The 56863-nt window shown below is 70.8% G+C and carries 48 protein-coding genes and 1 pseudogene (2 of these 49 only partly in view); 28 read left to right on the top strand and 21 right to left on the bottom strand.

Features of this window, described 5'->3' with window-relative positions; all coding sequences use genetic code 11:
- Nucleotides 1–873 carry the 3' portion of an amino acid permease gene (locus tag FDO69_RS13310; RefSeq protein WP_104779991.1) on the top strand. It extends 618 nt beyond the left edge of the window, so the window shows 873 of its 1491 coding nt (coding positions 619–1491); the start codon falls outside the window, past its left edge; the stop codon is at nt 871–873.
- Between the two features lie 94 nt (nt 874–967).
- Here the strand turns inward: FDO69_RS13310 and FDO69_RS13305 are convergent, their stop codons facing one another.
- Complete coding sequence (locus FDO69_RS13305; protein WP_104779990.1) at nt 968–3157, bottom strand: serine/threonine-protein kinase; 2190 nt, start codon at nt 3155–3157, stop codon at nt 968–970.
- Between the two features lie 194 nt (nt 3158–3351).
- Here FDO69_RS13305 and FDO69_RS13300 point away from each other — a divergent pair, with 194 nt between their 5' ends.
- Entirely contained in the window at nt 3352–4077 is a 726-nt protein-coding gene (locus FDO69_RS13300) for an LPXTG cell wall anchor domain-containing protein (RefSeq protein ID WP_104779989.1), read from the top strand.
- A gap of 113 nt (nt 4078–4190) precedes the next feature.
- On the opposite strand, the gene FDO69_RS13295 is transcribed toward FDO69_RS13300, so the two are convergent.
- Nucleotides 4191–4772 carry a biotin transporter BioY gene (locus tag FDO69_RS13295; protein ID WP_104779988.1) on the bottom strand — a complete coding sequence of 194 codons (582 nt, stop codon included), beginning with the start codon at nt 4770–4772 and terminating at the stop codon, nt 4191–4193.
- A gap of 449 nt (nt 4773–5221) precedes the next feature.
- On the opposite strand from FDO69_RS13295, the gene FDO69_RS13290 reads away from it, so the two are divergent.
- The 8 genes from FDO69_RS13290 to FDO69_RS13255 all read left to right on the top strand — a co-directional run bounded on the left by FDO69_RS13290 (nt 5222) and on the right by FDO69_RS13255 (nt 13821).
- Entirely contained in the window at nt 5222–6421 is a 1200-nt protein-coding gene (locus FDO69_RS13290) for an ROK family transcriptional regulator (protein ID WP_104779987.1), read from the top strand.
- A 231-nt stretch (nt 6422–6652) separates the two neighbouring features.
- Nucleotides 6653–7708 (top strand): ABC transporter substrate-binding protein, encoded by a 1056-nt coding sequence (locus FDO69_RS13285; RefSeq protein WP_104779986.1) that lies wholly within the window; start codon nt 6653–6655, stop codon nt 7706–7708.
- Entirely contained in the window at nt 7705–8568 is an 864-nt protein-coding gene (locus tag FDO69_RS13280; protein ID WP_170320872.1) for an ABC transporter permease, read from the top strand. Before FDO69_RS13285 ends, FDO69_RS13280 begins: the two co-directional genes overlap by 4 nt.
- Complete coding sequence (locus FDO69_RS13275) at nt 8544–9278, top strand: ABC transporter ATP-binding protein (RefSeq protein WP_104779985.1); 735 nt, start codon at nt 8544–8546, stop codon at nt 9276–9278. Before FDO69_RS13280 ends, FDO69_RS13275 begins: the two co-directional genes overlap by 25 nt.
- Complete coding sequence (locus tag FDO69_RS13270; RefSeq protein ID WP_104779984.1) at nt 9275–10618, top strand: LLM class flavin-dependent oxidoreductase; 1344 nt, start codon at nt 9275–9277, stop codon at nt 10616–10618. The genes FDO69_RS13275 and FDO69_RS13270 overlap by 4 nt, the downstream gene beginning before the upstream one ends.
- Before the next feature lie 26 nt (nt 10619–10644).
- Nucleotides 10645–11538 carry a TauD/TfdA dioxygenase family protein gene (locus FDO69_RS13265; protein WP_104779983.1) on the top strand — a complete coding sequence of 298 codons (894 nt, stop codon included), beginning with the start codon at nt 10645–10647 and terminating at the stop codon, nt 11536–11538.
- A 119-nt stretch (nt 11539–11657) separates the two neighbouring features.
- Nucleotides 11658–13040, top strand: coding sequence for an amino acid permease (locus FDO69_RS13260; protein ID WP_104779982.1), 1383 nt, complete (start codon nt 11658–11660; stop codon nt 13038–13040).
- 133 nt (nt 13041–13173) lie between these two features.
- Nucleotides 13174–13821, top strand: coding sequence for a superoxide dismutase (locus FDO69_RS13255; protein ID WP_104779981.1), 648 nt, complete (start codon nt 13174–13176; stop codon nt 13819–13821).
- Between the two features lie 110 nt (nt 13822–13931).
- Here the strand turns inward: FDO69_RS13255 and FDO69_RS13250 are convergent, their stop codons facing one another.
- From FDO69_RS13250 to FDO69_RS13240, 3 genes are read right to left on the bottom strand one after another with little or no spacing between them, the layout of a single operon-like run.
- The gene (locus FDO69_RS13250; protein ID WP_104779980.1) at nt 13932–14708 is read right to left on the bottom strand and encodes an SAM-dependent methyltransferase; all 777 of its coding nucleotides are present in this window, start codon (nt 14706–14708) and stop codon (nt 13932–13934) included.
- A 12-nt stretch (nt 14709–14720) separates the two neighbouring features.
- Nucleotides 14721–15344 (bottom strand): histidine phosphatase family protein, encoded by a 624-nt coding sequence (locus FDO69_RS13245; protein WP_104779979.1) that lies wholly within the window; start codon nt 15342–15344, stop codon nt 14721–14723.
- Nucleotides 15341–16825, bottom strand: a complete 1485-nt coding sequence (locus FDO69_RS13240; RefSeq protein ID WP_104779978.1) for an FGGY-family carbohydrate kinase — start codon at nt 16823–16825, stop codon at nt 15341–15343. Before FDO69_RS13240 ends, FDO69_RS13245 begins: the two co-directional genes overlap by 4 nt.
- 156 nt (nt 16826–16981) lie before the next feature.
- Between FDO69_RS13240 and FDO69_RS13235 the strand changes: the two genes are divergently transcribed.
- The 10 genes from FDO69_RS13235 to FDO69_RS13190 are packed head-to-tail and all read left to right on the top strand — an operon-like array spanning nt 16982 to nt 26866.
- Complete coding sequence (locus FDO69_RS13235; protein WP_104779977.1) at nt 16982–18403, top strand: ABC transporter substrate-binding protein; 1422 nt, start codon at nt 16982–16984, stop codon at nt 18401–18403.
- A gap of 4 nt (nt 18404–18407) precedes the next feature.
- Nucleotides 18408–19292, top strand: a complete 885-nt coding sequence (locus FDO69_RS13230; RefSeq protein WP_104779976.1) for a carbohydrate ABC transporter permease — start codon at nt 18408–18410, stop codon at nt 19290–19292.
- Nucleotides 19289–20113: a carbohydrate ABC transporter permease gene (locus tag FDO69_RS13225; protein WP_167526577.1), complete on the top strand. Its 825-nt coding sequence runs from the start codon at nt 19289–19291 to the stop codon at nt 20111–20113. The genes FDO69_RS13230 and FDO69_RS13225 overlap by 4 nt, the downstream gene beginning before the upstream one ends.
- Entirely contained in the window at nt 20110–21201 is a 1092-nt protein-coding gene (locus FDO69_RS13220; protein ID WP_104779974.1) for an ABC transporter ATP-binding protein, read from the top strand. The genes FDO69_RS13225 and FDO69_RS13220 overlap by 4 nt, the downstream gene beginning before the upstream one ends.
- Nucleotides 21198–22025, top strand: a complete 828-nt coding sequence (locus FDO69_RS13215) for a DeoR/GlpR family DNA-binding transcription regulator (protein WP_104779973.1) — start codon at nt 21198–21200, stop codon at nt 22023–22025. Before FDO69_RS13220 ends, FDO69_RS13215 begins: the two co-directional genes overlap by 4 nt.
- Nucleotides 22003–23091 (top strand): ABC transporter ATP-binding protein, encoded by a 1089-nt coding sequence (locus FDO69_RS13210; RefSeq protein WP_104779972.1) that lies wholly within the window; start codon nt 22003–22005, stop codon nt 23089–23091. The genes FDO69_RS13215 and FDO69_RS13210 overlap by 23 nt, the downstream gene beginning before the upstream one ends.
- The gene (locus tag FDO69_RS13205) at nt 23088–24119 is read left to right on the top strand and encodes a 2-hydroxyacid dehydrogenase (protein WP_104779971.1); all 1032 of its coding nucleotides are present in this window, start codon (nt 23088–23090) and stop codon (nt 24117–24119) included. Before FDO69_RS13210 ends, FDO69_RS13205 begins: the two co-directional genes overlap by 4 nt.
- Nucleotides 24120–24138: 19 nt before the next feature.
- Nucleotides 24139–25563 carry an FGGY-family carbohydrate kinase gene (locus FDO69_RS13200; protein ID WP_104779970.1) on the top strand — a complete coding sequence of 475 codons (1425 nt, stop codon included), beginning with the start codon at nt 24139–24141 and terminating at the stop codon, nt 25561–25563.
- 26 nt (nt 25564–25589) lie between these two features.
- Nucleotides 25590–26645, top strand: coding sequence for a glycerophosphodiester phosphodiesterase family protein (locus tag FDO69_RS13195; protein WP_104779969.1), 1056 nt, complete (start codon nt 25590–25592; stop codon nt 26643–26645).
- Nucleotides 26645–26866, top strand: a complete 222-nt coding sequence (locus tag FDO69_RS13190) for a hypothetical protein (RefSeq protein WP_104779968.1) — start codon at nt 26645–26647, stop codon at nt 26864–26866. Before FDO69_RS13195 ends, FDO69_RS13190 begins: the two co-directional genes overlap by 1 nt.
- A gap of 3 nt (nt 26867–26869) precedes the next feature.
- On the opposite strand, the gene FDO69_RS13185 is transcribed toward FDO69_RS13190, so the two are convergent.
- Entirely contained in the window at nt 26870–27508 is a 639-nt protein-coding gene (locus FDO69_RS13185) for a mycothiol-dependent nitroreductase Rv2466c family protein (protein ID WP_104779967.1), read from the bottom strand.
- Between the two features lie 137 nt (nt 27509–27645).
- On the opposite strand from FDO69_RS13185, the gene pepN (FDO69_RS13180) reads away from it, so the two are divergent.
- Both pepN (FDO69_RS13180) and FDO69_RS13175 read left to right on the top strand, forming a co-directional pair.
- On the top strand, nt 27646–30225 hold the full coding sequence (pepN, locus tag FDO69_RS13180) for an aminopeptidase N (RefSeq protein ID WP_104779966.1): 2580 nt from the start codon (nt 27646–27648) through the stop codon (nt 30223–30225).
- Between the two features lie 196 nt (nt 30226–30421).
- Nucleotides 30422–31462: a hypothetical protein gene (locus FDO69_RS13175; protein ID WP_104779965.1), complete on the top strand. Its 1041-nt coding sequence runs from the start codon at nt 30422–30424 to the stop codon at nt 31460–31462.
- A 169-nt stretch (nt 31463–31631) separates the two neighbouring features.
- Here the strand turns inward: FDO69_RS13175 and FDO69_RS13170 are convergent, their stop codons facing one another.
- The 8 genes from FDO69_RS13170 to FDO69_RS13135 form a co-directional block, all read right to left on the bottom strand.
- Nucleotides 31632–32318, bottom strand: coding sequence for a hypothetical protein (locus FDO69_RS13170; protein ID WP_104779964.1), 687 nt, complete (start codon nt 32316–32318; stop codon nt 31632–31634).
- Nucleotides 32315–32740: a hypothetical protein gene (locus FDO69_RS13165; protein WP_104779963.1), complete on the bottom strand. Its 426-nt coding sequence runs from the start codon at nt 32738–32740 to the stop codon at nt 32315–32317. Before FDO69_RS13165 ends, FDO69_RS13170 begins: the two co-directional genes overlap by 4 nt.
- Nucleotides 32741–32746: 6 nt before the next feature.
- Nucleotides 32747–35125 (bottom strand): glycoside hydrolase domain-containing protein, encoded by a 2379-nt coding sequence (locus FDO69_RS13160; protein WP_234387920.1) that lies wholly within the window; start codon nt 35123–35125, stop codon nt 32747–32749.
- A gap of 138 nt (nt 35126–35263) precedes the next feature.
- Nucleotides 35264–36271 carry a hypothetical protein gene (locus FDO69_RS13155; protein ID WP_104779961.1) on the bottom strand — a complete coding sequence of 336 codons (1008 nt, stop codon included), beginning with the start codon at nt 36269–36271 and terminating at the stop codon, nt 35264–35266.
- Between the two features lie 12 nt (nt 36272–36283).
- On the bottom strand, nt 36284–36799 hold the full coding sequence (locus FDO69_RS13150; protein WP_104779960.1) for a hypothetical protein: 516 nt from the start codon (nt 36797–36799) through the stop codon (nt 36284–36286).
- Between the two features lie 281 nt (nt 36800–37080).
- Nucleotides 37081–38232, bottom strand: a complete 1152-nt coding sequence (locus FDO69_RS13145) for a serine hydrolase domain-containing protein (protein WP_104779959.1) — start codon at nt 38230–38232, stop codon at nt 37081–37083.
- A 100-nt stretch (nt 38233–38332) separates the two neighbouring features.
- On the bottom strand, nt 38333–40090 hold the full coding sequence (locus FDO69_RS13140; protein ID WP_104779958.1) for a TIGR03767 family metallophosphoesterase: 1758 nt from the start codon (nt 40088–40090) through the stop codon (nt 38333–38335).
- Nucleotides 40091–40321: 231 nt separating this feature from the next.
- A complete protein-coding gene (locus FDO69_RS13135) occupies nt 40322–40780 on the bottom strand; it encodes an NUDIX hydrolase (RefSeq protein ID WP_234387919.1) in 459 nt (152 codons plus the stop codon).
- 224 nt (nt 40781–41004) lie between these two features.
- Between FDO69_RS13135 and FDO69_RS13130 the strand changes: the two genes are divergently transcribed.
- The gene (locus FDO69_RS13130) at nt 41005–44316 is read left to right on the top strand and encodes a S8 family serine peptidase (RefSeq protein ID WP_104779956.1); all 3312 of its coding nucleotides are present in this window, start codon (nt 41005–41007) and stop codon (nt 44314–44316) included.
- A 60-nt stretch (nt 44317–44376) separates the two neighbouring features.
- On the opposite strand, the gene FDO69_RS13125 is transcribed toward FDO69_RS13130, so the two are convergent.
- A complete protein-coding gene (locus tag FDO69_RS13125; RefSeq protein WP_234387918.1) occupies nt 44377–45138 on the bottom strand; it encodes a hypothetical protein in 762 nt (253 codons plus the stop codon).
- A 1-nt stretch (nt 45139) separates the two neighbouring features.
- Nucleotides 45140–45712 carry an RNA polymerase sigma factor gene (locus tag FDO69_RS13120; RefSeq protein WP_389827949.1) on the bottom strand — a complete coding sequence of 191 codons (573 nt, stop codon included), beginning with the start codon at nt 45710–45712 and terminating at the stop codon, nt 45140–45142.
- A 479-nt stretch (nt 45713–46191) separates the two neighbouring features.
- Between FDO69_RS13120 and FDO69_RS13115 the strand changes: the two genes are divergently transcribed.
- The gene (locus FDO69_RS13115; RefSeq protein ID WP_104779955.1) at nt 46192–47208 is read left to right on the top strand and encodes an aspartate-semialdehyde dehydrogenase; all 1017 of its coding nucleotides are present in this window, start codon (nt 46192–46194) and stop codon (nt 47206–47208) included.
- Here FDO69_RS13115 and FDO69_RS13110 read toward each other — a convergent pair.
- A complete protein-coding gene (locus FDO69_RS13110) occupies nt 47205–47708 on the bottom strand; it encodes a DUF1203 domain-containing protein (RefSeq protein ID WP_104780021.1) in 504 nt (167 codons plus the stop codon). The genes FDO69_RS13115 and FDO69_RS13110 overlap by 4 nt on opposite strands.
- A 5-nt stretch (nt 47709–47713) precedes the next feature.
- Nucleotides 47714–48937 carry an MFS transporter gene (locus tag FDO69_RS13105; RefSeq protein ID WP_104779954.1) on the bottom strand — a complete coding sequence of 408 codons (1224 nt, stop codon included), beginning with the start codon at nt 48935–48937 and terminating at the stop codon, nt 47714–47716.
- 95 nt (nt 48938–49032) lie between these two features.
- Between FDO69_RS13105 and FDO69_RS13100 the strand changes: the two genes are divergently transcribed.
- The 3 genes and pseudogenes from FDO69_RS13100 to FDO69_RS13090 all read left to right on the top strand — a co-directional run.
- Nucleotides 49033–49908 carry a LysR family transcriptional regulator gene (locus FDO69_RS13100; RefSeq protein ID WP_104779953.1) on the top strand — a complete coding sequence of 292 codons (876 nt, stop codon included), beginning with the start codon at nt 49033–49035 and terminating at the stop codon, nt 49906–49908.
- 76 nt (nt 49909–49984) lie between these two features.
- Nucleotides 49985–52564, top strand: a complete 2580-nt coding sequence (gene pepN, locus FDO69_RS13095; protein ID WP_104779952.1) for an aminopeptidase N — start codon at nt 49985–49987, stop codon at nt 52562–52564.
- A 320-nt stretch (nt 52565–52884) separates the two neighbouring features.
- Nucleotides 52885–53859: pseudogene (locus FDO69_RS13090) on the top strand (MFS transporter); the annotation flags it as partial.
- Nucleotides 53860–53990: 131 nt separating this feature from the next.
- Here FDO69_RS13090 and FDO69_RS13085 read toward each other — a convergent pair.
- Nucleotides 53991–55061, bottom strand: a complete 1071-nt coding sequence (locus FDO69_RS13085) for a helix-turn-helix transcriptional regulator (protein WP_104779951.1) — start codon at nt 55059–55061, stop codon at nt 53991–53993.
- 26 nt (nt 55062–55087) lie between these two features.
- Entirely contained in the window at nt 55088–56023 is a 936-nt protein-coding gene (locus tag FDO69_RS13080) for an EamA family transporter (RefSeq protein ID WP_234387916.1), read from the bottom strand.
- A gap of 107 nt (nt 56024–56130) precedes the next feature.
- Here FDO69_RS13080 and FDO69_RS13075 point away from each other — a divergent pair, with 107 nt between their 5' ends.
- Nucleotides 56131–56643, top strand: a complete 513-nt coding sequence (locus tag FDO69_RS13075; RefSeq protein ID WP_104779950.1) for a MarR family winged helix-turn-helix transcriptional regulator — start codon at nt 56131–56133, stop codon at nt 56641–56643.
- Between the two features lie 57 nt (nt 56644–56700).
- Here the strand turns inward: FDO69_RS13075 and FDO69_RS13070 are convergent, their stop codons facing one another.
- Nucleotides 56701–56863, bottom strand: partial view of a hypothetical protein gene (locus FDO69_RS13070; protein WP_104779949.1) — the 3' portion only. It continues 125 nt past the right edge of the window; 163 of the gene's 288 nt are visible here — the last part of the coding sequence; its start codon lies beyond the right edge, outside the window — the gene reads right to left on this strand; the stop codon is at nt 56701–56703.

Here is a 56863-nt window from a genome sequence, read left to right as displayed (position 1 = left end):
AACCTGACCGCGCACGGCGGCTTCCTGCCCAACGGGCCCGGCGCCATCCTCACCGGTGTGCTGCTCGTCGTCTTCTCCTTCATGGGCAGCGAGATCGCCACCCTGGCCGCCGGTGAGTCCGAGAACCCGCGGCAGGCCGTCACCAAGGCCACCAACAGCATCATCTGGCGTGTCGCCGTCTTCTACCTCGGCTCGATCGCCGTCGTCGTGTGCCTGCTGCCGTGGGACAGCAAGTCCATCACCAAGGACGGCTCCTACGTCGCCGCGCTGGACTCGCTCGGCATCGCGCACGCCGGTCAGATCATGAACTTCATCGTGCTGACCTCGGTGCTGTCCTGTCTGAACTCCGGCCTCTACACCGCCTCCCGCATGGCCTTCTCCCTCGGCCAGCGCGGTGACGCGCCGAAGGCCTTCGGCCGCACGACCTCCAACGGCGTGCCGCGCACGGCGATCCTCGCGTCGGTCGCCTTCGGCTTCGTGGCCGTCTTCTTCAACTACAAGTTCCCGGACTCCGTCTTCCTCTTCCTCGTGAACTCCAGTGGCGCGGTCGCCCTGTTCGTGTGGCTGGTGATCTGCTTCTCCCAGCTGCGCATGCGGAAGATCATCAAGGCCGAGGCGCCCGAGAAGCTCGTCGTGAAGATGTGGCTGTACCCGTACCTGACCTGGGCGACTGCCGCGCTGATCGTGTTCATCCTCGGTTACATGCTCACCGACACCGAGCACGACGGGCGTCAGACCATCCTGCTGTCGCTGCTCGTCGCAGCCGTGGTGCTCGTCATCGCCTTCGTGAAGAAGGGGCTGCGCGGGGGCCGTCCGGCCGCCGAGGTTCCGCAGGACAAGGGTGAGGAGCGCAGCGAGGTGTCGGCCGGCTGATCCTCCGGCCGCTCGCCGTTCGTCGTGAACGGGGCCTGTGGCGCGTGTGCATCGGCACGCGCCACAGGCCCCTTTCGTTTGCCCGCCGTGGTGCCTAGAGCACCGTGAAACTGTCCCTGACCTTCTCGTAGGTGGCGAGCGCCTCCTGCTCGATCTCCTCCTGGTACCACGTGTTGACCTGGTACGACTTGCCGGTCACGTTGAAGCCGAGCAGGCGGGCGTGCCAGTGGACGCCCTTGAGCGTGAACGTGTACTCCCAGACCACCGCCGGGTGGCCGCGGAACGTCGTCTCCTCCAGGCGGATCTTGCGGTAGTCCTGGCCCTGGTGTGCGTTGCGCTCCGAGGTCTGCCAGGTCTCCAGCAGGTCGCCGCGGGCCAGGGAGGACTTGCCGACCAGTTCCTGGGAGCCGTCCGGGGAGGTGTAGTGCACCTCAGCGCCCGTCTTCACGTCCCGCCGCCAGCCGTCGGGTGTCGCCCAGGCGAACCCACCGGCCTCCCGGTGCGTGCCGGGCGGGAGGGCCTGCGGCCTGGTCGTGCCCTCGACGGTGGGTGAGGGGGTGGTGGCCCCGGTGGTTTCCCCGGTGGTGGCACCCGTGGCGCCGCCGGTGTCGCCGGTGGTTGCCGGTGCGGAGGCCGAGGAACCCGCGCGGGGAGTCTCGTCGCCGTCGCCGGGCGAGCCGGATGACGTCGCCAGCAGGATCGCCGCGACGGTGCCGGCGGTGGCGAGGGTGGCCGCCGCGGCGGTGAGCGCCGTACGGCGTCGGCGACCGGGGTGCGCGTGGGGACGGGGAGTGGCCGGGACGGCCGGCCCGGAGAGTTCCCCCGGCGGCATCGGCAGGGGGGCGGGGTGGGGACGGCACTCGGTCTCCGCCTGTGCGCGGGTGAGGGAGACGGGGGCCGGGGAGCTCGCGGACGTCTTCGTGGGTGCGGTGTGTGGGTGCTGGTGCGGTTCCAGGACGGGGGCGGGGCTGCGGGGGTCCCGGGGCGCGAGGAGGTAGGCGGGGGTGGGCGGTTCGGGCGCCGGTGCGGGGAGGCGTGTCCGCGACTGCGGCTCCGGGGCTGCTTCTCGTCCGCCGAGGGTGGCCGGCAGGTCAGGGTCTGGCTCCGGACGGGGCACGGACTCCGGACCGGGCACGGACACCGGACCGGGCACGGACACCGGACCGGGCACAGACTCCGGACCGGGCACAGACTCCGGACCGGGCACAGACACCGGACCGGGCACAGACACCGGACCGGGCACGGACTCCGGGCGGGGCGCCGGTTCCTCCCCCGCCACACGCTCCGGCTCCCGGCATGGTGCGGGCTTCTCTCCCGCCGCAGAGGCCGGCCCCCGCCCCGACGCGGACAACTCCCCTGCCGCAGAGCTCGGCTCCGGCTCCCGCCCCCGTTCCCGCTCCGGCGCCGCGTCCCCCACCGCCACCGTAGGTGTCGGAGCCGGGAACGCCACCGGCTCCAGTGCCGTCTGCAGAGCCTCCAGGTCCGGGCGGACCGATGGCTCCTTGGCCAGCAGGGACGTCAGGATGTCCCGCAACGGGCCCGACGCGGCGGGGAGTTCCGGCTCCTCGTACAGGACCGCGTGCAGGGTCGCCAGTGTGGTGTCGCGGGAGAACGGGGAGCGGCCGCCCAGGGCCGCGCAGAGCGTCGCTCCGAGGGACCAGATGTCGGACGGTGGGCCCTGGGGGCGGCCGGAGATGCGCTCGGGTGCCATGTAGTCGGGCGAGCCGACCAGCATGCCGACCATGGTGAGCGCCTTCGCGTCCTGGATCGCCGCGATGCCGAAGTCCGTGAGGACGACGCGCCGTCCGGGGCCGGAACCGTTGCCGTTGCCGCGTCCGGATCCGGCCACGTCGTCCGCGTGCTCCACGAGGACGTTTCCGGGCTTGATGTCGCGGTGCAGTACCCCGCGTTCATGCACCTGCCGCAGCGCCGCGACCAGGCCGAGTCCGATGCGGGCCGTCTCGCCGGGGCTCAGCGGGCCCGTCTCCGCGAGGATCCGTTCGAGGGAGCGCCCCGCCACCAACTCCATGACGATCCACAGGCGTTCGCCCTCGTCGACCACGTCGTAGACCCGTACGACGTTGGGGTGGTCGATCCGGGCCGTCGCCCTGGCCTCGCGCAGGGTGCGTTCACGACGGGTCCCGCTGTCCTCCGCGTCGAGTCCGTCGATCCGCATTTCCTTGACGGCGACCGGCCGGTCGAGTATTTCGTCGGCGGCTCGCCACACCCGCCCCATTCCCCCCTGGCCGATACTCTCGACCAACCGATAGCGTCCCGTCACCAATACCCCTGGAACACCGCCGCTGTTCGCATTCCCCGGCAATTCGCTGCACCCCCTCCACGACGCCGTGACCGGCTCCAGTGAAACACAACGGTCACACTTCGTGCCGTACCAGGATAGTGCGGGGAAATCTTGTGGTACCTCTTTCAGTGCTGCGAATTCAGGCGCAGCCCAGGGGGACGCAAGGGGGGACGAACATGAGTTCTCGTCGCACGACAATGGTCACGGGATCGCTGGTCATGGCATCTTTCTCGGCGGTGATGATCCTTTCCGGAACGGCCGGCGCGGAGGACGATGGACCCGCGAGCAGCAAGGGGGGAAAGGTGGTTGACGCCGCCCCGGCAGGGGTGAAGCTGACCACGGCACTGCCCGGGAAGATCTCGGTCGACAACAGTTCCGAAAAGACGGCGATTACCGCCACGGTGAAGAACGAGGGGAGCAAGGACAGCGGGAAGATCAGGCTGTTGGTCGTCGGTTTCGACGGGCTTGTCGTCAAGGGTGTCGAGGGGTGTTCGGCGATTCCCGAGAAGGGACTTCCGGAGGGTTCGAACAGCGGATTCGCATGCCCGATCGGCAATCTCGCGGCCGGTAAGTCGAAGTCGTACGCCGTCGACGCGACGTTCGACCTCGGCAAGACCGGGAAGATCTGCCTGCCCGTGCAGACGAGCGACGGGAAGAAGACGTTCTGGCAACAGGGCCCGGTGCCGTTCGGCACGAGCAACCCGTCGCCGGACGCCCCGGCCACGCCCCTGCTGCTCGGCACGGACAACGAACCGGCGGGCCCGGGCGGCAAGGAACTGCCGAAGACCGGCCCGACCCGTACTCTGCTGCCGCTGGGCGCGGCGGGGGCGTCCCTCGTCGCCGCGGGCGTGGCCGGACTGTGGTGGTCGCAACGGCGACGGCCGGGGGTCCAGGGGGCCTGAATCGGCCGCCGTTTGCGGAAAGCGCGTACGCCGAGAGGCCCGCCGGGGGCATCGTCCCCCGGCGGGCCTCTCGGCAACGCCTACGGTGGCAGCGCTCGGCAACGCCTACGGTGTCAGCGCTTGTTCGCGAACTTCCAGGCCGTCGGAAGGGCGCCCATGGCCAGTGCCGCCTTCAGGGCGTCGCCGATGAGGAACGGCGTGAGGCCGGCCGCGATCGCGGCGGTGGCGGACATGCCGGTGGCGAGGGCCAGGTAGGGCACGCCGACGGCGTAGATGATCGCCTCGCCCACCAGCATCGTGCCGGCGGTGCGCAGCACCGAGCGGTCGGCGCCGCGGCGGGCCAGGGCTCCGACGACGGTGGAGGCGAGGATCATGCCGAGGATGTAGCCGAAGGAGGGGGCGACACCGGAGAAGGCGCCGGCGAACCACGGCACACCGGCGATGCCGGCCAGGGCGTACAGCGCGAGCGCGAGGAAGCCGCGGCCGGCGCCGAGGGACGTGCCGACGAGCAGCGCGGCGAAGGTCTGGCCGGTCACCGGCACCGGGGAGCCCGGCACGGGCACGGAGATCTGGGCGGCGAGGCCGGTGAGCGCGGCGCCGCCGAGCACGAGGGCCGCGTCCCGGACTCGGGAGGCAGGGAGCAGGTCGGCGAGGACCTGTCCGGTGCTGGACGGTGTGGCGGCAGCGGTGCTCATGGGGACTCCGCGAGGGTGAGGGCGGGCGGGACACCGTGACGCTATCCCAGCGCCCTCGTCCCGATCACCGTCAGCGCTCGACAAAGGCGTGGACCGGCCGTTGGTCGGCTTCGAACAAAGGATGCGGGTTACAGGGAGTCAGGCGTGATGCCCGTCACGGTGATGGAGTGCCGTGCGACACGGGAGCCGGAGATCGGGCGTCTGTAGGTTTCCCCCAACGGCATCGACTGCGCCGTCTCGCCCGTCGGTCGCCGTCTGGGCAGCCCGGGGCCGTTTTGCTAGCGTCGCGGACATGGTTGCCCAGGCCCGGTACTTCTCGTCGCGTCGCTACGTCGACCTGCGACGCCAGGGCACGGCCACCTGTCGCCGCCCTCGGTGAGGCGAGGCGGAGGGATCCGGCTCGCCGATCGAAACGGCGCAGTGTCGGACCGGCCTCCAGGAAGATTCCCATGCCCCGTACCGCGGCTCCCCTTCTGACGTCCCCCATCCCCCGTGTCGCCGACAGCGACCGGCGCCGCACCAGCGCGAGCGTCGTCCTGCGGTCCGTGCTGGAGCACGGGCCGGTCGCGCGCAGCACCATCGCCCGGCTGACCGGCCTGTCGCCGGCGTCGGTGACCGACTACTGTGCCCGCTTCGCCGAGTTGGGGCTCATCCGTGAGTCCGCCGAGCTGCGGCGCCCCAAGGGGGTGGGCCGGCCGCATCTGCCGGTCGATCTGGACGACTCCCGGTTCGTGGTGGGCGGCGTGCACGTGGCGGTGCCGTACACCACGGTCGCGCTGCTGGACCTGCGCGGGCGGGTGGTGGCCCGCAGCGAGGTTAAGCACGTGGGCAGCGAGCCCGCGCGGGTGCTGGGCCGGGCCGCCGACGCGCTGGCGGCGCTGCTCGCCGGGGCTCCCCGCAGCAGGGCGCTGGGGATCGGGTTCGCGGCGGGCGGCTGGGTGGACCGGGACTCGGGCACCGTCGTGGAGCATCAACTGCTCGGCTGGCGCGAGGTGCAGGTGCGCAAGGCACTCGGGGCGCGTACCGGGCTGCCGGTGCATGTCGACGGGCACGCGCGGGCGTTGGTGAACGCGGAGCGGTTGTTCGGGCGGGCGCGGGGCAGCCGCAGTGTGCTGCATCTGTTCGCGGGCAATGTGGTCGACTCGGCGTTCGCCACCCATGACGAGGTCCACCACGGGCCGCGCTCGCAGGCGGGGGCGATCGCCCATCTGCCGGTGCCGGGCGGCACGGAGCCCTGCGCGTGCGGCCGGGTGGGCTGCCTCCAGGTCGAGCTGAGCGAGCGGACGCTGTGCCGGCTGGCCCGGGAGGCGGGCGTCGTCGACGGGGTGAACCCGATGCACGTGGTCTCCGCCGCGGCGGCCGGTGACCCCGTGGCGGGGCGGCTGTTGCGGGAGCGGTCGCGGCGGGTGGGCCGTGCGGTCGGACTGCTGCAGGACGTCCTCAACCCCGAGCGGGTGGTCGTGACGGAGATCGGGGTCATGCACCGGGCGGACTGTCTGGCAGCGCTGCGGGAAGAGATCGGAGAGGATCGCGCCGCGAGCGTCTCACCGATCAGTTTCACGGATTCCGTACTGGCCGTGGCCGGCGGTTCGGTGGCGCTCGACGTTCTCTATCGGGATCCGCTGGCCGCGTCACCTGAGGCTATTTAATTCAGAAACTCGGAATGTTGACAGGACGGGCTGTTGACCAGGAACATCCTGTTCATGACCCCGCTCACGAGCTGTCGCACTCTCTGTTGCTGACCCGTTGACGCGCCCAGGCGCCCGTTCACGGAGCGCCTTCTTCTTCCCCGTGTGAATTTCACGTGAATTCCCCTGCCCGGCTTTTCCTGTCCGGAATTCCGCGTGCGGTGCCGCCTTCCATACCCAGGGAGTCCTCCCATGCCCTCTCCTGCCCTGCCCGGTCTCGACCGGCGTCTGTTCCTGACCTCACTGCTCGGCGTGACGGCCGCGGCGGCCGGACTGAGCGGCTGCGCGGACAGCAGTGCCGCCGCCGAGGAGGCCTCCGACGCTCCCCTGGCCTCCAGGGTTCCCGCCGGTACGAGCCTGAAGATCGCCTCCTACCAGAACGCGCAGCAACTCCAGTTCAAGCTGGCCGGTTTCCGGGATCTGCCGTTCAAGGTGGCCAACTGGCTGAACATCGGCGCGGGACCCGATGTCATCAACGCCTTCCGCGCGAAGTCCCTGGAGGTCGCCAACAACGCGGGCATTCCGCCGATCCAGGCGCACTACCAGGGCTTCGAAGCGAAGATCGTCGCGATCGACATCACCCGGAAGCCCAACTACCTGTTCGCCACCAAGCCGGGCAGCGACATCCGCACGGTCGCCGGCTTCAAGGGCAAGCGGCTCGCCTTCTCCCAGGGCCAGGCACAGGGCGTGGTCCTGCTGCGGGCGCTGAAGAAGGCCGGGCTGGCGTACGACGACGTGGAGCTGGTGCCGCTGACCAGCAACCAGTTCCTCACGGCCCTGCAGTCCGGGCAGGTGGACATTGCCCCGCTCGCCAACACCCAGGCGCCGGCGTATCTCGCGCAGTACAAGTCGGCCCGCACCATCACCACGGACGTGGTGGACCTGCTCAACCTGTTGTGGGCGCCGGTTTCGGTGCTGAACGACAAGGCGAAGGCCGCCGCGATCGCCGCGTACATCCCGTACTGGGCGAAGGGCCAGGTGTGGACCTACGAGCACCCGGACCAGTGGAACGAGCAGTTCTACGTCGGGACGCAGAACCTGACGCTCCCCCAGGCGAAGGCCATTACCGCGTTGGCCAACAAGCCGCTGTTCCCGCCCCGCTGGGACGAGGCCATCAGGTGGGAGCAGGAGACGGCCGATCTGCTCGCGGAGGGCGGCTTCGTGAAGAAGTTCGACGTCTCCGAGCTCTTCGACCACCGCTTCGAGTCCCTCGCGGCCAAGGCCGTGCCCGCGGAGTACCGGAGGTGACCGCCGTGACCACGACGACGCACACGAGCGCGCAGGCTGCCGTAGTGCTCGCCCCGGTGGAGGGGACGCACCAGGTGCGCAGGCGCCGGCGGCTGGCTCCCGGCAAGCGGCTACCCGCCGCCCGGCTCGTCGGACCGGCCGCCCTCCTCGCGCTGTGGGGCGCCGCCTCCGCCGCCGGTCTGCTCGACCCGGGCGCGATCCCGGCCCCGTGGACGGTGCTGGAGACGGGCAGCCGGCTGTGGACCGCGGGCACGCTGCCGGACGACATCCTGACCTCGCTGCAGCGCGCGGCCACCGGCTTCTCGATCGGTCTGGCCGTGGGGATCCTGCTCGCGCTGGCGTCGGGGCTGACCCGGACCGGTGAGGCTTTGATCGACGGGACGGTCAACCTCAACAGGGCGATCCCCACCCTCGGTCTGATCCCGCTGTTCATCCTGTGGCTGGGCATCGGGGAGACCTTCAAGATCGCCATCATCGCGATCGTCGTCTACATCCCGATCTACCTCAACACGCACGCCGCGCTGTCCGGCATCGACAGCCGCTTCGTCGAACTCGCCGAGGTGCAGGGCCTGTCGAAGGTCCAGTTCATCCGCCAGGTCGTCGTCCCCGGCGCTCTGCCCGGCTTCTTCGTCGGCCTGCGGCTCGGGGTCACCGGATCCTGGCTGGGTCTGGTGGTGCTGGAGCAGATCAACGCCACCAGCGGCCTCGGCTACATGATGTTCCAGGCGCAGAACTACGGCCAGACCGACGTCATCCTCGTCGGCCTGGTCGTCTACGGCATCTTCGGCCTCATCTCCGACAGCGCGGTCCGTATCGTCGAACGGAGGGTGCTGTCATGGCGCCGCACACTGAGCAGCTGACCCGTCCCGCCGTCCGACTGCGCGGCCTGACACGGTCGTTCGAGGGGCGCACGGTCCTCGACGGCATCGACCTCGATCTGCCCGCCGGGCAGCTGACGGCCCTCCTCGGGCACAGCGGCTCCGGCAAGAGCACGCTGCTGCGGGCGATCGCCGGACTCGATCACGGAGTCACGGGCAGCGGGCAGCTCACCGCGCCCGAGCGGGTGTCGGTGGTCTTCCAGGACTCCCGGCTGCTGCCCTGGCGGCGGGTCCTCGACAACGTGCTGCTCGGCGCGGAGGGCAAGGACGCCGGGCGCAAGGGCCGTGAGGCGCTGGAAGAGGTGGGCCTGAAGGGCCGCGAGCGTGCCTGGCCGGGCCAGCTGTCCGGCGGCGAGGCCCAGCGCGCCGCCCTGGCCCGGTCCCTGGTGCGCGAACCGGAACTGCTGCTGGCCGACGAGCCGTTCGGCGCGCTGGACGCACTCACCCGGATCCGGATGCACGGCCTGCTCCGGGAGCTCTGGGAGCGTCACCGGCCCTCGGTGCTGCTGGTCACCCATGACGTGGACGAGGCGATCGTGCTCGCCGACCGGGTGCTCGTCCTGGACAACGGCCGGATCGGCCTCGACCTCACCATCGACCGCGCGCACCCCCGGTCGTACCGCGACCCCCTGCTCGGCGAATACCGGGAGCGGCTGCTGGCCGCGCTCGGTGTCACGGAGGACCACCGATGACCCGCAGACAGCTCCACCTCAACGCGTTCCTGATGAACACCGGTCACCACGAGGCGTCGTGGCGGCTGCCGGAGAGCGACCCGTACGCGCATGTGGACCTGGCCCACTACGTACGGCTCGCCCGGATCGCCGAGCGCGGCACCTTCGACTCGCTGTTCCTCGCCGACGGCCCGCAGCTGTGGAACAGCGTGCAACAGCGGCCCGCCGGGGCGCTGGAGCCGATCACCCTGCTGACCGCCCTGGCGACGGCGACCGAGCACATCGGCCTGATCGCCACGGCCTCCACGTCGTACAACTCGCCGTACAACCTGGCCCGGAAGTTCGCCACGCTGGACCACCTCAGCGGCGGCCGGGCGGGCTGGAACATCGTCACCACCGCCGGTGCCGAGGCCGCCCGCAACTTCGGTCTGGACGCCGAACCGGCGCACGCCGAGCGGTACGCGCGGGCCGCCGAGTTCCTCGACGTGGCGCTGAAGCTGTGGGACAGCTGGGAGGACGACGCGATCGTCGCCGACAAGGAGGCGGGCGTGTGGGGCGACGACGCGAAGATCCACCCGCCCCGGCACCAGGGCCGCTACTTCAGCGTCGAGGGGGCGCTGAACGTGCCCCGCACGCCCCAGGGTTACCCGCTGCTCGTGCAGGCGGGCTCCTCCGAGGACGGCAAGCGGTTCGCCGCGCGCTACGCGGAGGCCGTGTTCACCGCCCAGCAGACCATCGAGGACGCGCGGGCCTTCTACGCCGATCTCAAGGCCCGGACGGTCGCGGCCGGCCGGGACGCCGACCACATCAAGGTGCTGCCGGGCATCGTCCCGGTGATCGGCTCCACGGAGGCCGAGGCGCTGGCCAACGAGCGGCTCCTGGAGGACCACATCGTGCACGCGCACGGCGTGGACCGCCTGGAGCGGCTGCTGCAACTCGCCCCGGGCTCCCTGGAGCTGGACGGTCCGCTCCCCGCCGACCTGCCGCCGGAGAGCGCCATCGAGGGCGCCAAGAGCCGCTACACGCTCGTCGTGGAGCTGGCCCGGCGTGACCGGCTCACCGTGCGGCAGCTGATCGGGCGGCTGGGCGGCGGACGCGGGCACCTCACCTTCGCCGGGACGCCCGAGCAGGTCGCCGACACCATCGAGCTGTGGTTCGAGTCGGGCGCCGCGGACGGCTTCAACATCATGCCCGCGGTGCTGCCGTCCGGCCTGGAGGCCTTCGTCGACCACGTCGTCCCGATACTGCGCGCCCGCGGACTGCTCCGCACCGAGTACGGCAGTGCCCGCCGCACCCTGCGGGAGCGCTACGGCCTCCCGCGCCCCGCCAACCAGCACGTCATCATCCCCGCCCTCGTCTGACCCCCCCTCATCCGGAAGAAACCGTCATGGCCATCGAGATCCACAAGGTCACCGCGCACATCGGCGCCCGCGTCGAGGGCGTCGACATCACCAAGCCCCTCGGCCAGGAGACCTCCACCGCCCTGCGGGACGCGCTCAACGCCCACAAGGCCCTGGTCTTCGACGCGGAGGGCCTGGACGACGCGGGCCAGCAGGCCTTCGCCGGCCACTTCGGCGACATCACCACCGCCCACTCGACGGTGTCGGCCGTGGACGGCGCCCCGAACGTGCTGCCCGTCGACAGCGAGCGGGGCCGGGCCGCCAACAACTGGCACACCGACGTCACCTTCGTCCTCAACCCGCCGCAGGCCAGCACCCTGCGCAGCATCACGATCCCGCCGTACGGCGGCGAGACGCTGATCGCCAGCTCGGCCGCCGCCTACCGCAACCTGCCCGCGTCGCTGCGGAGCCTCGCCGACAGCCTGTGGGCCGAGCACACCAACGACTACGACTACGCCGTCGCCGAGGAGGACGTCGACGAGGAGCAGGCCGCCCGGCGCGCCCAGTTCACCTCGATCAAGTACCGCACGGTCCACCCGGTGGTCCGCGTCCATCCGCTGACGGGCGAGCGCGGGCTGTTCATCGGCGGTTTCGCCCAGCGGATCGTGGGCCTGTCGGCGGGCGAGTCGCGCAAGATCCTGGACCTGCTCCAGGCGTACGTCACCCGGCCGGAGAACCTCTTGCGCCACCGCTGGTCGCCGAACCAGCTCGTCCTGTTCGACAACCGCATCACCCAGCACTACGCCGTCGACAACTACGACGGCCTGCCCCGGCGCCTGCACCGGGTGACCGTCGCCGGGGACATCCCCGTGGGCATCGAGGGCAAGGAGAGCTACTCCATCGAGGGCGACGCCTCGCACTACACACCGGTCGCCGCCTAGCCACACAGAGCGACACGACAGTCCACATGGTGGGATGCCTCTCCGTCGGGCGGAGAGGCATCCGAGACTGGCGGCGTTTTTGCCTCGTACGCCTCTCACGCATAGGACGAGTCGCGCCCATGCCCAGCAGCACCACCCCGGGGACGCCGCCCAGCGCGGACGACGTCTCCCTCTCCCACGGCCTGAAGCAGCGCCACCTGTCGATGATCGCCCTCGGTGGGGTGATCGGGGCCGGTCTGTTCGTCGGCTCCGGTGCCGGTATCGCCGCGGCCGGTCCCTCGATCGTGGTCGCCTACGCCCTCTCCGGCGCCCTCGTGATGCTGGTGATGCGGATGCTCGGCGAGATGTCGGCCGCGTATCCCTCGTCGGGGTCGTTCTCGGCACACGCCGAGCGGGCGATCGGCCCCTGGGCGGGATTCACCGCCGGCTGGTCCTTCTGGGTGCTGCTCTGCACGGCCGTCGGCCTGGAGGGCATCGGCGCCGCGAAGATCGTCACCGGCTGGCTTCCGGGCACGCCGGAGTGGGCATGGGTGGCGCTGTTCATGGTGGTCTTCTGCGCCACGAACCTGGCCGCCGTGAAGAACTTCGGCGAGTTCGAGTTCTGGTTCGCGGCGCTGAAGGTCGGCGCCATCACCCTGTTCCTGGTGCTCGGCGTCCTGGCGATCCTCGGGGTCCTGCCCGGCACGGACTCCCCCGGCGCGAGCCACCTCACGGACTTCCTGCCGAACGGCGGTGAGGGCCTGGTCATCGGCCTGCTCGCCTCGGTCTTCGCCTACGGCGGCCTGGAGACGGTCACCATCGCGGCGGCCGAGTCGGAGAACCCCGTCAAGGGCGTCGCGAGCGCCGTCCGCACGGCGATGTGGCGCATCGCGCTGTTCTACATCGGCTCGATGGCCGTCATCGTCACGCTCGTCCCCTGGGACTCCGAGGCGGTCGTCGAGAAGGGCCCGTACGTCGCCGCCCTCGACGAGCTCGGCATCCCCGGGGCCGGCCAGCTGATGAACGTGGTCGTCCTGGTGGCCCTGCTGTCCGCCATGAACGCCAACGTCTACGGCGCCTCCCGCATCGCCTACTCGCTGGTGGAGCGTGGGCAGGGCCCGAAGGGGCTCGGCCGGGTCTCGGGCGGGGTGCCGCGGATCGCCGTGCTGGCGTCCTCGGTGTTCGGGTTCGCGTGCGTGCTGCTGAGTTACTGGCGGCCGAACGACGTGTTCGCCTGGCTGCTGAACATGATCGGCGCGGTGATCCTGGTCGTCTGGATCTTCATCGCCGTCTCACAGCTGCGCCTGCGCCGCCGCCTGGAGCGCGAGGCACCCGAGAAGCTGGCCGTGCGCATGTGGGCGTTCCCGTGGCTGACCTGGGTCGCCCTGGCCGGTATGGCCGCGGTCTTCGTCCTGATGGCCCGGGAGCCGGACACGCGGGTGCAGCTGTATTCGACGGGCGGGATGATCCTGGTCCTGGCCGCGGTCGGGTACGCGTGGCAGAAGGCCCGCGCCAAGCAGTAGGAAGCCCACCGCCGAAGGCCCCCGCGACACACGCGGGGGCCTTTCGCGTGCCCGGACCCCCACCGGAGCTCTTCTGCTGCTAGCGTGCAGTTGCAAGCTATTTGCAATAAGAGGTCCGGAGGGGATCCCGCGCATGCCCGTCTACACGCTGCCTGAACTGCCCTACGACTACTCCGCGCTCGCGCCCGTGATCAGCCCCGAGATCATCGAGCTGCATCACGACAAGCACCACGCCGCCTATGTGAAGGGTGCCAACGACACGCTGGAGCAGCTTGCCGAGGCGCGGGACAAGGAGACGTGGGGTTCGATCAACGGGCTGGAGAAGAACCTGGCCTTCCACCTGTCCGGGCACATCCTGCACAGCATCTACTGGCAGAACATGACCGGCCCCAAGGACGGCGGCGGTGAGCCGCTGGCCGCCGACGGTGTGGGGGAGCTCGCCGACGCCATCGTCGAGTCGTTCGGGTCGTTCGCCGGCTTCAAGGCCCAGCTGACCAAGGCCTCCGCGACCACGCAGGGTTCGGGCTGGGGCGTGCTGGCCTACGAGCCGCTGAGCGGGCGGCTGATCGTGGAGCAGGTCTACGACCACCAGGGCAACGTCGGCCAGGGCGCCACCCCGATCCTGGTCTTCGACGCCTGGGAGCACGCCTTCTACCTGCAGTACAAGAACCAGAAGGTCGACTTCATCGAGGCGATGTGGCAGGTCGTCAACTGGCAGGACGTGGCGCGGCGTTACGAGGCCGCCAGGTCCCGGGCGGATGTGCTGCTGCTGGCCCCCTGAGGCCCTGAAGCGTCCTGCCTCGTGATCGTCTTCTCACCTTTCACGCACGGCAGGCGGAGGAAGGGAAACCCCCGCGAGGACGTGACTCGCGGGGGTTTCCCATGGGCGCGCTACGGCTTGCGGCCCAGCCCGCCGTGCTGGCCGATCGGCTCGGTCGGCGCGCCCGGCTCGGGGTGCCACAGCGGCACCGAGACCACGCCCGGCTCCACCAGCTCCAGGCCCTCGAAGAACGCCTCGATCTGCTCCACCGGCCGCAGGAAGTACGGGACCGCGCCCGTCTCGTTGTAGGCGTCCTGGGCCTGCTCGTAGGCCGGATCCGTGCCGCGGGAACCCTCGTTGAGGGAGAGGTGACTGCCGGAGGGCAGACCGGCCAGGAGGCGGCGGACCAGGTCACGGGCCTGGTCGTAGTCGGCCACGTGGCCCAGGATGCCGCTGAGGATCAGGGCGGTGGGTCGGGTGAGGTCGAGGGTCCTGCCGGCGGCCGCGAGGACCTCCTCGGGCTCGAAGAGGCTGATGGGCTCGTAGGCCGTCGCGCCCTCGGGGGTGGAGGTGAGCAGGGCGCGGGCGTGCGCGAGGACCAGCGGGTCGTTGTCCACGTAGACGATCCGCGCCTCGGGGGCCAGGCCCTGGGCCACCTCATGGGTGTTGTCGACGGTCGGCAGGCCGGTGCCGACGTCGAGGAACTGCCGCACACCGGCCTCCTGGACGAGGTACCGGATGCTGCGGCCCAGGAAGGCGCGGCTGCTGCGGGCGATGGTGACGATGCCGGGGAAGACGGCGGTGTACGCGTCACCGGCCGCCTCGTCCACCGGGTAGTTGTCCTTGCCGCCCAGCCAGTAGTTCCAGATCCGGGCCGAGTGCGGCACCGACGTGTCGATCTGCGTCATGTGCCCATGGTGCTACGGCACATGAGCCTCGCACGGCACATTGAGTGAGAGGAGTGCGGCGGAACCGTCGGGGTTCATGCGCAGTTCGCTGATCGCCGCGTTCCGCAACCGCGGGAGCACTCTGCGGTACTCGCTCACCGGGATCGACAGCAGGCTGCACAGCACCAGCCGCAGCAGGGTGTTGTGGGCGACGACCAGGACACGTTCGCCGGGATGGGCGGCGGCGATGCCCCGCAGGGCTTTCACGCCACGGGCCGCCGCGGCCAGCGGGTCCTCGGCGCCGGGGAAGGAGTGCTCCACCGGGTCGGCCCGGTAGGCCGCGGCCCACTCGGGGTCCTCGGCCTCGAACTCGGCGAGCGTACGGCCTTCGAGGATCCCGAAGTCGCATTCCCGCAGGTGGGGTTCGCTCTGGGGGGTGAGGCCGAGGGCGCGGCAGGCGGGCTCGGCGGTGGCGACGGCCCGGGACAGCGGGGACGTCCAGATCGCGTCGACGGGGTGGGCGGCGGCCCACCGGCCGAGGGCGTCGGCCTGGGTGCGGCCGGTGTCGGTGAGGTCGATGTCGCTGATGCCGGCGTAGCGGTTCTCGGCGTGCCAGACGGTCTGTCCGTGGCGGACCAGCAGGAGGGTCGTACTCATGAGGTGGAAGTATCCCGGTTCAGCCGGCCGTGCGCGTGCGCGGCGACCGGGGCGGGCAGCCAGCCGCGGTGCCGCAGGGCGTCGACGAGACGCGCGTACGGCTCGGCGAAGGCGGCCGTGCGGCCGGGGCGGGGTTCGACGACGGTCCGGACGCGGACCATGCGCTCGGCGACGTCCGCGAGCGCACCCGCCCCCGACGCCCCGTACGCGGCGAGCGCCGCCATGCCCAGGGCCGGTTCCGTCTGCTCGGGGACGCGGGCCGGGCGGCCCAGGATGTCGGCGCGCAGCTGGTTCCAGTAGGGGCTGCGGGCGCCGCCGCCGGTGAAGGTGAGCGGGCCGTCCAGGGGGGCGCCGAGGTGGTGCAGGTAGTCCAGGCACAGGCGCTCGGCGAAGCCGACACCCTGGAGCAGCGCGGCCCACAGGTCGGCGTCCTCCGCGGGGTCGCCCAGGATCAGCGGGGTCGCCTCCGGCGCCCGGAAGGGGAACCGCTCCCCCGGTGACACCAGCGGGTAGACGACCGCACGGGACGGCTCGTACGCGGCCGCCCGCGCGTCCATGCCGGCCGGGTCGGCGTCCGGGAAGCGCGCCGCGAGTGCCCCAGCCCCGACGCTCGACGCCCCGCCTGGCAGCCAGGTGCCGTCCGGGGCGCGGTGGTTGTAGACCACGCCGGTGGGGTCGCGGACCGGGTCGCGGGCGGCGCCCTTCAGCACGAGCGTGGTGCCGAGCACGGAGTTCCAGGAGCCGGGCCGCAGTGCGCCCGACGCGATCTGAGCCGCGCAGCCGTCGGTCATGCCGGCGAGCACCGGTGTGCCGGCGGGGATGCCAGTGGCGCCGGCGGCGGCCGAGGAGACCTCGCCGAGGCGCGTCCCGGGGCGGACGACGTTCGGCAACAGGCCGTCGGGAACGCCCAGTTCGGTCAGGGCGGCCTCCGGCCAGCGGTCGCCGTCGAGGTCGTAGCCCGTCTTCAGGGCATGGCTGGAATCGGCCGGGGGCGGCTCGCCGGTGAGCCGGGAGACGATCAGGTCGGGCTGGTGCGTCAGGCGCAGCGAGGTGCCGCCGTACTCCCCGAGCAGCCACAGCGCCTTCGGCAGCGCCCAGGTGTCCTGGACGGCGAGCCCCGCCCCGCGGGCCCGCGAGGCTTCGGCCTTGGCCCGCCCGTCGTCGTACATCAGCGCGGGGCTCACCGGGCGGCCCGAGCCGTCGGTCAGCAGGACCGTGCCGGAGGTGCCGCACACCGCGAGGCCGCCGACCGGCAGGTCCGGGGGCGCGGAGCCGAGGGCCGCCCGGGACGCCGTGCACAGCGCCGCCCACCACCGCAGCGGGTCCTGCTCGTGCCGCACCCCCTCCCGCCGGCCCGTCAGCGGGGCCGAGCCGCTGCCGAGGACCGTGCCGTCGGCGGTGACGAGCAGCACGCGGACGCTCTGCGTGCCCAGGTCGATGCCCAGCCAGCCCGCACCCTCGTCCGCACCGTCGTTCACCATCCGGAACCTCCCGTGCCGTCGCAGCCGGATCTGTGAACTTCTCACTGTGCCCCGATATTTTCCCGTGCGCGAGGGATTGACGCCCAACTTCAGCCGTTCCACCCTCTGTTAACGAGTCGACTCGACGTGTTAACCAGGCTCCACGCGGAGGTACGGATGGACACGCACGTGCACGACCGCCGGCGCTTCCTCGCCCTCGCCGCAGGGGTGGCGGCGGCCCCGTTACTGACGGCCTGCGGCGCCGGTTTCGGCGGGAACGACGACAAGGGCGACGGGTCCGCGGCGGACGACGTCACCGGTTCCTTCGACTGGAAGCGGGAGAAGGGCACCACCGTCAAGGCCCTGCTCAACAAGCACCCGTACACGGACGCCCTCATCGCCGACCTCAAGTCGTTCACCGAGAAGACCGGCATCAAGGTCGAGTACGACGTCTTCCCCGAGGACAACTACTTCGACAAGCTCACCGTGGACCTGTCCAGCGGGCGTGCCTCCTACGACGTCTTCATGCTCGGTGCGTACATGGTGTGGCAGTACGGGCCGCCGAACTGGCTGGAGGACCTCGGCCCCTGGATGCGCAACTCCTCAGCGACGGGCGCCGAATGGGACCAGGCCGACTTCTTCCCGAACCTGCTCCAGGCCGACCAGTGGTCCCTGAAGGCGGGCGCGCCGCTCGGCCGGGGCGGCCAGTACGCGCTGCCGTGGGGCTGGGAGACCAACGTCGTCGCCTACAACACCGAGCTCTTCAAGAAGCTCGGCGTGAAACCCGCCGAGTCCTTCGACGAGCTGACCGAACTCGCCGGGACCATCAAGCGCAAGGCGCCGGGCGCCGGTTTCGACGGGATGTACGGGATCGCCGTACGCGGGTCCAGGAGCTGGGCCACCATCCACCCGGGCTTCATGACGATGTACGCCCGCAACGGGCTGAAGGACTTCACGGTCGACGGCGGCAAGCTCACCCCCGCCATGAACAGCCCGGAGGCCGTCGCCTTCACCGAGGACTGGGCCCGCATGGTCAAGCAGGGCGGGCCGCCGTCCTGGACGTCGTACACCTGGTACCAGTGCTCCAGCGACCTGGGCGCGAAAAAGGCCGGGATGCTGTTCGACGCCGACACGGCCGCCTACTTCCAGGCGGTGAAGGGCGCCAGCCCCGCCTCCGGGAAGATCGCCTTCCACCCGGGACCCAAGGGCCCAGGCGGGTCGCTCGCCACCAACATGTGGATCTGGTCGCTCGGCATGAACGCCAAGAGCAAGAAGAAGAGCGCCAGTTGGCTGTTCCTGCAGTGGGCGACCGGCAAGGAGCACCTGCGCAGGAGCGCGATCACCCACAACCACATCGACCCGGTGCGCAAGTCGGTGGCGGACGACGCCGCGTACAAGGACAAGATGCGGCATCTGCCGGGCTTCCTGGAGACCTTCGAGACGGTCGTCGACCAGACGAAGATCCAGTTCACCCCGCAGGCGCAGTTCTTCGACGCGACGACCAGCTGGGCGGCGGCCCTCCAGGAGATCTACGGGGGCAAGGGCGCGAAGTCGGTCCTGGACGGGCTGGCGGACGACCTCGCCCGCAAGGTGGGCTAGAGCGATGGGGTGGCGGCTCGCGCTGCGTCCGTACGTCCTGATCGTCCCCGCCCTGCTGCTGACCTGCGGGATCCTCTACCCCTTCGGGCTCGGCCTGTACTACACGCTGTTCGACTTCTCGGCGAGCAAACCGCAGCCGGACATGGTGCGCTTCGAGAACTACACAGCCGTCTTCACCCAGGAGGCGTTCTGGAACTCGGCGTGGGTGACGGTGTTGTACGCGGTGGGGGCGGCCCTTGCCGAGACCGTGCTCGGCGTGGCCGTCGCCCTGCTCCTGTACCGGTCGAGCCTGATCGGCCGGGTGCTGGAGAAGATCCTGATCCTGCCGCTGATGATCGCCCCGGTGATCGCGGCGATCATCTGGAAGCTGATGCTCCAGCCGTCGGTCGGGGTGGTCAACCACCTGCTCAAGCCCTTCGGGCTGGGCGGGGTGCAGTGGACCGACACCCCGACGGGCGCGCTGCTGTCGTCGATCGCCGTGGACGTGTGGGTCTACACCCCGTTCGTGGCGATCCTCGCCCTCGCCGGTCTGCGGTCGCTGCCCACCTCCCCGTTCGAGGCGGCGGCCGTGGACGGCGCGGGGTGGTGGTACACCTTCCGCCGCCTGACCCTGCCGATGCTGTGGCCGTACGTCCTGGTCGCGGTGATCTTCCGGTTCATGGACTCGCTGAAGGTGTTCGACATCATCTACGCCCTGACGGAGGGCGGGCCGGGTGACTCGACCGTCGTGCTCCAGATCCGGGCGTACCTGGAAGCCATCCGCTTCCAGCGCTACTCCTTCGGAATCTCCTACACGATCGTGCTGTGGGCCGTGGTGTATCTGGCCGCGATGGTGCTGGTGAAACACCTGGGGAAGATCCAGCGGAAGGCCGCGGAGGTCTCCACATGAAAAAACGCCTGGCGGGGTGGCTGTGCGACGCGGCCCTCGTCCTCTACTTCGTCTTCGCGCTGTTCCCGATCGCCTGGATGGTGATCCTGTCGCTGAAGCCGACCGACCAGCTCTTCTCCACCTACTTCTCCTTCTCCCCCACCCTCGACGGCTACCGGACGGTCCTCGGCGACAGCGAGGGCATCCCGTTCGTGCGGTTCTTCGTCAACAGCCTGGTGGTGTCGGTCGGGGCGGTCGTGCTGTCGCTGGTGGTGGGGCTGCCGGCGGCGTACGCCTCGGCGCGGTGGCGGTTCAAGGGCTCCGAGAACCTGATGTTCACGCTGCTGTCGTTCCGCTTCGCACCCGAACTCACCGTGATCATCCCGCTGTTCGTGCTCTACCAGAAGCTCGGTCTCTTCGACACGTACGTCGGCATGGTGTGGGTGCTGCAACTCGTCACGCTGCCGCTGATCGTGTGGATCATGCGGTCCTACTTCGCCGATCTGACCCCGGAGCTGGAGCAGGCGGCTCTGCTGGACGGCTACACCCGCAAGCAGGCCTTCTTCAGGGTGGCGCTCCCGCTGGTCAAGCCGGGCGTCGCGGCCGTGTCGCTGCTGGCGTTCATCTTCGCCTGGAACAACTTCGTCTTCCCGCTGATCCTCACGTCCAACGAGGCCCAGACGGTGACCGTGGGCGCCCTGTCGTTCCTCGGCGGGGACCGGCCCAAGTACAACCTCACGGCAGCCGCCGCGCTGGTGTCGGTCGTACCGCCGCTGCTGCTGGCGCTGACGATCCAGCGGTATCTGGTGCGGGGCCTGTCGTTCGGGGCGGTGAAGTCATGATCCGGCTGAGCGGGATACGCAAGGCGTACGGGAAGACCCTCGCCCTGAACGAGCTCGAACTGGAGGTGCGGGAAGGCGAGTTCTTCTGTCTGCTCGGACCGTCCGGGGCGGGCAAGACGACCACCCTCAAGACCATCGCCGGGCTCGAACAGCCCGACTCGGGCACGGTCGTGCTCGACGGCGAGGACATGCGGGGTGTGGAGCCCTACGACCGGGGCGTGGCGATGTGCTTCGAGAGCTACGCCCTCTACCCGCACCGCTCGGCCTACGACAACCTCGCCTCGCCGCTGCGCTCGCCCCGGCACCGGCTGCCCGCCGACGAGGCCCGGCAGCGGATCGGCGCGATCGCCGAGCTGCTCGGCATCTCCGGGCTGCTGGACCGGCCCGTGGGCCAGTTGTCCAACGGCCAGCGGCAGCGGGTCGCCCTCGGCCGGGTGCTGGTCCGCCCCGCCCGGGCCTTCCTGCTCGACGAGCCGCTCTCCCACCTCGACGCCAAGCTCCGCCAGCAGATGCGGGCCGAGCTGAAGGCGATCGGGGCCGTGCAGCACACCACCACCCTCTACGTCACCCACGACTCGGTCGAGGCGCTCGCGCTCGGCGACCGGATCGGGGTCATCCGCCAGGGCCGGATCGTGCAGACGGGCACACGGGAGGAGATCTGGTACCGGCCCCACGACACCGAGGTCGCCCGGGCCTTCGGCCGGCCCCGGATCAACCTGCTGCCGGGAGTGGTGACGGAGAGCGGCGTGCGCGCGGACGGCGGTGTGGAGCTGCCGGTCCGCGCCCGGGCCGCACCGGGCACGGAGGTACTGGTGGGCCTGCGCCCCCGGGACATCGCCCTGCACGGCGGCGAGGGCCACGAACTGACCGGGACCGTGTACGTCACCGAGGTGCTCGGCCGGTCCGTCGAGGTCACCGTGCGGCTCGGGTCCGGGGAGCAGCGGGTGTCGCTGGTGGCCGCCAGGGCCGACGCGGCGCGCCTTCGTGCGGACGATCCGGTACGGCTCGTGGTCCGGCCTGAGAACCTGCTGCTGTTCGAGGCCGACCGGCCGGAGCGACCGGGACGACGGATAGAGACCGAGTCATGAGCAGCAACAGCAGTGGTGGACAGCAGGGGCCCGCGGCACGCCAGGCCGCCATGGCCGAGCAGGTGCTCGCCGACGGCTCGGCGACGGCGGCGGAGCTCGCCGAGCGGTTCGGGGTGAGTCTGATGACCATCCACCGGGACCTCGACGAGCTGGAACGGCAGGGCATCGTACGGAAGTTCCGGGGCGGGGTGACCGCGCAGCCGTCGGGGGTCTTCGAGTCGAACGTGCAGTACCGGCTGAAGTCCATGCGGACGGAGAAGGCGGCCCTCGCCGAGCACGCGCTGCGCATGGTGGAGCCGGGGATGGCGATCCTGCTGGACGACTCCACGTCCACGCTGGAGATAGCCAGGCGGCTGCGCACGGCCGAGGTCACGCCGCTGACGGTCGTGACCAACTTCCTGGAGGCCATCAACCTCCTGTCCGACCAGCGGGGCATCCATCTGATGGCGCTCGGCGGCGACTACGACCCGCTGCACTCCTCGTTCCTCGGGGTGTCGTGCGTGGAGGCCGTCGAGCAGCTGCGGGTGGACGTGTGCTTCGCGTCGACGTCGGCCGTGCACGGGGGGTACGCCTACCACCAGGAACAGCACATCGTGTCGGTGAAGCGGGCGATGCTCGACGCGGCGGCACGCAACGTCCTGTTGATCGACCACACCAAGCTCGGCCGGGTCGCCCTGCACCGGGTCGTCACGCTGTCCCGCTTCGACACGGTTCTCGTGGACGACGGGGCGACGCCGGAGGCACTGCGGGATCTGGACGAGCACAAGGTCCGTTACGAGGTTTGCGCGATGAAGGGCGGCCATGACGGGACTGGAGCTACGTGAGCTGCGCAAGACCTACCGGTCGCGCGGGCGGCCCTCGGTGGAGGCCGTCCGCGGGATCGACCTGAACCTGCGGTCCGGGGAGCTGCTCGGGCTGCTCGGGCCGTCCGGGTGCGGCAAGTCGACCACCTTACGGATGATCGCCGGGCTGGAGTCCGTCACCGGCGGGGACATCCTGGTCGGCGGGACGTCGGTCGTCGAACGGCCCGCCCAGCAGCGGAACATCGGGGTCGCGTTCGAGAACTACGCGCTGTATCCGCCGCTGTCGGTCGCGGAGAACCTGGCGTTCGGCCTGAAGGCCCGGCGCGGGGCCGCCCGCGGTTCCCGGGGGGATGTCGAGCGCAAGGTGAAGGACATCGCCGAGCGGGTGGGCCTGACCGACCTCCTCGGCGCCCGCCCGGCCGGCCTCTCCAGCGGCCAGAAGCAGCGCGTCTCCCTGGCCCGCGCCCTGATCCGCGAACCCGACGTCCTGCTCCTCGACGAACCCCTCTCCCACCTGGACGCGGCCCAGCGCGACTCCACCCGCCGGGAACTCAAGCGCATCCAGAAGGACTTGGGCCACACCACGATCCTGGTCACCCACGACCAGGAGGAGGCCCTCTCCCTCGCCGACCGGATCGCCGTGATGAAGGACGGCGTCATCCAGCAGCTCGGCACCCCCTACGAGATCTACGACAGCCCGGCCAACGTGTTCGTCGCGGACTTCGTCGGCGAACCGGCGATCACCCTGCTGCCCGGCATCGCCGACGGCGACGGGCACGCCCGCCTCTCCGACTCCGTGCGCATCGCGCTGCCCCTGCCGGTGGACCGGGGGCGGGAGGTGGTGGTGGGAGTGCGCCCCGAGGACGTCCGGCTCACCGCCGACGGCGGACTGCCCGCCCGGGTCGTCGCCCACGAGCCGCTCCTGGAGTCGGGCCTGGCGACCCTCGCCCTGGGCGGGGTCGAACGGCATCTGGTCGTCCTCACCGACCCCGAGGTGCGGCTCGCCCACGACGAGCGGGTCCGGGTCGCCGCCGATCCCGGGCACACCCACGTCTTCGACGCCGAGACAGGAGCCTGTCTGCGATGACCGACCGAAACAGCGTGCGTGTCGTGGCCGCCGGTGACCACTTCGTCCTGCCGTCGCTGATCACGCGGGCGGTGGAGCACGAGGTGGAGCGGGCCGACGTGACGGAACTGCGGCTCGGCTGGCCGCTGGAGCCGTTCGGGCCGGTCGCCGAGGTGCAGGAGGCCAGTGACGCCGAGGACGCGATGATCGAGGCGCTGGCCGGGGCCGAGGTCCTGGTCACGCAGATGGGACCGGTGACGGAGAAGGTCCTCGCCGCCTGCCCGGATCTGAGGCTGGTCGTGGTCTGCCGGGGCGGACCGGTCAACGTCAACCTGGACGCGGCCAGGAGCCGTGACGTGCGGGTGTGTTTCGCGCCGGGCCGCAACGCCGCGGCCACCGCCGAGTTCACCGTCGGCATGATGCTGGCGGCCCTGCGCCGCATCCCCCAGGCCCACGAACCGCTCGCCCGGCGGGGCAGCTGGGAGGGCGCGACGTACTACACCTACGAGCGGAGCGGACTGGAGTTGGAGGACCTGCCCGTCGGGCTGGTCGGGTACGGGGCCGTCGGCAGCCGGGTCGCGCGGGCGCTGTGCGCGTTCGGGGCCCGGGTGATGGTCCACGACCCGTATGTGCACGGCGAGATCCACGGCCTGCGGGTGGCCTCCCTCGACGACCTCCTGCGCCGCTCCCAGGTGGTCACCCTGCACGCCCGGCTCACCCCCGAGACGCGGGGGCTGATCGGCGCCCGGGAGCTGGGGCTGCTGCCGTCCGGCGCGGTGGTGGTGAACGTGGCCCGGGGCCCGCTGCTGGACGAGGGCGCACTGTGCGACGCCCTGGAGAGCGGGCGGGTGTCGGCGGCGGCGCTGGACACCTACGAGCGGGAGCCGCTGCCGGCGCGGTCCCGGCTGCTGGGACTCGCCGACCGCGTGGTCCTCACCCCCCACCTGGGCGGGGCGTCACGGGCGGTCGCGGAGAAGGCCGCCCGGATCGCCGCCGAAGAGGTGGGCCGCTGGGTGCGCGGGGAGCCGCTCGCGCACTGTCTTACCTGAGGACCGGGAGGAGAGCCGCATGTACGTCGGTATCGATGTGGGCACGTCCATGGTCAAGGCGGCGGCCTTCGACGCCACGGGCCGCCAACTGGCCGTGGAATCCCGGCCGGTGGGACTGGACCTGCACGAAGGGGTCGTCGAGCAGGACATGGAGGAGGTGTACGGGGCTGTCGTCGCGGTGCTCGAGGCACTGACCTCCGCCGTGGACGAGCCCGTCGAGCTGGCCGGGCTGACCGGGCAGGGCGACGGGGTGTGGCTGGTCGACGGCGAGGGCCGGCCGGTGCGCCCGGCCGCCTCCTGGATGGACGGGCGGGCGCACGAACTGGTCGACGGCTGGCTGGCGGACGGCACGTTCGAGTCGGTGTTCCGGCGCACGGGCAGTGCGATGTTCCCCGGCTGCCCGGGGCCGCTGCTGGCCTGGCTGGACCGTCACGAACCGAAGGCGCTGGACGCCGCGAAGGCCGCCCTGTACTGCAAGGACATGGTGTTCCAGCGGCTGACGGGAGCCGCGGCGACGACGGATGTGTCGGACGCGTCGATGCCGTTCCTCGACCCGCGGACCCGGGCGTACGACGACCGGGTCGTCGAGGTGCTGGGGCTGGCGCACCGCCGTGGTCTGCTGGCCCCGGTCAGTGACCCGGTGGCGACGGCCCGGACGCGGGGCGAGGGCCTGCCGTCCGGGACGCGGATCGCGAACGGGCCGTACGATCTGCCGGCCTGTGCGCTGGGCGCCGGGGTGACGTCCCCGGGGGACGGTCTGCTGATCGTCGGCACCTGTCTGGCCAGTCTGGTCGCCACCACCGAGCTCGACCTGACCGGCGAGCCGGCCGGTCTGTACATCTCCACCGACCGGCCCGGGCACTGGCTGCGCGCCATGCCCGCCATGGTCGGCACGGCGGCGCTGGACTGGGTGCTGTCGACGACCGGAGTACGGCACGAGGAGGTGGACGGCCTGCTGGCCGAGACCCCGCCCGGGGCGCACGGCGTGCGGGTGCTGCCGTATTTCGCGCCCTCCGGCGAGCGCGCCCCCTTCGTGGAACCGCGTCTGCGCGCCGAACTCACGGGCGTCTGTCTGGAGTCGACCCGGGGTGATCTGGTCCGCGCCACCTGCGAGGGCATCGGGTACGCGGCCCGGCACTGCCTGGAGGCGGCGGGCCTCACCGGGAACCTGGCGGTCTGCGGCGGCGGCACCCGCAGCTCCGCCTGGATGCGGCTGCTGGCCGACGTGCTCGGGCGGCCGCTGCGGGTCGTCGAGGGCGAGGTGGGCGCGCGGGGCGCGGTCCTGGCGGCCGCCGAGCGGTACGGGGCCGGGCTGGACACGCCGGCGTGGACGAAACCGACGGCGGTGGTCGAGCCGGACCCGGATCGGGCGGCGTTCTACGCGAAGGGCTACGAGGAGCACCTGGACCGGCTGGCCGGAGCCCGGGCCCGGGCACGTCAGTGAACCCGGCATCGACGAAGGGGAGTTGCATGCAGCTCGGACGGAGATCCCTCCTGCTGGCGGCGGCCGCGGGGACCGCCACGGCCGCGGGGACCGCCACGGCCGCGACGGCCGCCGCGGCGGCGGCCGAACCCCGCAAGGGCGGCGGCCCGGTCGTCATCGGCCACCGCGGCGCTGCCGGCTGGCGCCCGGAACACACGGCGCTCTCGTACACGTACGCCGTGCAGACGGGCGCCGACTGGATCGAACCGGACCTGGTGCCGACGAAGGACCACGTGCTGGTGGTCCGGCACGAGAACGAGATCTCCCAGACGACCGACGTGGCCCGGCACCCGGAGTTCGCGGACCGCCGTACGACGAAGACGGTCGACGGGCGGCCGGTCACCGGCTGGTTCACGGAGGACTTCACGCTGGCCGAGCTGAAGACGCTGCGGGCCGTGGAGCGGCTGCCCGCGGTCCGCGACCGCAACACCGTCTTCGACGGGCGCGCGCAGGTCATGACCTTTCAGGAGGTCGTGGACCTGGCGCGGCGGCTGTCACGGGAGCACGGCCGGACCGTCGCGGTGTTCCCGGAGACCAAGCACCCGACGTACTTCCGGTCCCTCGGCCTGCCGCTGGAGCCGAAGCTGGCGGCGGCGATCCGGCGCAACCGGCTCGGCCGGCGCGAGTGTGTCGTGCAGTCCTTCGAGCCGACGAGCCTGCAGCGCATGACGGGCCTGGGTGTGCCGCTGTGGCAGGCACTGGGGACGACGGGCGGCCCGTACGACCTGCCCGGGAAAACCTACGCGGAGATGACGACGACGACGGGCCTGGCGGAGATCGCCGCGTACGCGGACTGGATCGGGCCGGACAAGGCGTCGCTCGTCGGCACCTCGCTCGTCGCGGACGCGCACGCGGCGGGGCTGCGGATCGGGCCGTACACCTTCCGCGCCGAGAACCAGTTCCTGCCCGCGCAGTTCCGACACGGGAGCGGACCGAACGATTTCGGGGACGCTTTCGCCGAATACGCGCTGTACTACCGCATGGGGGTCGACGCGGTCGTGACCGACTTCCCGGACCTGGCGGTGATCGCGAGGAGGAGCTGATGTTCTTCAAGGACAAGCACTGCCCGACCTGCAAGGGCAGCGGCACACAGGTGTTCACGCCGCTCAAGCCCGAGGAGCGCAAGGCCCTCGGGACGAACCGCACGGACCTGTGGCGCTGCACCGCCGCGGGCTGCCGGTGGTATCAGCCCTGGGACCATCGGGCCGGTGGGGGCCGGCTCCCGGAGGAGTTGCAGAACCCGGGAGCCGACGCCTCGCAGTGAGCCCTACAGGTTGGAGAAGTCCGGGCCCTTGGTGCGGGTGCGCTTGATCTCGTAGAAGCCGGGGACCGAGGCCACGGCGAGGGTGCCGTCCCAGAGGCGGCCGGCCTCCTCGCCCTGCGGGGCCGGGGTGACGACCGGGCCGAAGAAGGCGATTTGCTCGCCGTCGGGGCCGGGCACGGCGATGACCGGGGTGCCGACGTCCTGCCCGACCTTGTCGATGCCCTCCTGGTGGGAGGCGCGCAGCTCCGGCTCGTACGGGGTGGAGTCCCAGTGCTCCAGGAGGGACTCGGGCAGGCCCACGTCCTTCAGGGCGGCGGCGACCGTCTCCTTGCCGGGGCCCTCGGCCTGGTTGTGGATGCGGGTGCCGAGCGCGGTGTAGAAGTCGCCGAGGACCTCCGCGCCGTGCTCCTGCTGCGCCGCTATGACGACCCGGACGGGGCCCCACGCCTTGGTCTCCAGCAGCTCGCGGTACTCCTCGGGCAGCTCGTCCAGCCTGTTCTCGTTCAGGACGGCGAGGCTCATGAGATGCCAGCGGACCTCGATGTCCCTGACCTTCTCCACCTCCAGCACCCAGCGGGAGGTCATCCAGGCCCAGGGGCACAGCGGGTCGAACCAGAAGTCGACGGGGGTCTTGTCCGACATGTCTCTCCTCGAAAGGCAACCGTTTCTCCGGCAACGCCGGTACGCGCTCGCCTCATTCCCGGCTGCCCCGTGTCAGGTGCACGTGGCAGGATCGGTCCTGTTCAGCCGTACCCCACGACATCCGAGGAGTGCCGCCCGTGCCCGGTGAGAATCTGTCCCGCGACGAGGCCCGGGAGCGGGCCGCCCTGCTGAGCGTCGACGGGTACGAGGTGTCCCTCGACCTGCGGTCCGCGGTCGGTGAGGACCCCGGGGACGGGCCCCGCACCTTCCGCTCCGTGACGACGGTCCGCTTCCGCTGCAACGAGCCCGGGACGAGCACCTTCGCGGACCTGATCGCCCCGAGTGTGACGGCCGTCTCGCTCAACGGCCGCGATCTGGACCCCGGAGAGGTCTTCGACGGCTCCCGGATCACGCTGGAGGACCTCGCCGCGGACAACGAGCTGGTGGTCGACGCCCAGTGCGCCTACTCCCGTACCGGCGAGGGCATGCACCGCTTCGTCGACCCCGAGGACGGCGAGGTGTACCTGTACACGCAGTACGAGCCGGCCGACTCCCGCCGGGTCTTCGCGAACTTCGAGCAGCCCGACCTCAAGGCCCCCTACCGCTTCGAGGTGCGGGCGCCCGAGGGCTGGACGGTGTGGAGCAACGGGGCCGGCGAGCAGGCCGACGGGGTGTGGCGGTTCGCCGAGACCAAGCCGATCTCGACGTACATCACGTGTGTGGTGGCGGGCCCGTATCACTACGTGACGGACTCTTATACGCGTACGTATCCGGACGGCACGACGCTGGAGATCCCGCTCGGCGCCCTGTGCCGCAAGGGCCTCGCGCCGCACTTCGACGCCGACGACGTCTTCCTGGTCACCAAGCAGGGCCTGGACTTCTTCCACGACCACTTCGACTACCCGTACCCGTTCGGGAAGTACGACCAGGCGTTCGTGCCGGAGTACAACCTCGGCGCGATGGAGAACCCGGGGCTGGTGACGTTCCGGGAGGAGTTCATCTTCCGCGGGAAGGTGACGCAGGCCTCCTACGAGGGCCGGGCCAACGTCATCCTGCACGAGATGGCGCACATGTGGTTCGGCGACCTGGTCACCATGGAGTGGTGGGACGACCTGTGGCTGAAGGAGTCCTTCGCGGACTTCATGGGCGCGTTCTCGCTGGTCGGCGCGACTCGTTTCGCGGGCGGCTGGATCACCTTCGCCAACCGCCGCAAGGCCTGGGCCTACCGCGCGGATCAGCTGCCCTCCACGCACCCGATCACGGCGGACATCCGCGACCTCCAGGACGCCAAGCTCAACTTCGACGGCATCACGTACGCCAAGGGCGCGTCGGTGCTGAAGCAGCTCGTGGCGTACGTGGGCGAGGAGGCGTTCCTGGAGGGCGCCCGGCGCTACTTCAAGCGGCACGCCTACGGCAACACGCGCCTCGGTGACCTGCTGTCGGTGCTGGAGGAGACCAGCGGCCGGGACATGAGCGCCTGGTCGCGGTCCTGGCTGCAGACGGCCGGGGTGAACTCGCTGACCCCGCAGGTGCTGCTGGGCGCGGACGGCCGCGTCGAGGAACTGGCGGTGGTCCAGGAGGCGGCCGAGTCCCACCCGGAACTGCGTCCGCACCGGGTGGCCGTCGGCCTGTACCGGGTGACGGACGGCGGCACACTGGAGCGCTACGCACGCGTGGAGACGGACGTCGACGGCGCGCGGACGGTCGTCGCGGAACTGGCCGGTGCCGAGGCGCCGGACCTGGTCCTGGTCAACGACGACGACCTGACCTACTGCAAGATCCGCTTCGACGAGACCTCGCTGGCGACCCTGCGCGAGCACCTTGGCGCGATCACCGACCCGCTGGCGCGCGCCCTGTGCTGGTCGGCGCTGTGGAACATGACGCGCGACGCGCTGCTGCCGGCCCGGGACTTCGTGGACCTGGTGCTGCGCTTCGGCGGGCGCGAGTCCGAGATCGGCGTCGTGCAGATGCTGCACGCGTGGGCGGAGTCGGCGGTCACGCACTACACGGCGCCCGCCCGCCGCGAGACGGCCGCGCGACTGCTCGCCGAGGGAGCCCGGCGCGAGCTGTACGCGGCCGGGCCGGGCAGCGAGCACCAGCTCGCCTGGGCGCGCTTCTTCGCCCGGACGGCCGCTACCGAGGCCGACTTCGAGCTACTGCGGGACCTGCTCGCGGGCACGGCGACGATCGAGGGCCTCGCCCTCGACCAGGAGCTGCGCTGGGTGTTCCTGGAGCCGCTCGCCGCACACGGGGCCCTCGACGAGAAGGCGCTGACCGAGGAGCTGGCCCGGGACGACACGGCCTCAGGCAAGCGCCACCAGGTGCGCTGTCTGGCCGCCCGCCCGTCCGAGGCGGTCAAGGCGCAGGCGTGGGCGCAGGTCGTGGAGTCGGACGCGCTGTCCAACGCCATGGTGGAGGCGACCATCGCGGGCTTCTCCCAGGGCTCGCAGCGTGAGCTGATCGCGCCGTACGCCGGAAAGTACTTCGCGGCGATCGAGCGGGTGTGGGCCGAGCGGTCGATCCAGATCGGCATGCACGTGGTGCAGGGCCTGTTCCCCTCGCTCCAGCAGTCGCAGGAGACGCTTGACGCCACGGACGCGTGGCTGGACGCCCACAAGGGGGCGGCCCCGGCGCTGCGCCGGCTGGTGCTGGAATCCCGTGACGACCTGGCACGGGCGTTGCGTGGACAGGCGTGCGACGAGGCCGCTGACCAGTAGCTTTGGCCTGAGATCGGGGCGTTCCGCCTTCGTTACGAGATGAGTGCCCCGTGAGCCGTAACCCCTGGTCCGCACCCGAACGGACCAGGGGCTTTCGGCATCCGAACATCCGTCCTTTAGTGCCGGGTTGTCCGCATTTGTCGACGGACCTGTAACAGCGGTTCAAGGAGGGTCGGAACGCGGGAAATTGCGGGTCATGACCCACAACGCCCCGCTCTCCCCCCGCCCCCTGCACGACCTGTCGGGCGGTGGCCGCCCGCGCGTGCTGACAACGGCCCAGCTCCGCGCGCACGGCGTCTCGACGGCCGAGACGAATGAGCAGTGCCGTGCGGGCGGCCCCTGGCAGCAGCTCCTGCCGGGTGTCGTGCTGCTCCACCCGGGCCCGCCGACCAGCGAGGAGCGGCTGCACGCGGTGCTCATGTACGCGGCGCGGGAGCGCGGCTCCGGGGTACCGGCCCAGCCCGGCGCGAGCCGGCCGCACGCCGCCGCCTACCCCGAGGTGATGATCACCGGCCTGGCCGCGCTGACGCTGCACGGCTTCTCCTCCACTCCCCCGCTGCCCTCCCTGGACGCGATCGACGTCCTGGTCCCGCGGCTGCGGCGGCTGCGGTCCACGGGCTGCGCGCGCATCGTCCGCACGCCCGTCCTGCCCGACCCGGAACAGGTCACGGGGGTGCCGGTGGCACCGGTGGCCCGGGCGCTGGCCGACGCGGTGGCGGGACTCGCCGACGCGGGCATCGTCCGCCGGCTGCTCACGGAGGCGGTCCGCGGCTCCCACTGCGACCCGACGGCGGTGGTCCGCGAGCTGAACCAGGCCCGGCTGCTGAGCCGCCCCCACGTCGTGGACGCGGTGGAGTCCCTGCTCGCCGAGGGCCGGGCCCGCGCGGAGGACCGCCTGTACCGCATGATCGCCGAGTACGGCCTGCCCGACCCGGTCTGGAACGTCGACCTGCGCCTGCCCGGCGGGCCCTATCTCGGCGGACTCGACGCGTACTGGCCCGACCAGGCGGTGGCGGTGGAACTCGACACCCGGGCGCCCCGGCAGGACGACGACGCCCTGTGGTCCGAGTACGCCCGCAAGCGCGAGCACCTGGAGCGGCTGGGCATCACGGTCGTCCACGTCACGCCGAGGAAGCTGCGCGACTCCCCCGAACAGCAGGCCACGGTGATCCGCACGGCCCTGATGGCCTCGGCGGACCGCGAACCGGCCGCGTATGTCGTGGTGCTGCCCCGGTAGGGAGGGGCCGGGCGGGACCCATGGTGGGGGGGGAGCCGCCGGCACGTCGACGGACTCGGACACGCAGGGGAAACGGGTCTGCCGACGATCTCGGCGGGGGGCGCAGGTGGCCGGGAAAAGGTCGTCCCGGCCACCTGGGCCTGTGCCCGTGCCCGTGCCCGTGCCTGGGTCAGGCCGCCTGCTTGCTCGCCAGTTTCTTCGCCGCTGTGATGCGCTTGGGGTCCTCTATGTTCTGGGTCCCGGCTCCCTTGCCGGGAGTGAGTCTCCACTGCCTGAGGGTCTCCGCGACCTGGGCGAGCTTCGCAGAGCCCGGTGGGACGTCGACGAAGAAGGTCGACTCCTTGGCCGGCTCCATGTCGCCGCCCCACTTGATGACGCCCTGCAGCTCGGCGAGGATGTCCCGGATCGCCGTGACCTGGTAGGGGAAGAGATTCCCCGTGACGCCGAGCGGATAGCTTTCCGGGTACAGCGCCAACGCCGTGCCTGACAGATGGTTGGATTCGAAGTCCGCCTTCACGTGCAGAGCGTCGCTGTACCCGATGATCTGCCCGCGGCCCGCTTCGAGCTCGGCGACGTCGTAGTGGAAGCGTTGTGCCACATAGGACAGGACGGTCCCCACATCCCCCTCTCGCAGGGTGACTTGGAGATTCGTTCCCGGTATGTCGTAGGTGGCGGTGCCCGGGGAGCCGGGGAGAACATCCCAGCCGTTCGCCGATCTGGACTTGTTCCACGAGTTGCCGGCGGCTTGGGCGGTGAGAGGGGCGAGAATGCCCTCCCCGGTGGTGAGCAGTGCCGATCCGGCCACGAGACCGGTGAATCGTTTGAGCGCGGTGCGGCGCGAGAACTTGGCGTTCATGAGGTAGCTCCAGAAGATTGTCCGACCCGCTTGCGCAGGAATACGGAGGTGCCGGCCGAGACGAGGCCGACACCCGCCGACAGGCACACGACCACGTTGATCGACATCGAGACGTACTCCACGGTGGATCCGTCGGAGTACAGGCAGGCACTGCGAAGGGGCCAGTACTGTTGCCTGATCGCCGCCAGTTCGGCTCCGGCGTCGTTCTCGCTCTTGCACAGCTCGGGAAAGGGTCCACCCAAGCTGACCGAGAACCAGCCGTAGCAGTACAGCGCCACCGCCAGGGAGAGGAGGATCAGGGCGATGAGCGCATACAGTTTCGGCACGGGCAGCGGCGGATGGCTCAGCAGGATGAGGATCACCACGACTCCCACCGCCGCAGTGACCCCGCTCGCGACGAGCAACGCGCCGATCAGGATCATGTGCAACTACCCCTTTTCCGCCTTCTGCGCGGCGAGGAACTTCGCGCGGCGGGCCACCTGCTGCCCGATGAGATTCTGCAGCGTCTCGGTGAAACCCGCGTAGAACTCGCTCATGACGGAGTCGAACTCGTTCCACGGTTCCTTGCCCAGTGGACAGTTCCGCTGAATGAGGAGGGCGCGAGTGGAAGACAGCAGGGTGTCATCTATCTGGTCCTCCAGGAACGCCTTCGCAGTGGTTCCGATGTTGCTCGTGACACCGCCGAACCGGTACAGCTTGAAGTCGCTGAAGCGTGTCAGATGACCTGTCCCGATGAGGATTCTCTTCAGTTCGTCGACGATGTTCGTGCCGCCGTTGTCCTTGAGGCGCTGGGCGACCAGGAATCCGTCGATGTCCTCGATGAGGTCGCCCAGCGCGAACGTGGACGCGACATCGGGCCGGCACAGCGTCTTGCGGCAGAAGTCCAGTGGTGACGCGTTGTCCGAGCGACTCCACTCGCCGTAGAACGTGAGCAGGTCCCCGCCCCAGCTCGCCAGTTCGGCGCGGTTCGCCTTGCCCACTCCGGCATTCCCCTTCAGGAAGTACCCGCTGGCGCTCGCGACCAGGTGGTCCGGGTTGATGACGACGCCCATCGACGGGTCCGTGTACGCGTAGTCCCTCGATCGCCCGATCCCCCGGCCGGAGGCGTAGGTGATGAACGCGTCGTCGACCTCACCGAACAGCGCTCTCCACCGGGAGTCGGTGTACTTGTCCCAGCGCATGAACTGCAACGAGAGTTCGTTCGGATCGCCCTTGCCGTAGGAGACGGCGGCGTCGTACACCGTCTGAACGTAGGCGATGAACTCCTCGACCGGCGAGGCGCCCGTGTCGCCGACCGACTTCTGCCCGAAGTCGGACCCGGGGCGGTGCGCCACCCGGTCCAGTCCGAAGCTGTCCGAACCGCTGGTGAAGTCGTATTCCTTGATCTGGTTGAACGTCCAGTTCTGAGGCAGCGGGAAGCCGAGGTTGCCGGAGAAGCCGTAGGACATACCGGAGACGTACGCGTACGGCACATAAGCGCCCCCGGAGACGCTGGCGCACACGTTTCGTGAGCCGTAGACACCGCATATGTACTTGCTGCCGTTGCTCTTGAGTGCGTCGTTCACGCCGGAGAAGTAGTCGATGATCCGGTCCATGTCCGCCGCGGTGGCGTCGTAGTCGACCGCGAAGTAGATGACCGTGCTCCTGTTGAAGCCGTACCCCTCGGCCCGGGCGTGCGCCAGGCTGCCGTGGCGGTAGCCGTTGCTGTACTTGAAGTCCGCGAGACTGCTTGCGTCGTACTGCCAGATGGGTATGACGCTCAGCCCGGCGGAGAAGATCGCGTCCAGCTCGCCCGGCTGGATCTCCTTGTTCAGGGTGCTTCCGGCCGGCTCGTCCAGGTAGCGGCCCACGGCGCGGTATCCGGCGTCGTAGAGAGCCGCTGCCCGCTGGGCGGTGATGGTGAACCGGGTGTCGCAGGCGTTGACCGGGCGATCGGGGTTCCCGTAGGAGACGAGCAGCTGTGCCCAGGTGTCGAAGTCGGCCTTGCCGGTCTGGCTGATCGCGGAGAAGCTCTGGAACTTCCTGACCCAGTCCGCGAGGTCCGCGTCGAAGGTGTTGCCGAAGGTGGCGATGTCACCGCTCGTGTTCGAGGGGCCGTTCGCCACGCACGCGCCGGCGAAGAGCTGCACCCACGTGCCGGTGTCGCCCTCCGAGAGGGTGTGGGCCTTCAGCCCGGCGACGGTAGCGGGGCCGAAGACACCCGTGGCCTGGTCCTCGGGGATGCCCGACTCGTACTGGATGCCCTTCATCAGCGCCTGCTGGGCGTCCCGGGAGAAGAAGCCGTCGCACGGGCCGATGAAGAAGGTGGACTTCTCGAAGTAGCGGCCGTTGAGCCACTGCTGCAGAAAGCGGATCTGCTCCAGTCCGCCGGAGAGGAATATGTAGGAGTCCATGGTCAGCAGGGCCTTGAACACCTTGGGGCGTACGGTGCCGTCGATATAGAAGGGCGAAAGACCCATGTGCTGCATCATCGTGTTGATGCCGCTCTGGGTCGCCGAGGACATCTGCCCGTCGATGGCGCCCGCGCTGTAGCCCTTGCAGTACATCCCGCACTGGATGATCTTGACGATGTTCTCGTTGGACTCGCCGATCTTGATGGAGCCCTTGGCCTGCAGCTTCGACAGCGTCGTCGGCCCGAACGCATCGGACAGCGCTGTGATGCCGAGTTCGTGCTGCAGCGCGCGAGTCAGGGAATACATGGTGTTCCAGCCGGTCTTGCCGTCTTCCGTGACAAGGTTGTAGCCGGAAACGTTCTTGTAGGTGGCGTTGACCCATTTCTGGGCCTGGAGCACCATTGCGTCAGCCATTGCGGCAAGCTGCCCTTCGTCTTCTGTTACCGGTCGGTGATGGGGGTGAACTCGCCGACGAAAATCGCGGCAAGGAGGCCTGCCGCGATCAGGCCCAGTGCCCGCACCGGGCGCGGTGCGGGCACTGTCGGACCTTGCTCACCGCGTGGAGGCCGTCATCTGCTTGCGCGCCGCAGCGACCTCCGTGCCGTGCTGCCGTTTGATGGCGGTCAACTGGCTCTGACTGTCGGCGATCTGCCGGTTCTGGATCGCCGACTCCACACCGAACCAGATCTTCACCAGGTCGGTCTGCTCCTTGCAGTCGATGTCGTCGACCGCCAGAGCGATGGACTCCTTCGTCGGCTCGCCGTCCGCCGTGACGCCCTGGTCCATCGCCGCATACGGATCGGCGAGTCCCGCGTGCCCCTTGCCGACCATGCAGGAAGACCACGCGGCGGTGGCCTTGACGACCTTGTCGTCCTTCATCGACTGCGTGAGGCTGTCTCCGGCGAGCTGCGCGACGAGGGTCGGGTCGGCTCCCTTCACACCGAGCCGGTCCTCGGACCAGCCGATGCAGCCGCCCTGCTTCAGCGCCTTCCCGTTGTACTCCGCCCGGGCGGGCTTCACTCCCCGGTCGGGGGCGGCGATCGGCTGACCCGCTTCGGCCGCCGCGGGAGCCGCGGGCTTGGTGTGGCCGGTCAGGACCTCGACCTCGACACCGGACAGATCACGCATGGTCTGCTCGGTGTGCTCCCGCAGCGCCGGGGGGAGCTCGTAGCCGTACTTCTCGGCTTCGGCCCGGTCGGAAATGCCGTAACGACGTTCGATGTTGGCATCGTTGTTACTGGGCGGCGGATTGGCGCCCGCCTTCGGCAGCGTCAGGTCGATGCCGTAGTCCTTCATGCAGGACTGCTCGAGATCACTGGCGGCCTGCTCGAGGGTGACCTGGTCCTCGTAGGAGGCCATGTACGCCTCCAGCGGCAGGGTCAGGTTCTTGGTCAGGCCGGTGGTGGGAACCTTCTCGGGCCAGTTCGCCTTGTTCACGACCGGTTTGCCGTCGGCCGTGTTCTCCGTGGTGTCCGAGGCGGCGCCGGAAGAGCAGGCACTGACCAGGAGAGCCGAGGCGGTGAGGGCGACCGCGAGGGCTGTCCGCTTGATGCGCTTCACGCGGGTTCCTTCTTATGCGAAGTGGGAGGAAGCGTTGTTGTTCTTCAGGGCGGAGATCAGGTTCGTGATGTTGCAGTCCCCGTACGGGCTGTTCTTCGCGAAGTACTGAGAGGTGCCGCCGTAGCCGGAGCTGAAGTACACGCGGTAGTTGTCGTCCGGGGCACAGTTCTGCACGGAGGCCGCATTGTTCTTCATGTACTGGCCGTTGCCGTTGCCGCCGTTGCCGAAGACGTACCGGTAGGTCGTCAGGGACGATCCCTGGTACTGGCTCGTGCCCCAGTGGTCGGACACGTCGCCGTAGAACGTCGTGTACGCGGACTTGATGACGCCGTTCTGGACGGCGATGTCCTTCGAGTTGTAGAAGAGCCACAGATCACCGTTGGAGCAGGTGATCCATGGCACGTCACAGTTGTCCGTGACGGTGAACTCGGCCGCGTTCGCCGGTTGGGCGGTCGCCATCACGGCCGCCACGGCCGCGAAGGACAGGGCGCAGGCGGCCGACTTCGTCCTGAAGCGGGCACTCCTCATCACAGCTCCATCGATAGGTCACTGATGTGAAGAGGAGCTTGATGCTTCAAACTGTGTCATGGCCATGGACTTTGCCCGATCCAGACCGGATGTACATCGTGGCGTCAGGCCGGGCCGAGTTCGCCGACTCAGTGACATCCGAACGGCGTTGCTCGGTCAGGGCGCTCACCGCCCACTCGCTTCACCCCGGCACCGGGAACGGGCTGGGTCAAGGTCTGCCGGCACCGCGGACGACACGGCGGGGACGGTGACCGCCTCCGCCGTGTACGCCGCTCAGCTCCTCAGCGGCCGCAGAACTCCGCCTCGATGATCGCGTCCGTGCTTCCCGACCAGTCGCCGTTGAAATTGACCGCGAGAGAGTGCCGGCCGTTCCCGGTGGTCACCGCGTCCGAGTTCGAGCCGTAGATCCCGCCGTCGTGGCCCCAGACATGGACACCGCAAGTGAGCTTGCGGTCGACCAGGCCGAGACCGTAGCGGCTGGTTTCGCGGCTGGAGGGGACCGTGGTCTTCATCTTCTTCAGCTGCTCCGGCGGGAGCAGCTTGCCGCGCAGCAGGGCCGAGTAGAAGCGGTTCAGGTCGGCCGAGCTGGAGACCATCTGGCCGGAGCCGTAGGCCAGGCGCGCGTTCAGTTCCGTGACGTCGTACGTCGGGCCCGTGTCCGTCCTGGCCAGCTTGGAGTACGCGCGGCTGCTGGGCCGCGGGAGCGTCACCCGGGTGGTGGGGACCGACGTGGAGGTCAGGTGCAGGGGGGCGATGATCCGGCGGTCGATCTCGTCGCCGTAGCCGTTGCCGGTGGCCTTCTCGATCACCAGCGCGGCCAGGAGGTAGTTGGTGTTGGAGTACGTGAACGACGCGCCGGGCTCGAAGTACGGCCGGTTCCTCATCGCGATGGCGAGCATGTCCTCGGGAGCCGCCTCGTCGAAGCGGTGCTTCATGAAGCCGTCCGGGGTCATGTAGGTCTGCTGGAAGCCCGGGTCCTCCAGGTAGTCGAAGACGCCGCTGGTGTGGTTCAGGAGCTGCCGGATCGTGATGCGGCCGCCGTCGTGGCCGTTGCCCCGGACCGCGCCCGGCAGCCACTTCTCCACCGTGTCGTCGAGCGACAGCCGCCCCTCCGCCTCCAGTTGGAGGACGACCGTGGCGACGAACGTCTTGGTGATGCTGGCGATGCGGTAGTGGTCCCGGGCCGAACGCGGCTTGCCCGTCCTCAGGTTGCCGACCCCGGCCGTGGCCGCCCAGGTGCCGTGGCCCCGCCGTACCGTCACCGTCACGCCCGGGGCCCCGTCGGCCACCGCCGCCCGGACGGCCCGCTCGGTACCGTCATGGCCGCCGGGTGCGGCAGACGGGCCCGCCGCCACCGCCGGAGCCGTGAGGGCCGCCGCCAGTGCCACCGCCGTCGCCGCCGTCAGGGCCGCCGTACGCGCGCGTCTGTTCATGTCCCCGTTTCCCCCTGTCACGTCCTGTCGAGTCGTGCCGGGAGAGGGGACCGCGGCGGCTACGGCGGGGGTTGACCGGCGCCGGGCGGTTGAGCGGCTTTCAGACTTTCTTGAGCACCAGCTCGGTATTGCGGTCCGCCGGGTCGCCTCCGAGGGTGGTGCTCGCGCCGGGGGCGTTGAGGGACAGCTCGCGGTAGAGCGCCGCGAGGCCGGTCTGGGAGAGGTCGGAGAAGTCCGTGCGGTGCGGGGCCGAGGACTCCACCAGCGTCGTGAACAGGGAGATGGTGCCGTCCTTGTTGTCGGTCAGCTCGACGATCCGGGCGAGCTGCGGGAAGTCGACGTGGGAGGCCGTGGAGATCTCCCAGAAGGAGCCGCCGCTCGCCAGGGCGTGCGGGGTGATGACGTTCTTGTGGATGTGGCCGTTCACCCAGGCGAGCACCCTGGGGTGGCCGCCGAGCAGGGCGAGGACCTCCTGGCCGTCGTGGCGGCGCTCGCCGGGCCTCGCCGGGTCGCTGCGGAGGTTGGTCATCGTCTTGCTGGTGTGATGGCTGAAGATCACCGCGTAGGAGTCCTTGTTGTCCCGCAGTGTCTTGTCGAGCCACTTCAGCTGGGCCGTGCCGATGGACCCCTCGTAGTGGCCGCCGGAGTCGGTGGTGTCCAGGCTGATGCCGATCACGTCGTCGGAGATGCGGAAGGCGTAGTACTGGGTGCCCGCGTCCAGGTTGGCGGAGGAGTAGCCGTGTCCGGCAGGGCCGAGGCCGCGGTGGGCCGGGTCCAGGTGCGCCTCGACGTACTCGGCCGGTGTGAAGGGGGCGCGCCGCTCGTCGGGGGTGACCGAACGCATGGAGCGGGCGTGGGACTTCAGGAAGTCGTGGTAGCGGACGCCCTTGGGGTCGCTAGCCTTCTTGATCTGCGCCTGCAGTTGCTGCGCCTCGGCCGCGGACACGTTCATCAGCTTCTTGCCGCCGACGGCGAGTTCGGTGAGGTAGGGGTCGCCGTGCGAGCCGTAGCAGCCCATCGGCAGGGAGTCGTGGTTGCCCACGGTCGAGTACCAGGGCAGGTTGAGGCCGGGGCTGCGCACCTCGCGGATCGCGGCCTTCAGGAAGCCGTCGAGGTGGGGGAAGCCGGCCTGCTTGTCGCTGTCGCGGACGGCGGCGTCCGGCTGCCAGTACTGCTTGAGGCCGCTGTTCTGGACGCCCTCGTAGCGGCGCGGGTCCCCGGTGTTGGGTGTGATGCGCCCGCCGCTCATGATCTTCAGGAACCAGTCCAGCTCGGACTTGGCGTTGTTGTCCGTGTTGTCGCCGGTGGTCATGGCGAAGTGCAGCGGGGCTCCGGTGACGGGGGCGCCGCGCAGCGCGTTGATCCGCTCGACGAGCGCGATCGCGCCCTGCACGGTCAGCGCCTCGTGCGGCCGCCAGGCATGGATGTCGGCCGAGCGCAGGTACTCCAGGCGCAGCGGGTGCTGGGCGTCGATGATGTGCAGGTCGGTGAGCTGCACGAACGCGGCGAGCGCGGTACGGCGCCCGGCGCGGCCGGGCTTGGGCGCGGCCAGGTCGGAGCGGACGACCCGCTGCCAGCCGGCTCCGTCGCCCAGGCGCCGGTAGCCGGAGCCGCCGCGCGGGGCGGCGACGGACGCCACGGTGGTGCCCTTGGTGTACGGGGCCAGCGGCGCGGCCGGCGCCTGGCGTGAGGACGCGGCCACGGCCGCGGTGCTCTCCTGGGCGGTGGCGGCCTGGCTGTCACTGGGCCGCAGCGCGTAGCCGACACCCCCGGCCAGGGCGACCGCGCCGGTGGCGGCGAGGACGGAACGACGGTGGATGTTCTGGCCGGAGCCGGCGGCTGAGCGTGTGCGCGACATGCGCTTCTCTCCCCGAGTGCGAACGCGTCGGCAGTGGTCGCGGGGCCTTCACGACGTGAACACCCCGCTCGTACTGGATCGTTGGCAGCGGGAATGACCTGCGCGTAAACGAGGCGGCAACGCGCAGCGCCGATCACCGTACGTGGATCTTGGACTACCCTGCGCGTCGCCACCCGCTCCGGATACGTCCCGGAGCCGGTCACGCGGCGTTCATCTTCCGGGGTACTGCACCTACTCCAGGGCGTCGGCCAGCCGTCCGGTGGCCGGGCGTTCGCGCCACATCCGCAGCGCGATGTCGACCATCGAGATCCGCACCAGCCCGGGGACCGCGTCCAGGTCGTGCCAGGCGGCGAGGTCGGTGGAGCCGTTCACCTCGTTGCGCAGTTCGCCGCCGATGATCCGGCCCTCGTAGACGAGCCGGACGCCGTGATGGTCGACGGGGGGTCCGAAGCCGTTGCGGAAGACGTGGTGCGAGGAGTTAACGCCGAGCAGCCCGGTCACCTCGATGCGGTACCCGGTCTCCTCCTCCACCTCCCGCCGGACGGTGTCGTAGGGATCCTCGCCGTGCTCCATGCCACCGCCCGGCACGACCCACTCGAGCGTGCCGTCCCAGGCGGGCGAGCGGGCGAGGAGGATCTGTCCGTCCCGGACGCATATGGCGTAGGCCGCCACCCTCAACTTCTGTCGCACTCCGGGACGTTAACCGATTTCTTCGCCACCTTCAGGACTGATGTCCACAAATCGCATCGCGGGTTTTCCCCATACATCCATTTCGTTTGGGTCAACCCTCCCCAAAGGACTTCACCTTGCGTAAAGCTGTGCGATCGTCCGGGCCTGCCGTTCGGACCCTGCGCGACCAGGGCCGATCGACCCCGGTCGTTTCCCGCTCGTTCCTTTACCTACAAGGGATGCCGATGACCCTTCCCACCCCGCGCGATCAGATATCGGGCCCGAGACGTGTGGCACGCATCGCCGTGGCCGCCGGTCTCGTCGCCGCGCTCTCCGCGGCCGGGCCGATCCCGATGGCCTTCTCCGCCGACGGGCCGGGCGCGGACGCCCCGGCCGACCAAGGCGTCAAGTCCGCGCACGCCAAGCTCGGTTCGGACGACGCCGATCTGCTCGCGGAGGCCAAGGCCGACGGTGACAAGACCGTCACGATGATGATCGCCACCGCGCCCGGGAAGACCGAGCAGGTCGCCGGGCAGCTGGACGCGGTCAAGGGCGGCTCGGTGGGCCGGGCCGACGACAAGCTGGGCTACGTCCGGGCCACCGTCCCGACGGCCAAGGCGGACTCGGCGATCGCCGCCGCCGCGAAGCTGTCCTCCGTGCACGGCATCGACCTGCGCGAGGAGATCCCGCTGGACGACCCGACGCCGAGCGCGGACACCGCCGAGGGCGCCAAGGCCGCGAAGGGCACCTACCCGGCACCGGGGAAGAAGACCCCGGCCGAGAACCCGTACAACCCGTCGTTCGAGACGGGCGCGGTCGACTTCGTCGAGGACCACCCGAAGGCCGACGGACGCGGTGTCACCATCGGCATCCTGGACTCCGGCGTGGACCTCGGCCACCCGGCGCTGCAGAAGACGACGACCGGTGAGCGGAAGATCGTCGACTGGGTGACGGCGACCGACCCGATCATCGACAATGACAACACCTGGCGCCCGATGGTCACGGCCGTGTCCGGCCCGGCCTTCACCTACCAGGGCCAGTCGTACAAGGCACCGGCGGGCTCCTACGCCGTCAGCCTCTTCAAGGAGTCGTACACCGCCGGCGGCGACGCCAAGGGCGACGCCAACCGCGACGGCGACACCACCGATGCCTGGGGCGTGCTGTACGACGCCAAGGCCGGCACGGTCCGGGTCGACCTGAACAACAACAACGACTTCGCCGACGACGCGCCGATGAAGCCGTACAAGGACGGCCAGCAGGTCGGGTACTTCGGCACCGACGACCCGAAGACCGACATCGCCGAGCGGCAGCCGTTCGTCGTGGAGATCCGCAAGGACGTCCCGATGGACCCGCTGGGCGGCTCCTGGGCCGGGAAGAAGTCCGACTTCGTCAACATCGGCGTCATCGAGTCCGAGCACGGCACGCACGTCGCCGGCATCACCGCCGCCAATGGCCTGTTCGGCGGCAGGATGAACGGCGCCGCTCCGGGCGCCAAGCTGGTCTCCTCGCGCGCCTGCACCTGGTCCGGCGGCTGCACCAACGTGGCGCTCACCGAGGGCATGATCGACCTCGTCACCAAGCGCGGTGTCGACATCGTCAACATGTCCATCGGCGGCCTGCCGGCGCTGAACGACGGCAACAACGCGCGCGCCGAGCTGTACACGCGTCTCATCGACGACTACGGCGTCCAGCTGGTGATCTCCGCGGGCAACTCCGGCCCCGGCGCCAACACCATCGGCGACCCGGCCCTGGCCGACAAGGTCATCTCGGTGGGCGCGTCCGTCTCCAAGGAGACCTGGGCCGCCAACTACGGCTCGGTCGTGGAGAAGAAGTACGCGATGATGCCGTTCTCCTCGCGCGGCCCGCGTGAGGACGGCGGCTTCACGCCGACCCTGGTCGCCCCGGGCGCCGCGATCAACACCACGCAGACCTGGCTGCCGGGCTCCCCGGTCGCCGAGGCGGGCTACACCCTGCCGGCCGGCTACTCGATGCTCCAGGGCACCTCGATGGCCTCCCCGCAGGCCACGGGCGCCGCGGCGCTGCTGGTGTCGGCCGCCAAGCAGAAGAAGATCGACCTCACGCCGGCGACCCTGCGCACAGCCCTCACCTCCACCGCCGACCACATCAAGGGTGTGCAGGCGTACGAGGAGGGCGTGGGCCTGATGAACATCCCCGACGCCTGGGACGCGATCCGCGACGACGCCACCGCGCACACCTACTCGGTCAAGGCGCCGGTCGACACCGCGATCGACCAGTTCCTGAAGACCCCGGGCTTCGGCACGGGCCTCTACGACCGTGAAGGCGGCCTGAAGGCCGGTCAGAAGAAGACGTACGAGATCACCCTGACCCGTACGTCCGGCGCCGACAAGGCGATCCGGCACGAGCTGCACCTCGAGAACAACGCGGGCGGCACGTTCCGCATCGTCGGCTCCGACGAGGTGAAGCTGCCGCTGAACCAGCCGGTGACCGTCAAGGTCCAGGCCGCGCCGAAGTCCGCCGGCCTCAAGAGCGCGATCCTGGAGGTCGACGACCCGAAGACCGAGGGCATCGACGAGCAGGTCCTCAGCACGGTCGTGGTCTCCGCGCCGCTGAAGTACACCTTCTCCGCGTCGGACTCGGTGCAGCGCAACAGCACCCAGCACTACTTCGTCACCGTCCCCGAGGGCGCCAAGGCCCTCGAGGTCGCGATGAGCGGGCTGAAGGACAAGAGCCAGACCCGGTTCATCTCCATCCACCCGCACGGCGTGCCGTCGGACCCGTCGTCGACGATCAACTGCTACCCGAACTACGACAACCCGGCCAACACCTGCCGCCCGGACGTGCGTTCCTACGCCGACCCGCAGGCCGGCGTCTGGGAGATCGAGGTCGAGTCGCGCCGTACGTCGCCGCTGCTGGACAACCCGTACAAGCTGGACGTCGCCGTGCTCGGCGCGGCCTTCGACCCGGAGACCGTGACCGTGCCCGAGGCGAAGGTCGGCACCCCGGCCGCCGCCTCCTGGAAGGTGACGAACGGCTTCGCCGCGCTCGACGGCAAGCTGGTGGGCGGCCCGCTCGGCTCGGCCAAGGTGGCCCGCCCCTCGATCAAGCAGGGCGAGACGCAGACCACGACGGTCGAGGTGCCCGCGGGCGCCAAGTCGCTGGACGTCGCCATCGGCGGTGTCTCGGACAACGCCGCGGACCTGGACCTCGCCGTGTACGACGCGTCGGGCACGAAGGTCGGCAGCTCCGCCGACGGCGACTCGGAGGAGTCGGTCTCCCTCCCCGCCCCGGCCGCCGGGACGTACTCGATCGAGGTCGTCGGCTACTCGGTGCCGGCCGGCACCACGGAGTACGACTACCAGGACGTGTTCTTCTCCCCCTCCCTCGGCAGCGTCACCGTCGACGGGTCGGCTCCGGTGAAGCTCGGCACGGGCGACTCCGCGACGGTCTCGGGCAGCGTCACCGCCGCGGCGGCCGCTCCCGAGGGGCGTGAGTTCTTCGGCCAGGTCCAGCTGGTCAACGCGCGCGGCACGGTCGCGGGCCTGGGCAGCGTGAAGATCGAGAAGGTCCTGCCGTAGCGGCATCGCGGCATCGGTGGGGCGGGCGTCCGTACGGGCGCCCGCCCCTCTCGCTGTTCCTCACGGGCACGGGATGGCGCGCGAGGCGGGCAGCGCGTCGGTGATCCACGCCCGTTCGCGGGCGATCTCCTTCTCCCCCGTCGCCCACATGTCCGGGTGGGCCTGGTCGCCGGAGACACCGACGAGCATGTGGTCACCGGCTCGGAGCGAGGGCACGGCGCCGGTCTCCATGGGGAAGGTGATCTGCGCCCGGCCCTTGTCGGGCTTGTAGTAGCGCGTCACGTCCAGGGTGATCCGGTCCTGGCCGCTACCGGGAACGGTCTCGACCTCGGCGACGGTGCCCTCGACGACGATCCGGGCACAGGCGAGGTACCCGGTGTTGCCGAGCTTGGCGTCCGCTTCGGTGTGCGGCCGCCCGGCGGAGCTGTCGGCGGCGGTCGACCCGCCTTGGTCGCTCCCGGCGCCCATGTCGCCGCTCTGGACGACGAGCCAGCCCATGCCGATCACGAGACTGGCCCCGACCGCCGCGACGAGCCCCTTCAGGGCCACGACCAGGGGCTCGGGCCGCCTACGGCGCGCCGACAGCGGTGTCACGGAGGCGCCGCCGCCGGTCTCGGATCCGGGTACCTCCGGGGGCTCGGCGAGGGCGTGCCCGATGAGGCCCAGCTGCTCGCGCAGCAACCCCACGTCGGCGGTCGCGGCCCGGTACTCGGCCATGAAGGCCTCGCTCGTGCGGGCCTCGTGCGGTGGCGCCTCGCCGGTGATCGCCGCCATCAGCGCATCGGCCCCGTCGCGCCCGGCCTGGTCCTTTTGGGCGGTCACGTCACACCACCTCGTCCTCGTGCAGGCGGGCGCGCAGGGCCCGTACCGCCGTGTGCAGCCGGCTCTTGACCGTGCCCTCCGGGATGCCGAGCTGCTCGGCGATGGACCGGACCGGCAGGTCGGCGTAGAAACGCAGGACGACGACCTGCCGCTGGGCGTCGGGCAGCTCGTCCAGGCCCTGGGCGACGGCAACGGACAGCACGCTGCTGTCCTCGCCGGAAGGATGCTCCGTCTGGCGCAGGGCGGCCAGCCGCTCCCCGAGCCGCTCCTGGCGCCGTTTGGCCCGGTGCCAGTCCATCGCGAGGTTGGAGGCGACGACCGCCGCCCACGCCGAGACGTCCCGCGGCGCCTCCCGGCCGCTCGCGGCCCGCTCCAGCAGCCGCAGGCGGACCTGCTGTACCCCGTCCGGCAGGTCCGCCTGCGGCACACCGCCGAGCGCGAGCACCGCCCGCACCCGGCGCTCCTGTGCCGCATCCAGCGGATCGGTCTCCCTCCGGCGATCGCCCTGTCTCAGCGGAACATCGCCGGACCCGGCGTGCGCCTCCCTGGCGCGCCGGGCCCTCCCGCGCAACAGCACAAGCCACCCCCCTAGCCGTGTTTCTCCTACGACGCCGGGACGGCCCGGAACGTTCGGTGGTCTTTCGGCCGGGTTCCATCACGGTCCGGCGGGTCCGTCGCGGTCCGGCTGGTTCTGGCGCGGTCCCGCGGATTCCATCCTGGTCCGGCGGCATCCGCAGCGCTCCGCCTGGATCCGCAGCGCTCCGCCCGGATCCGGCCGACCGCGGTCGCGGTCGGCCGAGGCGTACATCACACTTCCGTGTGGCCGGGACCGGCATGGGCAGGCGAGCTTGCGGCGCACGACCCCTGCCGGACGAATTCCTCCAGCTCAGCGGGGTCGACACCGCAGGTCCGCAACCATGGAGCGGGACGAGCCGTCCCACTCTCCGGGCAGACCGGGGAAAGAAGTGGACAGGCGGGCCGTGGTCGGCCGCATGATGGAAAAGCCTCGGCCAAGCAACGAGTACGTGAAGAGACGCAGGAGAGGGAGTCACCGTGAGGGTCGGAATCGTCGGAGCCACCGGACAGGTGGGCACGGTCATGCGCAGGATCCTCAAGGAGCGGAACTTCCCCGTCACCGAGCTGCGCCTGTTCGCCTCGGCCCGCTCCGCCGGGTCGCAGCTGGACGGCGTGACGGTGGAGGACGCGGCGACCGCCGACTACACCGGCCTGGACATCGTCCTGTTCTCCGCGGGCGGTGCCACGTCCAAGGCGCTGGCCGAAAAGGTCGCCTCCCAGGGCGCCGTGGTGATCGACAACTCCTCCGCGTGGCGCAAGCACCCCGAGGTGCCCCTGGTCGTCTCCGAGGTGAACCCGCACGCGATCAAGGACCGCCCCAAGGGCATCATCGCCAACCCGAACTGCACGACCATGGCCGCGATGCCGGTGCTGCGTCCGCTGCACGCCGAGGCGGGCCTGGAAGCCCTGGTCGTCGCCACGTACCAGGCGGTCTCCGGCTCCGGTCTCGCGGGCGTGGCCGAGCTGCACGGCCAGACGCAGAAGGTCGTCGCCGACGCCGAGAAGCTCACCCACGACGGCGAGGCGGTCGACTTCCCCGAGCCGGGCGTCTACAAGCGCCCCATCGCCTTCAACGTGCTGCCGCTCGCGGGCAACATCGTCGACGACGGGCTGAACGAGACCGACGAGGAGCAGAAGCTCCGCAACGAGTCCCGCAAGATCCTGGAGATCCCCGAGCTGAAGGTCTCCGGCACCTGCGTGCGCGTCCCGGTCTTCTCCGGCCACTCCCTCCAGATCAACGCCCGCTTCGCCCGCCCGATCTCCCCGGAGCGCGCGGCGGAGCTGCTGAAGGAGGCGCCGGGCGTCGAGCTCTCCGACATCCCGACCCCCCTCCAGGCCGCCGGCAAGGACCCGTCCTACGTCGGCCGCATCCGCCGCGACGAGACGGTGGACAACGGCCTGGCCCTCTTCGTCTCCAACGACAACCTCCGCAAGGGCGCTGCGCTGAACGCGGTCCAGATCGCGGAGCTGGTGGCGGCGGAGCTGAAGGGCTAGTCCCTGCCCTCCTTGGGCCCCCTGCGCACCTCGTAGAGGAAACAGCCGTACTCGACGGCCCGGACGTGGACGAGCTCCACGGCCGGGTCGTCGAATGCTTCCCTGAGGGCTTGCGGGAAGGCGGCGGCGGTGCCTTCGACCAGCCGTCCGCCCAGGATGTGCCCCTCGGCCGAGTAGCGGCGGAGCGTGCGGTGGTCGTCGGTGAAGGGCAGGGCGTCGCCGGCCGGGCCCTCGCAGTCCTCGGCGTGGATGAAGACCGGGCCCTGTTCGTCGTAGGCGCCCGGGGTGGCGCCCGTTTCTGCGGCCCAGCGACGCAGCGGGGCGTAGGACACCAGGGCGATGCGTTCGCCCGGGTCGCTGCGGCGCAGGCAGCAGCGGAGGGGGGCGCCGCCCTCGGTGTCGGGGAACGGGGCCGTCGGGCGTCCGGCGTCGTCCGTCACGCGGAGTTCCTTCAGCACCTGCGGGGCGATGGGGCGGGCCGTGTACCTGGTCGTCGTCATGCTCATCAGGCTCGCGCGCGGGGGGCCTGCGCACCGGCGGGATCCGGACGTCGCGTTCCCGCGCTCAGCACGGCCGGCACGGCCAGCAGCGCCAGTGCGCCGCCCACGCCCAGCACCGCCGCGGGCCCCAGCGCGTCCGCCGTCCGGCCGCCGGTGAACGCCCCCAGCGCGATGGCCGTGTTGAAGACCGCCGCGAAGAGCGCCGACCCCGCTTCCCGCGCCCGGGGTGCCGCGGCCGACAGCCAGCTCTGGGCGGAGACCGAGACACCTCCGTAGGCCAGGCCCCACATAACCAGCAGGGCCGTGGACGCCGCCGGTGAATCCACCGCCGGGATCAGCAGCAGGACCACCGCGCCGAGTCCGGCCGCGATGAGGAGCAGGGCCCTGCGGGGGTCGCGGGCCGCCAGTGCGCCGCCCGCGAACGTGCCTGCGACGCCCGCCAGGCCGTAGCCGAGGAGGAGGGTGCTCACCGTCCCCGCGCCGAGGTCCGGGACCCGCTCCAGCACGGGGCGGACGTACGTGTACGCCGCGAAGTGGCCGGTGACCAGGAGCGCCACCGCCAGCAGGCCCCGGCCGACGCCGGGCGTGCGCAGCAGCCGGGCGAACGTGCCGGGGCCGACGGGCGTGCCGGGCGGGAGCGGCGGCAGCACGAGGAACAGGGCCGCTGCCACCGTCAGGGTCACGCCCGCGAGTGCCGCGAAGGTCCAGCGCCAGCCCGCGAGCGAGCCGAGGAACGTGCCGGCCGGCACGCCCAGCACCGAGGCGACCGCTATCCCGCTGAAGATCAGCGCGGTCGCCCGTCCGGCCCGGTGCGGTGGCATCAGCCGCGTGCCCAGTCCGGCCGCGATCGCCCACACCCCGCCGATGCACACCCCGACCAGGGTGCGGGCGAGCAGCAGGACGGCGATGTGCGGGGCGAGGGCCGAGAGCAGGTTGGCGGCCGTCAGCAGGAGCAGCAGGGCACACAGGACCGTGCGCCGGTCGGCGCGGCGGGCGGCGATCGGCAGCAGCGGCGCGCTCGCCGCGGCGACCAGGCCGGGCAGGGTGACGGCGAGCCCGGCGGTGCCGGCGGAGACCCGCAGGCCGTCGCCGAGCGGGGTGAGCAGGCCGACGGGGAGCATCTCGGTGGTGACGACGGAGAAGGTGGCGGTGGCGAGGGCGAGGGCAGCGGGCCACGGGTGGGCCGGCGCGAGGGCGGTGGTCTCCGGAACGGAGGTCGTGGAGGGCATGCCTCCACCCTTTTGCGCCGCCCGGCCGGGAACAACGGCGAAGTCCTCACCCTTCCATGAGCGGGACTGATCGATCGGAACGGGAGGGAAAGACGGTGGCGGGGCTGGAGTTGCGCGAACTGGAGTGCTTCCTGGTGCTGGCGGAGGAACTGCACTTCGGGCGGACCGGCGAGCGGCTCTACGTCTCGCAGAGCCGGGTGAGCCAGCTGCTGAGCGCGCTGGAGCGGCGGGTGGGCGGGCGGCTGGTGCGGCGGACCAGCCGCCGGGTCGCGCTGACCCCGCTCGGGGAGCGGTTCGTGGAGCGGCTGCGCCCGGCGTACGGCGGGCTGCGGGACGCCGTGGAGGACGCGCGGACCGCCGCCCGGGGCGTCGAGGGCAGCCTGCGGATCGGTTTCCAGGGGACGGCGGACACGCGGCTGGCGGCGGCGGTGCGGGCCTTCCGCTCCGCGCACCCGGAGTGCGCCGCGGACCTGGTGGAGATCCCGCTCGCCGATCCGTTCGGCGGGGTGCGGGAGGGGGCGGTGGACGCGGCCGTCGTCCTGCTTCCGGTGGAGGAGCCGGATCTCGTGCTCGGTCCCGTCTTCTCGCGCCGGCCGCAGACCGTCGCGGTCGCACAGGACCATCCCTTCGCCTCCCGTACGGCCGTGACGGCGGCGGAGGTCGCCGGGACGCCGCTGGTCACGGCCGCGCCCCCGGCCTCGGCGTACTGGCGGGCCGCCCAGGCACCGACCGCCGTGCCCGGCCCGGCGGTGACCACCCTGCAGGAGGGGCTGACCCAGGTCGCCGCCGGACGCGCGGGGATGCTGCTGTGCCGGCCGACGGCCGCGTACCACCGGCGCGAGGACGTGGCGTTCGTGCCGGTGGAGGGCGTGCCGGAGTCGGCGCTCGGCCTGGTGTGGCACCGGGACGGGGAGTCGGCCGGGGTGCGCGAGTTCGCCCGGACCCTCGCCTCCCGAGGGGTATCCCTCTAAGACACCCGGGTCGTCGCCTGACGCCGAGGCGCCGTGGAAAGATGACGCAACCCACCCATAACGAGGAGATGACCGCGTGCCTGGCACAAACCTGACCCGCGAAGAGGCGCAGCAGCGGGCGCAGCTGCTCACCGTTGACTCGTACGAGATCGAACTCGATCTCTCCGGCGCGCAGGAGGGCGGCACCTACCGGTCCGTGACCACGGTGCGCTTCGATGTGACGGCCGGGAACGGCGCGGAGTCGTTCATCGACCTGGTGGCACCGGCCGTGCACGAGGTGACCCTGAACGGGGACTCCCTCGACCCGGCCGAGGTCTTCGCGGACTCCCGGATCGCCCTGCCCGGCCTGCTCCAGGGTCGCAACATCCTCCGGGTCGTCGCCGACTGCGCGTACACCAACACCGGTGAGGGCCTGCACCGGTTCGTCGACCCGGTCGACGAACAGGCGTACCTCTACACCCAGTTCGAGGTCCCGGACGCCCGCCGGGTGTTCGCGAGCTTCGAGCAGCCGGACCTGAAGGCGACCTTCCAGTTCACCGTGAAGGCCCCCGAGGGCTGGACCGTCGTCTCCAACTCGCCGACCCCCGAGCCCCAGGACAACGTCTGGGTCTTCGAGCCGACGCCGCGCATCTCGACGTACATCACGGCGCTGATCGTCGGCCCGTACCACTCGGTGCACAGCGTGTACGAGAAGGACGGCCAGTCCGTCCCGCTCGGCATCTACTGCCGGCCCTCGCTCGCGGAGTACCTCGACTCGGACGCCATCTTCGAGGTGACCCGGCAGGGCTTCGAGTGGTTCCAGGAGAAGTTCGACTACGCGTACCCGTTCGAGAAGTACGACCAGCTGTTCGTGCCGGAGTTCAACGCGGGCGCGATGGAGAACGCCGGCGCGGTGACCATCCGCGACCAGTACGTCTTCCGTTCCAAGGTGACCGACGCCGCGTACGAGATGCGCGCCGAGACCATCCTGCACGAGCTGGCCCACATGTGGTTCGGCGACCTCGTGACCATGGAGTGGTGGAACGACCTGTGGCTGAACGAGTCGTTCGCCACCTACACCTCCATCGCCTGCCAGGCGCACGCGCCCGGGTCGCGCTGGCCGCACGCGTGGACCACCTTCGCCAACTCCATGAAGACGTGGGCGTACCGGCAGGACCAGCTGCCCTCCACCCACCCGATCATGGCCGAGATCCGCGACCTGGACGACGTCCTGGTCAACTTCGACGGCATCACGTACGCCAAGGGCGCCAGCGTCCTGAAGCAGCTCGTCGCCTACGTCGGCATGGACGAGTTCTTCCGGGGCGTGCAGGCGTACTTCAAGCGTCACGCCTTCGGCAACACGCGCCTGTCGGACCTGCTGGGCGCGCTGGAGGAGACCTCCGGCCGCGATCTGAAGACCTGGTCGGAGAAGTGGCTCCAGGCGGCCGGCATCAACGTGCTGCGCCCGGAGATCGAGACGGACGCCGACGGGGTCGTCACCGCCTTCGCCATCCGCCAGGAGGCCCCGGCCCTGCCCGCCGGCGCCAAGGGCGAGCCGACGCTGCGCCCGCACCGGATCGCCGTCGGCCTGTACGACCTCGACGAGGCGAGCGGCAAGCTGGTCCGCCGGGAGCGGATCGAGCTGGACGTGGACGGCGAGCTGACGGCCGTGCCGCAGCTGGTGGGCGAGCGCCGCCCGGCCGTGATCCTGCTCAACGACGACGACCTGTCGTACGCGAAGGTCCGCCTGGACGAGCAGTCGCTGGCCTTCGTCACGGAGCACCTCGGCGACTTCGAGTCCTCCCTGCCGCGCGCCCTGTGCTGGGCGTCGGCCTGGGACATGACGCGGGACGCCGAGCTCGCGGCCCGTGACTACCTGTCGCTGGTGCTGTCCGGCATCGGCAAGGAGTCCGACATCGGTGTCGTGCAGTCGCTGCACCGCCAGGTGAAGCTGGCGATCGACCTGTACGCCGACCCGGCCGCGCGCGAGGCGCTGCTGGCCCGCTGGACCGACGCGACGCTGGCGCACCTGCGGGCGGCGGCGCCGGGCAGCGACCACCAGCTGGCGTGGGCGCGCGCGTTCGCCGCGACGGCCCGCACGCCGGAGCAGCTGGACGTGCTGGACGCGCTGCTGGAGGGTTCGCAGACCATCGAGGGCCTGGTCGTCGACACGGAGCTGCGGTGGGCGTTCGTGCAGCGGCTCGCGGCGGTCGGCCGGTTCGACGAGGCGGAGATCGCGGGCGAGTACGAGCGGGACCGGACGGCCGCCGGTGAGCGTCACGCGGCCACGGCCCGTGCGGCCCGCCCGACCGAGGAGGCCAAGGCCGAGGCGTGGGCGTCGGTCGTGGACTCCGACAAGCTGCCGAACGCCGTGCAGGAGGCGGTCATCGGCGGCTTCGTCCAGACCGACCAGCGTGAGGTGCTCGCCCCCTACGCGGAGCGGTACTTCGAGGTGGTGAAGGACATCTGGGAGTCCCGCTCCCACGAGATGGCCCAGCAGATCGCGGTCGGCCTCTACCCGACGGTCCAGGTGTCGCAGGAGACCCTGGACAAGACGGACGCGTGGCTGGCCTCCGCCGAGCCGAGCGCGGCCCTGCGCCGCCTGGTCTCGGAGTCCCGCGCGGGCGTCGAGCGCGCCCTGCGGGCCCAGCGGGCGGACGCGGCGGCCGGGGAGTAACCCCGGCGGCTGTTCCCTCGCCGACAGAAGGGGCGTCCGGTGCACCGGACGCCCCTTCGTCTGCCCTCCTCCGCAGCGGACGTGCAGCGGACGCCCCCTCGTCTGCCCTCCTCCGCAGCGGAGGTGCAGCGGACGCCCCCTCGTCTGCCCTCCTCCGCAGCGGACGCCCCTTCGGAGAGGCATCCGAAGCCACGACCGGACAACTGTGGCTCAGGCGGGGCACTTCGGCACCACGGTGCAGATGACGTCGCCCCACGGGACCTCGTGGTGCGAGAACTTCACTGACACAAGATGTCAGCGAACCTCTGGACAGTGGTGCCATGATCCTCAGCCACCACTCCCGCCGCGCCGAGCGGCTGCTTGTGCCCGCTGCTTTCGCCACCGCTCTCGGCAACAATGTCCAGCTCATCGTCGGGGCGCTGCTCATGATCAGGGAGCAGCAGACCATGATGGCTGTCGGCTGGTTGTTCATCGCCGTCGCCGGGCCACAGGCGCTGCTGTCGCCGTTCTTCGGCCGGCTCGCCGACCGGTTCGACCGACGGGCCCTGTGGATCGGCTGCGATGTCACCAGCGCGGCGCTGGCCCTAGGGCTACCGCTGTGGCTGGCCTGCGGTGGCGCCCCGGGATCCGGAATCTACAGCGCCAATCTGGCGCTCGCCGTGGTCGGTGCCCTGTTCTTCCCGGCCAGCTCCGCGCTGATCAAGGAACGGGTTCCGGCGGACAGCCTGCGGCGGTTCAACGCCCGCTACGAGATGGCGACCCAGGCAGGGATGCTGCTCTCGGCGACGGTCGGCGGGCTGTGCGTCCAGGCGTTCGGTGCCGTACCGCTGCTGGTGTTCAACGCCGGAACTTTCATGGTCTCGGCGCTCTGCGTCGCTGCGGTGGGGCGTTGCCCGGACCGGGTGCCGACGGCCGCCGTCGACTTGGAGCGGGCTCCGGCCCGGGCGGCTACGCGTGGGCCGCTGCGGATGCGCCGCTTCATCCTGCTCTACGCCCAGGGGAGCGTGGTCGTCACGGTCTTCAACGCCCTGCTGCCCACCGCCGTGATCGGTGAACTCCACTTGGGCGCAGGGACGTTCGGTGTCGTGGACGGCCTCGGGTGCCTCGGTTTCCTGGTGGCCGCCGGTGCTTACCGGATCGTCGGCAGACGCAGTACGGACCTTCGCATCGCCGTCGTGGGCTTTCTGCTCTGCAATGTCTGCCTGGTGCTGCAGAGCCAGTTCGGGATCGCCGGATACCTCGTCGGGGTGCCACTGGGTGCGTTCTTCTTCGGGCAGGCCCGGATCGCCTCCCGCACCATGCTGATGGCCTCGGCAGACGCTGCCTCGGTGGGCAGGGCCTTCGGGCTGGCGAATGGTGGCGGGCTGGCGGCCACGGTCGGGGTGATGTTCCTGGTCGCGATGGTCACCGACCACAGTGACACGCGCTACGGCTTTGCAGTCCTTGCCGCCCTTGCGCTGTCGGCGACCCTGTCCGCCGGACTGCTGCTGAGGTCGCCGGCCCCCGCCCCGTCTGATGTGTCCGCTGGTCGGTACCGGTCGAGCACGGCCGCCGCCGTCTCCGCGATCTTGCGGCGTAACTCCTCGGGGGCGAGCACCTCGATGTCCGGCCCCAGTGACAGCAGTAGGGGCACCGCCAGGTCGACCGATTCCAGCGGTACCGTCGCTGTCACCCAGCCGTCGCCGTCCGGCGGACCCGCCGACGCTTCGACGGCGCAGACCAGTGCCGCGTCCAGGCGGTCCGGCAGTGCGGTGAGCAGTGCCGGAGCGATCCGGAGGGAGGCCTGAAGCCGCAGCCTGCGGGCGTCGTAGGCGGTGAGGTAGTCCTGCCAGTGGGCGGCCAGGTCGAAGCCCTCGGGGCGCTCGAAGCCGTCCTCCCCGACGATCAAGCGGAGGATCGACGACACCCGATAGGTACGCACCGCGCCGTCCACCGCTGCGACGAGGTACCAGACGCCCGCCTTGAGGACCAGGCCGTAGGGGTCGAGTTCGCGCTCGACCTCCTGCGGCTCGGCCCAGCGGCGGTAGCGCACCTGGATTCGCCGCTGGTTCCACACGGCATCGGCGAGCGCTACGAGAACGGGTGGGGAGTCTTGCGCCCTGTACCAGCCGAGAGCGTCGAGGTGGAAGCGCTCTCGGATCCGGTCGGCTCGGTCCCGCAGGGGGGTCGGGAGCGCCGCAACCAGTTTCAGCTGTGCCGCCGCGAGCACCTCGCCCAGTCCCAGGTCGTCCGCCGCACCGGGCACCCCGGCCAGGAACAACGCCTCGGCCTCGTCGGCGTGCAGTCCGGTGAGCCGGGTCCGGTAGCCGCCGAGCAACTGGTAGCCGCCACGGTGCCCGGCGTCCCCGTAGACCGGAATGCCCGCGCTGCTCAGTGAGTCGATGTCCCGGTAGACGGTCCGGGTCGAGACACCCAGCTCCTCCGCGAGCTCGTCGGCCGTCAGCCTGCCCCGGTTCTGCAGCAGGAGAACGAGGGAGAGGAGCCGGGCGGCGCGCATGAACCGATCATCGCAAGGCCCCACCCCTACCGCCGCAGCGCCCCGCCCCGCGCGTCCGTCGGCTTCGTGCGAACGGGCCACCGCGTGCGGTCCAGGGTCCGCGACGGCCGGGTGACGAACTGCCCCGCCACCGTCGCCCCGAACGCCAGCGCCATGCCCACCAGTTGCACCGGCGTCAGCGCCTGCCCGAGCGCCGCCCAGCCGACGACGGCCGCGGTCAGCGGGGAGAGCGGGCCGAGGAAGGTGACCTGGGTGGCGGTCATGCGGCCGATGCCGCGGAACCACAGCCAGTACGCGAGGGCCGTGTTCGCGAGGGCGAGGTAGAGGTAGCCGCCGACCGCCCGGCCGTCCAGCGCCGGCGGCGCGCCCTCGACGAGGAAGGCGAGCGGCGCGATGAGCAGGCCGCCCGCGGTCAGCTGCCAGCCGGTCAGCGCCAGCGGGCCGACGCCCTCGGGGCGGCCCCACCGCTTCGTGAGCACCGTGCCGGTGGACATCGACGCCGTGGAGGCGACGGCCGCCAGCACGCCGAGCGCGTCCAGCGCCCCGGCCGCCCGCAGCACGACGAGGCTGACCCCGAACGCGGCCACGGCCCCGGTCAGCAGCGTGCGCCGGGTCGGCCGCTGCCCGAGCAGCAGCGCCGAGAGCCCGGCCACGAACAGCGGACCGGCGGAGCCGACGACCGCCGCCAGACCGCCGGGCAGCCGGTAGGCGGAGAGGAACAGCAACGGGAAGAAGGCGCCGATGTTCAGCGCGCCGAGCACCGCCGCCTTCCACCACCAGGCGCCGCGCGGCAGCACCCGGGCGAGGGCGAGCAGCAGCAGACCGGCGGGCAGGGCGCGCACCAGGGCGGTGAACAGGGGGCGGTCGGGCGGGAGGAACTCGGTGGTGACCGCGTAGGTCGTGCCCCAGGAGATCGGGGCGAGGGCGGTGAGGGCGATGAGAGCCGGGCGGGAGGCGGCCATGGGAAGACACCCTTCAAAGTAGGTCGGCAGAAAGTAGCTTAGCGCTAAGCAACTTTCCGTCAAGCTACTTTCTTGCGGGTGACCTAGTGAGGGCGGATACTCGAGGCATGAGCGAACGCCCTGAGCAGCGCAAGGACGCCGTCGACGCGATCATCGAGCAGTGGGCCACGGTCCGGCCCGACCTGGACACCGCCGCCATGGAGGTCTTCGGCCGGGTCGGCCGGCTCACGCTCGCGATGGGCGACCGGATGGACAAGGCGTACGCGAAGTCCGGGATCTCACGCGGGGAGTTCGACGTCCTGGCGACCCTGCGCCGCTCCGGGGAGCCGTACACCCTCTCCCCCCGTCAGCTGTCCGCGACGCTGATGCTCACGACCGGCGGCATGACGGGGCGCCTGGACAAGCTGGAGCGTGCGGGGCTGCTGCGCCGCTCGCCGGATCCGCACGACCGGCGCGGGCTGCGTGTCACGCTCACCGACAAGGGCCTCGGGGTGGTCGACGAGGCGGTCGCGGCGGGGCTGGCCGTCCAGACGGAGGCACTGTCCGCCCTGGACGCGGAACGGGCCGCCCTCCTGGCCGACCTCCTGCGGGAACTGCTGGCGGGGACGGAGAGGCCCTGACGACAACGAGGGCGCCGCCGCGGTGACCGCGACGACGCCCTCGAAGAGGAACGCTGATCAGGCCTTGACTTCGCTCGTCGCCTCGGCCTTGGTGGCGATGTTGGAGGAGGTCGGGTCCTTCCTGTTGTGCGTCTTGTCGCCGACCATCACCAGAGCGGCGATGACCAGGTACAGCACGATCGGGGCCACGACGAAGAGGCCCAGCGTCTCGATGACGCTC

Origin of the sequence: Streptomyces tibetensis (assembly GCF_007655005.1) — a bacterium.
GTDB classification, from domain to species: domain Bacteria; phylum Actinomycetota; class Actinomycetes; order Streptomycetales; family Streptomycetaceae; genus Streptomyces; species Streptomyces tibetensis.
The sequence above is the reverse complement of the archived record's forward strand: the minus strand, read 5'-3'. Positions and strand labels throughout refer to the sequence as shown.

What these genes read in the sequence shown, in the direction of transcription:
- FDO69_RS13105 (WP_104779954.1), bottom strand. Translation starts at nt 48,937, where the DNA reads ATGCCCTCCACGACCTCCGTTCCGGAGACCACCGCCCTCGCGCCGGCC.
- FDO69_RS13085 (WP_104779951.1), bottom strand. Translation starts at nt 55,061, where the DNA reads ATGCGCGCCGCCCGGCTCCTCTCCCTCGTTCTCCTGCTGCAGAACCGG.
- FDO69_RS13290 (WP_104779987.1), top strand. Translation starts at nt 5,222, where the DNA reads ATGCCCCGTACCGCGGCTCCCCTTCTGACGTCCCCCATCCCCCGTGTC.
- FDO69_RS13275 (WP_104779985.1), top strand. Translation starts at nt 8,544, where the DNA reads ATGGCGCCGCACACTGAGCAGCTGACCCGTCCCGCCGTCCGACTGCGC.
- FDO69_RS13140 (WP_104779958.1), bottom strand. Translation starts at nt 40,090, where the DNA reads ATGTCGCGCACACGCTCAGCCGCCGGCTCCGGCCAGAACATCCACCGT.
- FDO69_RS13075 (WP_104779950.1), top strand. Translation starts at nt 56,131, where the DNA reads ATGAGCGAACGCCCTGAGCAGCGCAAGGACGCCGTCGACGCGATCATC.
- FDO69_RS13205 (WP_104779971.1), top strand. Translation starts at nt 23,088, where the DNA reads ATGACCGACCGAAACAGCGTGCGTGTCGTGGCCGCCGGTGACCACTTC.
- FDO69_RS13225 (WP_167526577.1), top strand. Translation starts at nt 19,289, where the DNA reads ATGAAAAAACGCCTGGCGGGGTGGCTGTGCGACGCGGCCCTCGTCCTC.
- FDO69_RS13285 (WP_104779986.1), top strand. Translation starts at nt 6,653, where the DNA reads ATGCCCTCTCCTGCCCTGCCCGGTCTCGACCGGCGTCTGTTCCTGACC.
- FDO69_RS13235 (WP_104779977.1), top strand. Translation starts at nt 16,982, where the DNA reads ATGGACACGCACGTGCACGACCGCCGGCGCTTCCTCGCCCTCGCCGCA.
- FDO69_RS13080 (WP_234387916.1), bottom strand. Translation starts at nt 56,023, where the DNA reads ATGGCCGCCTCCCGCCCGGCTCTCATCGCCCTCACCGCCCTCGCCCCG.
- FDO69_RS13215 (WP_104779973.1), top strand. Translation starts at nt 21,198, where the DNA reads ATGAGCAGCAACAGCAGTGGTGGACAGCAGGGGCCCGCGGCACGCCAG.
- FDO69_RS13260 (WP_104779982.1), top strand. Translation starts at nt 11,658, where the DNA reads ATGCCCAGCAGCACCACCCCGGGGACGCCGCCCAGCGCGGACGACGTC.
- FDO69_RS13165 (WP_104779963.1), bottom strand. Translation starts at nt 32,740, where the DNA reads ATGATCCTGATCGGCGCGTTGCTCGTCGCGAGCGGGGTCACTGCGGCG.
- FDO69_RS13240 (WP_104779978.1), bottom strand. Translation starts at nt 16,825, where the DNA reads ATGGTGAACGACGGTGCGGACGAGGGTGCGGGCTGGCTGGGCATCGAC.
- FDO69_RS13200 (WP_104779970.1), top strand. Translation starts at nt 24,139, where the DNA reads ATGTACGTCGGTATCGATGTGGGCACGTCCATGGTCAAGGCGGCGGCC.
- FDO69_RS13175 (WP_104779965.1), top strand. Translation starts at nt 30,422, where the DNA reads ATGACCCACAACGCCCCGCTCTCCCCCCGCCCCCTGCACGACCTGTCG.
- FDO69_RS13185 (WP_104779967.1), bottom strand. Translation starts at nt 27,508, where the DNA reads ATGTCGGACAAGACCCCCGTCGACTTCTGGTTCGACCCGCTGTGCCCC.
- FDO69_RS13230 (WP_104779976.1), top strand. Translation starts at nt 18,408, where the DNA reads ATGGGGTGGCGGCTCGCGCTGCGTCCGTACGTCCTGATCGTCCCCGCC.
- FDO69_RS13170 (WP_104779964.1), bottom strand. Translation starts at nt 32,318, where the DNA reads ATGAACGCCAAGTTCTCGCGCCGCACCGCGCTCAAACGATTCACCGGT.
- FDO69_RS13270 (WP_104779984.1), top strand. Translation starts at nt 9,275, where the DNA reads ATGACCCGCAGACAGCTCCACCTCAACGCGTTCCTGATGAACACCGGT.
- FDO69_RS13295 (WP_104779988.1), bottom strand. Translation starts at nt 4,772, where the DNA reads ATGAGCACCGCTGCCGCCACACCGTCCAGCACCGGACAGGTCCTCGCC.
- FDO69_RS13300 (WP_104779989.1), top strand. Translation starts at nt 3,352, where the DNA reads ATGAGTTCTCGTCGCACGACAATGGTCACGGGATCGCTGGTCATGGCA.
- FDO69_RS13265 (WP_104779983.1), top strand. Translation starts at nt 10,645, where the DNA reads ATGGCCATCGAGATCCACAAGGTCACCGCGCACATCGGCGCCCGCGTC.
- FDO69_RS13145 (WP_104779959.1), bottom strand. Translation starts at nt 38,232, where the DNA reads ATGAACAGACGCGCGCGTACGGCGGCCCTGACGGCGGCGACGGCGGTG.
- FDO69_RS13160 (WP_234387920.1), bottom strand. Translation starts at nt 35,125, where the DNA reads ATGGCTGACGCAATGGTGCTCCAGGCCCAGAAATGGGTCAACGCCACC.
- FDO69_RS13130 (WP_104779956.1), top strand. Translation starts at nt 41,005, where the DNA reads ATGACCCTTCCCACCCCGCGCGATCAGATATCGGGCCCGAGACGTGTG.
- FDO69_RS13190 (WP_104779968.1), top strand. Translation starts at nt 26,645, where the DNA reads ATGTTCTTCAAGGACAAGCACTGCCCGACCTGCAAGGGCAGCGGCACA.
- FDO69_RS13210 (WP_104779972.1), top strand. Translation starts at nt 22,003, where the DNA reads ATGACGGGACTGGAGCTACGTGAGCTGCGCAAGACCTACCGGTCGCGC.
- FDO69_RS13195 (WP_104779969.1), top strand. Translation starts at nt 25,590, where the DNA reads ATGCAGCTCGGACGGAGATCCCTCCTGCTGGCGGCGGCCGCGGGGACC.
- FDO69_RS13220 (WP_104779974.1), top strand. Translation starts at nt 20,110, where the DNA reads ATGATCCGGCTGAGCGGGATACGCAAGGCGTACGGGAAGACCCTCGCC.
- FDO69_RS13255 (WP_104779981.1), top strand. Translation starts at nt 13,174, where the DNA reads ATGCCCGTCTACACGCTGCCTGAACTGCCCTACGACTACTCCGCGCTC.
- FDO69_RS13150 (WP_104779960.1), bottom strand. Translation starts at nt 36,799, where the DNA reads ATGAGGAGTGCCCGCTTCAGGACGAAGTCGGCCGCCTGCGCCCTGTCC.
- FDO69_RS13250 (WP_104779980.1), bottom strand. Translation starts at nt 14,708, where the DNA reads ATGACGCAGATCGACACGTCGGTGCCGCACTCGGCCCGGATCTGGAAC.
- FDO69_RS13245 (WP_104779979.1), bottom strand. Translation starts at nt 15,344, where the DNA reads ATGAGTACGACCCTCCTGCTGGTCCGCCACGGACAGACCGTCTGGCAC.
- FDO69_RS13110 (WP_104780021.1), bottom strand. Translation starts at nt 47,708, where the DNA reads ATGACGACGACCAGGTACACGGCCCGCCCCATCGCCCCGCAGGTGCTG.